This is a genomic window from Mesorhizobium sp. WSM4815 (genome assembly GCF_055811575.1).
This window is the reverse complement of sequence record NZ_JBVVQS010000086.1, coordinates 56,828-113,095: the sequence shown is the minus strand read 5'-3', so window position 1 is coordinate 113,095 and position 56,268 is coordinate 56,828. Positions and strand designations below refer to the sequence as shown.

At 62.7% G+C, this 56,268-nt stretch carries 52 protein-coding genes (1 of these 52 running past the window's edge); 24 read left to right on the top strand and 28 right to left on the bottom strand.

The annotated features are described in order from the left end of the window. A protein-coding gene (locus tag AC0L2B_RS10115; RefSeq protein WP_473745197.1) for a trimethylamine methyltransferase family protein crosses the window boundary here: on the bottom strand, positions 1–181 show its 5' end (the start). It extends 1,397 nt beyond the left edge of the window; the window shows 181 of its 1,578 coding nt (coding positions 1–181); it begins with the start codon at positions 179–181; the stop codon falls past the left edge of the window. Positions 182–409: 228 nt separating this feature from the next. Here AC0L2B_RS10115 and AC0L2B_RS10110 point away from each other — a divergent pair, with 228 nt between their 5' ends. Next, the gene (locus tag AC0L2B_RS10110; RefSeq protein WP_473745196.1) at positions 410–2,278 is read left to right on the top strand and encodes a phospholipase D-like domain-containing protein; all 1,869 of its coding nucleotides are present in this window, start codon (positions 410–412) and stop codon (positions 2,276–2,278) included. Between the two features lie 124 nt (positions 2,279–2,402). Further along, positions 2,403–3,563, top strand: a complete 1,161-nt coding sequence (locus tag AC0L2B_RS10105) for an MFS transporter (protein ID WP_473745195.1) — start codon at positions 2,403–2,405, stop codon at positions 3,561–3,563. 100 nt (positions 3,564–3,663) lie between these two features. On the opposite strand, the gene AC0L2B_RS10100 is transcribed toward AC0L2B_RS10105, so the two are convergent. Further along, positions 3,664–4,221, bottom strand: coding sequence for a hypothetical protein (locus AC0L2B_RS10100; RefSeq protein ID WP_473745194.1), 558 nt, complete (start codon positions 4,219–4,221; stop codon positions 3,664–3,666). A gap of 140 nt (positions 4,222–4,361) precedes the next feature. Here AC0L2B_RS10100 and AC0L2B_RS10095 point away from each other — a divergent pair, with 140 nt between their 5' ends. The 3 genes from AC0L2B_RS10095 to AC0L2B_RS10085 all read left to right on the top strand — a co-directional run bounded on the left by AC0L2B_RS10095 (position 4,362) and on the right by AC0L2B_RS10085 (position 8,048). Then, a complete protein-coding gene (locus tag AC0L2B_RS10095; RefSeq protein WP_473745193.1) occupies positions 4,362–6,431 on the top strand; it encodes a prolyl oligopeptidase family serine peptidase in 2,070 nt (689 codons plus the stop codon). A gap of 54 nt (positions 6,432–6,485) precedes the next feature. Further along, entirely contained in the window at positions 6,486–6,599 is a 114-nt protein-coding gene (locus AC0L2B_RS10090; protein WP_287066439.1) for a capsid protein, read from the top strand. A gap of 69 nt (positions 6,600–6,668) precedes the next feature. Further along, entirely contained in the window at positions 6,669–8,048 is a 1,380-nt protein-coding gene (locus AC0L2B_RS10085) for an aspartate aminotransferase family protein (protein WP_473745192.1), read from the top strand. Between the two features lie 108 nt (positions 8,049–8,156). Here AC0L2B_RS10085 and AC0L2B_RS10080 read toward each other — a convergent pair whose 3' ends face one another. From AC0L2B_RS10080 to AC0L2B_RS10065, 4 genes are all read right to left on the bottom strand, one after another. Beyond that, on the bottom strand, positions 8,157–10,178 hold the full coding sequence (locus AC0L2B_RS10080) for an ABC transporter ATP-binding protein/permease (protein WP_473745213.1): 2,022 nt from the start codon (positions 10,176–10,178) through the stop codon (positions 8,157–8,159). Between the two features lie 332 nt (positions 10,179–10,510). Continuing rightward, positions 10,511–10,741: a hypothetical protein gene (locus AC0L2B_RS10075; RefSeq protein WP_473745190.1), complete on the bottom strand. Its 231-nt coding sequence runs from the start codon at positions 10,739–10,741 to the stop codon at positions 10,511–10,513. A 275-nt stretch (positions 10,742–11,016) separates the two neighbouring features. Continuing rightward, on the bottom strand, positions 11,017–11,901 hold the full coding sequence (gene mmsB, locus AC0L2B_RS10070; protein WP_473745189.1) for a 3-hydroxyisobutyrate dehydrogenase: 885 nt from the start codon (positions 11,899–11,901) through the stop codon (positions 11,017–11,019). Positions 11,902–12,163: 262 nt separating this feature from the next. Next, a complete protein-coding gene (locus AC0L2B_RS10065; RefSeq protein ID WP_473745188.1) occupies positions 12,164–13,333 on the bottom strand; it encodes an isobutyryl-CoA dehydrogenase in 1,170 nt (389 codons plus the stop codon). A 150-nt stretch (positions 13,334–13,483) separates the two neighbouring features. On the opposite strand from AC0L2B_RS10065, the gene AC0L2B_RS10060 reads away from it, so the two are divergent. After that, on the top strand, positions 13,484–14,098 hold the full coding sequence (locus tag AC0L2B_RS10060; RefSeq protein WP_473745187.1) for a dimethylsulfonioproprionate lyase family protein: 615 nt from the start codon (positions 13,484–13,486) through the stop codon (positions 14,096–14,098). Further along, entirely contained in the window at positions 14,098–15,570 is a 1,473-nt protein-coding gene (locus AC0L2B_RS10055; RefSeq protein WP_473745185.1) for a cobyric acid synthase, read from the top strand. The genes AC0L2B_RS10060 and AC0L2B_RS10055 overlap by 1 nt, the downstream gene beginning before the upstream one ends. On the opposite strand, the gene AC0L2B_RS10050 is transcribed toward AC0L2B_RS10055, so the two are convergent. The 3 genes from AC0L2B_RS10050 to AC0L2B_RS10040 all read right to left on the bottom strand — a co-directional run bounded on the left by AC0L2B_RS10050 (position 15,567) and on the right by AC0L2B_RS10040 (position 17,178). Then, complete coding sequence (locus tag AC0L2B_RS10050; protein WP_473745183.1) at positions 15,567–15,989, bottom strand: VOC family protein; 423 nt, start codon at positions 15,987–15,989, stop codon at positions 15,567–15,569. The two genes, AC0L2B_RS10055 and AC0L2B_RS10050, sit on opposite strands and share 4 nt — an antisense overlap. Before the next feature lie 84 nt (positions 15,990–16,073). Continuing rightward, positions 16,074–16,907 carry a helix-turn-helix domain-containing protein gene (locus AC0L2B_RS10045; protein ID WP_473745182.1) on the bottom strand — a complete coding sequence of 278 codons (834 nt, stop codon included), beginning with the start codon at positions 16,905–16,907 and terminating at the stop codon, positions 16,074–16,076. 100 nt (positions 16,908–17,007) lie between these two features. Next, positions 17,008–17,178 carry a hypothetical protein gene (locus AC0L2B_RS10040; protein WP_473745180.1) on the bottom strand — a complete coding sequence of 57 codons (171 nt, stop codon included), beginning with the start codon at positions 17,176–17,178 and terminating at the stop codon, positions 17,008–17,010. Between the two features lie 370 nt (positions 17,179–17,548). Here AC0L2B_RS10040 and AC0L2B_RS10035 point away from each other — a divergent pair, with 370 nt between their 5' ends. Continuing rightward, entirely contained in the window at positions 17,549–17,980 is a 432-nt protein-coding gene (locus AC0L2B_RS10035; protein WP_473745178.1) for a TerB family tellurite resistance protein, read from the top strand. A gap of 22 nt (positions 17,981–18,002) precedes the next feature. On the opposite strand, the gene AC0L2B_RS10030 is transcribed toward AC0L2B_RS10035, so the two are convergent. The 5 genes from AC0L2B_RS10030 to AC0L2B_RS10010 form a co-directional block, all read right to left on the bottom strand. Further along, positions 18,003–19,643: an ABC transporter ATP-binding protein gene (locus AC0L2B_RS10030; protein ID WP_473745176.1), complete on the bottom strand. Its 1,641-nt coding sequence runs from the start codon at positions 19,641–19,643 to the stop codon at positions 18,003–18,005. Continuing rightward, positions 19,640–20,509, bottom strand: coding sequence for an ABC transporter permease (locus AC0L2B_RS10025; protein WP_473745175.1), 870 nt, complete (start codon positions 20,507–20,509; stop codon positions 19,640–19,642). Before AC0L2B_RS10025 ends, AC0L2B_RS10030 begins: the two co-directional genes overlap by 4 nt. Next, positions 20,506–21,453: an ABC transporter permease gene (locus AC0L2B_RS10020; RefSeq protein ID WP_473745173.1), complete on the bottom strand. Its 948-nt coding sequence runs from the start codon at positions 21,451–21,453 to the stop codon at positions 20,506–20,508. The genes AC0L2B_RS10025 and AC0L2B_RS10020 overlap by 4 nt, the downstream gene beginning before the upstream one ends. A 439-nt stretch (positions 21,454–21,892) precedes the next feature. Continuing rightward, positions 21,893–23,368 (bottom strand): ABC transporter substrate-binding protein, encoded by a 1,476-nt coding sequence (locus tag AC0L2B_RS10015; protein WP_473745172.1) that lies wholly within the window; start codon positions 23,366–23,368, stop codon positions 21,893–21,895. A gap of 130 nt (positions 23,369–23,498) precedes the next feature. Beyond that, positions 23,499–24,779 (bottom strand): acetylornithine deacetylase/succinyl-diaminopimelate desuccinylase family protein, encoded by a 1,281-nt coding sequence (locus AC0L2B_RS10010; RefSeq protein WP_473745171.1) that lies wholly within the window; start codon positions 24,777–24,779, stop codon positions 23,499–23,501. Positions 24,780–25,008: 229 nt separating this feature from the next. On the opposite strand from AC0L2B_RS10010, the gene AC0L2B_RS10005 reads away from it, so the two are divergent. Then, entirely contained in the window at positions 25,009–25,437 is a 429-nt protein-coding gene (locus tag AC0L2B_RS10005; protein WP_023802989.1) for a L,D-transpeptidase, read from the top strand. Here AC0L2B_RS10005 and AC0L2B_RS10000 read toward each other — a convergent pair. Together AC0L2B_RS10000 and AC0L2B_RS09995 are read right to left on the bottom strand one after the other, a co-directional pair. Beyond that, on the bottom strand, positions 25,434–26,096 hold the full coding sequence (locus AC0L2B_RS10000) for a hypothetical protein (RefSeq protein WP_473745170.1): 663 nt from the start codon (positions 26,094–26,096) through the stop codon (positions 25,434–25,436). The two genes, AC0L2B_RS10005 and AC0L2B_RS10000, sit on opposite strands and share 4 nt — an antisense overlap. A gap of 3 nt (positions 26,097–26,099) precedes the next feature. Next, entirely contained in the window at positions 26,100–27,503 is a 1,404-nt protein-coding gene (locus tag AC0L2B_RS09995; protein WP_128176814.1) for a selenium-binding protein SBP56-related protein, read from the bottom strand. A 246-nt stretch (positions 27,504–27,749) separates the two neighbouring features. Between AC0L2B_RS09995 and AC0L2B_RS09990 the strand changes: the two genes are divergently transcribed. The 3 genes from AC0L2B_RS09990 (at position 27,750) to AC0L2B_RS09980 (ending at position 31,946) form a co-directional block, all read left to right on the top strand. Beyond that, positions 27,750–28,832 (top strand): substrate-binding domain-containing protein, encoded by a 1,083-nt coding sequence (locus tag AC0L2B_RS09990; RefSeq protein ID WP_128182840.1) that lies wholly within the window; start codon positions 27,750–27,752, stop codon positions 28,830–28,832. 83 nt (positions 28,833–28,915) lie between these two features. Beyond that, the gene (locus AC0L2B_RS09985) at positions 28,916–31,171 is read left to right on the top strand and encodes an ABC transporter permease (protein ID WP_473745168.1); all 2,256 of its coding nucleotides are present in this window, start codon (positions 28,916–28,918) and stop codon (positions 31,169–31,171) included. After that, the gene (locus AC0L2B_RS09980; RefSeq protein WP_473745166.1) at positions 31,164–31,946 is read left to right on the top strand and encodes an ATP-binding cassette domain-containing protein; all 783 of its coding nucleotides are present in this window, start codon (positions 31,164–31,166) and stop codon (positions 31,944–31,946) included. Before AC0L2B_RS09985 ends, AC0L2B_RS09980 begins: the two co-directional genes overlap by 8 nt. 161 nt (positions 31,947–32,107) lie before the next feature. On the opposite strand, the gene AC0L2B_RS09975 is transcribed toward AC0L2B_RS09980, so the two are convergent. Both AC0L2B_RS09975 and AC0L2B_RS09970 read right to left on the bottom strand, forming a co-directional pair. Then, positions 32,108–32,305: a LysR substrate-binding domain-containing protein gene (locus AC0L2B_RS09975; protein WP_287257832.1), complete on the bottom strand. Its 198-nt coding sequence runs from the start codon at positions 32,303–32,305 to the stop codon at positions 32,108–32,110. Between the two features lie 101 nt (positions 32,306–32,406). After that, a complete protein-coding gene (locus tag AC0L2B_RS09970) occupies positions 32,407–33,612 on the bottom strand; it encodes an MFS transporter (protein ID WP_473745165.1) in 1,206 nt (401 codons plus the stop codon). Positions 33,613–33,707: 95 nt separating this feature from the next. On the opposite strand from AC0L2B_RS09970, the gene AC0L2B_RS09965 reads away from it, so the two are divergent. After that, the gene (locus tag AC0L2B_RS09965; RefSeq protein ID WP_473745163.1) at positions 33,708–34,604 is read left to right on the top strand and encodes a LysR family transcriptional regulator; all 897 of its coding nucleotides are present in this window, start codon (positions 33,708–33,710) and stop codon (positions 34,602–34,604) included. 203 nt (positions 34,605–34,807) lie between these two features. Here AC0L2B_RS09965 and AC0L2B_RS09960 read toward each other — a convergent pair whose 3' ends face one another. Continuing rightward, the gene (locus AC0L2B_RS09960; protein WP_473745161.1) at positions 34,808–35,404 is read right to left on the bottom strand and encodes an SDR family NAD(P)-dependent oxidoreductase; all 597 of its coding nucleotides are present in this window, start codon (positions 35,402–35,404) and stop codon (positions 34,808–34,810) included. Between the two features lie 120 nt (positions 35,405–35,524). Here AC0L2B_RS09960 and AC0L2B_RS09955 point away from each other — a divergent pair, with 120 nt between their 5' ends. Continuing rightward, on the top strand, positions 35,525–36,157 hold the full coding sequence (locus tag AC0L2B_RS09955) for a TetR/AcrR family transcriptional regulator (protein WP_473745160.1): 633 nt from the start codon (positions 35,525–35,527) through the stop codon (positions 36,155–36,157). Between the two features lie 179 nt (positions 36,158–36,336). On the opposite strand, the gene AC0L2B_RS09950 is transcribed toward AC0L2B_RS09955, so the two are convergent. The 6 genes from AC0L2B_RS09950 to AC0L2B_RS09925 all read right to left on the bottom strand — a co-directional run bounded on the left by AC0L2B_RS09950 (position 36,337) and on the right by AC0L2B_RS09925 (position 42,262). Then, the gene (locus AC0L2B_RS09950; RefSeq protein ID WP_473745158.1) at positions 36,337–36,948 is read right to left on the bottom strand and encodes a hypothetical protein; all 612 of its coding nucleotides are present in this window, start codon (positions 36,946–36,948) and stop codon (positions 36,337–36,339) included. Positions 36,949–37,350: 402 nt separating this feature from the next. Continuing rightward, positions 37,351–38,346, bottom strand: coding sequence for a lipid A biosynthesis lauroyl acyltransferase (locus AC0L2B_RS09945; RefSeq protein WP_473511554.1), 996 nt, complete (start codon positions 38,344–38,346; stop codon positions 37,351–37,353). A 38-nt stretch (positions 38,347–38,384) separates the two neighbouring features. Continuing rightward, positions 38,385–39,413 (bottom strand): zinc-binding dehydrogenase, encoded by a 1,029-nt coding sequence (locus tag AC0L2B_RS09940; RefSeq protein ID WP_473745157.1) that lies wholly within the window; start codon positions 39,411–39,413, stop codon positions 38,385–38,387. A 35-nt stretch (positions 39,414–39,448) separates the two neighbouring features. Further along, positions 39,449–40,720, bottom strand: coding sequence for a beta-ketoacyl-ACP synthase (locus AC0L2B_RS09935; protein ID WP_473745155.1), 1,272 nt, complete (start codon positions 40,718–40,720; stop codon positions 39,449–39,451). Between the two features lie 19 nt (positions 40,721–40,739). Then, entirely contained in the window at positions 40,740–41,927 is a 1,188-nt protein-coding gene (locus tag AC0L2B_RS09930; protein ID WP_473745154.1) for a beta-ketoacyl-ACP synthase, read from the bottom strand. 53 nt (positions 41,928–41,980) lie between these two features. Then, positions 41,981–42,262 (bottom strand): acyl carrier protein, encoded by a 282-nt coding sequence (locus AC0L2B_RS09925; protein WP_023802974.1) that lies wholly within the window; start codon positions 42,260–42,262, stop codon positions 41,981–41,983. 216 nt (positions 42,263–42,478) lie between these two features. On the opposite strand from AC0L2B_RS09925, the gene AC0L2B_RS09920 reads away from it, so the two are divergent. Both AC0L2B_RS09920 and AC0L2B_RS09915 read left to right on the top strand, forming a co-directional pair. Continuing rightward, positions 42,479–42,748, top strand: coding sequence for a ribbon-helix-helix domain-containing protein (locus AC0L2B_RS09920; RefSeq protein ID WP_473745151.1), 270 nt, complete (start codon positions 42,479–42,481; stop codon positions 42,746–42,748). Beyond that, the gene (locus tag AC0L2B_RS09915; RefSeq protein WP_473745150.1) at positions 42,732–43,175 is read left to right on the top strand and encodes a hypothetical protein; all 444 of its coding nucleotides are present in this window, start codon (positions 42,732–42,734) and stop codon (positions 43,173–43,175) included. The genes AC0L2B_RS09920 and AC0L2B_RS09915 overlap by 17 nt, the downstream gene beginning before the upstream one ends. A gap of 49 nt (positions 43,176–43,224) precedes the next feature. Here AC0L2B_RS09915 and AC0L2B_RS09910 read toward each other — a convergent pair whose 3' ends face one another. Together AC0L2B_RS09910 and AC0L2B_RS09905 are read right to left on the bottom strand one after the other, a co-directional pair. Next, a complete protein-coding gene (locus tag AC0L2B_RS09910) occupies positions 43,225–43,521 on the bottom strand; it encodes a class I SAM-dependent methyltransferase (RefSeq protein WP_473745149.1) in 297 nt (98 codons plus the stop codon). Positions 43,522–43,576: 55 nt separating this feature from the next. Next, positions 43,577–44,557: an asparaginase gene (locus AC0L2B_RS09905; protein ID WP_473745148.1), complete on the bottom strand. Its 981-nt coding sequence runs from the start codon at positions 44,555–44,557 to the stop codon at positions 43,577–43,579. A 427-nt stretch (positions 44,558–44,984) separates the two neighbouring features. Between AC0L2B_RS09905 and AC0L2B_RS09900 the strand changes: the two genes are divergently transcribed. From AC0L2B_RS09900 to AC0L2B_RS09890, 3 genes are all read left to right on the top strand, one after another. Beyond that, positions 44,985–45,635 (top strand): MSMEG_1061 family FMN-dependent PPOX-type flavoprotein, encoded by a 651-nt coding sequence (locus tag AC0L2B_RS09900; protein ID WP_473745147.1) that lies wholly within the window; start codon positions 44,985–44,987, stop codon positions 45,633–45,635. A 65-nt stretch (positions 45,636–45,700) separates the two neighbouring features. Further along, a complete protein-coding gene (locus AC0L2B_RS09895; RefSeq protein WP_473745146.1) occupies positions 45,701–46,090 on the top strand; it encodes a cupin domain-containing protein in 390 nt (129 codons plus the stop codon). 95 nt (positions 46,091–46,185) lie between these two features. Continuing rightward, positions 46,186–47,175: a DUF2332 domain-containing protein gene (locus tag AC0L2B_RS09890; protein ID WP_473745145.1), complete on the top strand. Its 990-nt coding sequence runs from the start codon at positions 46,186–46,188 to the stop codon at positions 47,173–47,175. A 72-nt stretch (positions 47,176–47,247) separates the two neighbouring features. Here AC0L2B_RS09890 and AC0L2B_RS09885 read toward each other — a convergent pair whose 3' ends face one another. Beyond that, positions 47,248–47,796, bottom strand: a complete 549-nt coding sequence (locus AC0L2B_RS09885; RefSeq protein ID WP_023802971.1) for a histidine phosphatase family protein — start codon at positions 47,794–47,796, stop codon at positions 47,248–47,250. A gap of 167 nt (positions 47,797–47,963) precedes the next feature. Between AC0L2B_RS09885 and AC0L2B_RS09880 the strand changes: the two genes are divergently transcribed. From AC0L2B_RS09880 to AC0L2B_RS09860, 5 genes are all read left to right on the top strand, one after another. Then, complete coding sequence (locus tag AC0L2B_RS09880) at positions 47,964–48,911, top strand: AEC family transporter (RefSeq protein ID WP_287219327.1); 948 nt, start codon at positions 47,964–47,966, stop codon at positions 48,909–48,911. 318 nt (positions 48,912–49,229) lie between these two features. Next, positions 49,230–50,687, top strand: coding sequence for an NAD-dependent succinate-semialdehyde dehydrogenase (locus AC0L2B_RS09875; protein ID WP_473521636.1), 1,458 nt, complete (start codon positions 49,230–49,232; stop codon positions 50,685–50,687). An 83-nt stretch (positions 50,688–50,770) separates the two neighbouring features. After that, positions 50,771–51,802, top strand: coding sequence for an aldose epimerase family protein (locus AC0L2B_RS09870; protein ID WP_473745144.1), 1,032 nt, complete (start codon positions 50,771–50,773; stop codon positions 51,800–51,802). A gap of 482 nt (positions 51,803–52,284) precedes the next feature. After that, positions 52,285–53,382: a branched-chain amino acid ABC transporter substrate-binding protein gene (locus AC0L2B_RS09865; protein ID WP_473745143.1), complete on the top strand. Its 1,098-nt coding sequence runs from the start codon at positions 52,285–52,287 to the stop codon at positions 53,380–53,382. Between the two features lie 83 nt (positions 53,383–53,465). Continuing rightward, positions 53,466–55,934, top strand: coding sequence for an adenylate/guanylate cyclase domain-containing protein (locus AC0L2B_RS09860; protein WP_473745142.1), 2,469 nt, complete (start codon positions 53,466–53,468; stop codon positions 55,932–55,934). Positions 55,935–56,268 lie beyond the last annotated feature (334 nt).

Below are 56,268 nucleotides of genomic sequence, written 5' to 3'. Positions count from 1 at the left end.
GGTGGATCGATTCCAGCTCGTCGTCGGAGATCAGCCTGGTCGGCGTCAGCGGGATTTTCAGCTGACGGAAAGGCGGCTGCTCGAACGCCGCCGCTGCGCCGGCGCGCTTGCCCGCGCGGCCGCCACGACGGGCGCGGTCGTTTGCCAATGCCGGTTCGGCGGGATGAAGGGCGGCGGTCATGATAGTCCTCGTACGCTGCGACGGTGCGACGGCATAATGGACCGACCGCCGTCCCGCCATTGCGGAGGCGGCGACCACTAGGACGAGGGAAGCGACATGGACGTTCGCCAGCCGGACGCACCAAGGCGAATCCAGATCTGTGCCCGAACTGTGAAACATGTCACGTTGCGATTACGTCATATTGAGTAAGTACATTGAATACAAACCGTCCTGAGGGAGACTATTTCCGTGTCGGATGTTATCAGCGTGCGTGCAGCGACCAACAACGAAGTCGCTTTCATTGCCTGGGATATTGACGAAATGATCGACGGCTGTCTCGGCTTCGAGATCGTCCGCATCTATCCCGGCACCGGCGAGGAACGCTGTCTGGCGTCCTGGGTGCCTTTCCGGGGGCAACGCAACAAGGACTGGATTCCGCAGGATACCGGCGTCTGGCCGGTGCAGAAGACATTCTGGCGCGATCTTACGGTGCGGCGGCGCCGCGACAGCGTCGAAATCAGGCCGGATGGCGAATTGGTCGCCTACCGGGTGCGTCCGGTCGGCGACATGCGGCCCGGCCTCGATCCGGTGCCGGTGCGCCCCGAGAAAGCTTATAGCGGAGCGGCTCGGCCGCTCGGCTATCTCGGACAAGGCGCCGTCAGCCCGACCATCTTCCTGGGATCGATGTTCGGCAAGGCGCGGCTCGCCTTCACCAACGGCGTGCTCTCGACGCAATGGCTGTCGCGAGCGCTGGAAGACGCCGGCATCAAGGTCGGGCAGCGCGACAAGATCAGGGCCGAGCTTCAGCGTCCCGGCAGCAAGATACGCGCCTACCTTCACGGCGAGGTTCCGGATGTGCTCACCAGCCTGATGAAACGGGCCAAGGCCGAGGGCGGCACTGTCAGGCTTGCCCTCTACGAGCTTGGCGATGACGAGTTGTGCGACGCGATCATCGACGCCAAGGATGTCGTCGACGTCATTCTTTCGAATTCGGGCAGGGATGAACAAACCAAGGCGTGGGACGCGGGCAACGCGCCCTTCAGAAAGCGGCTGCGCGACGCCGGCGTCGTGCTGACCCATCGTCTGTTCAACAACAACCATATCGGCCATAACAAGTTTGCCGTCTACCGCGACGCCCAGGGCAATCCGCAAGCGGTCATGACCGGCAGCACCAATTGGACGTCGACGGGCATTTGCGGACAGTCCAACAACGCCTTCATCCGCGACGACCCTGCCATGGCCGAAGTGTTCGATGCCTATTGGGAACGGATGAAGGCCGACGTGTTCCCGCCGCCGGCGAGCGATAGCGCCGCCGGACGTGTGGCGCAGAAGCAAGGCAGGCCGTTCCGCCTGAAGAATCGCACACCGAACCATGTCGATGGGACCACCATCTGGTTCTCGCCAAACGATCCCGACCGCAGCAAAAAGGACATCTCGGTGCGGCCCGTCGATCTCGAAGATGTTTTCGAACGGATCAAGGCGGCGAAGCAGGCGGTGCTCTTTCTCGTGTTCAATCCGTCGCGGCTTGGCAACAATTCGGTCATCGATCAGGCGGTCGCGGCGGCGACGGCGAATCCAAAGCTGATCGTGCAGGGCGCAATCAGCGATCACACCGCCATGCCCAACTATATTGCTTCGACCCGGGATCCAGTCACCAACAAATCGAACAAGGACGGCAAATCGCCATTCGTCTTTCCGGAGAAGGTCTGGGAGGCGCCGAACGTCTCCATCGTCAGGGCGGCCAACCTGACGGGGGCCTCCGTTGCGCGGGATTTCCAGGCGGAAGTGCTGACCGTCGGCCATGCGATCGTGCACGACAAGATCGTGATCATCGATCCGATGGCCGACAATGCGACCGTCATCGCCGGCAGCCACAACCTTGGCTACAAGGCGTCCTATGAAAACGACGAGAACATGGTGATCGTCGAAGGCGACAAGACGTTCGCTGCGGCCTTTGCGGTGCATATGCTCGACGTGTTCGACCACTACAAGTTCCGCGCCTGGCGCAGAACGATTGGAGAAGGACCGTCGGACAATGACGGGCTCTCCATCGACGACAAGTGGCTGAAGCCTTACGCGGAGGGCAGGAAGGGGGCGATTGCCCGGTATTTTCCGTAGTGGCCTGAATGGCGTCGCGGAGTCCTTAACAAGGCATGCTCTGGCTGGCGCAAGCGGTTCCTGCCGCCGGTGCTTCCCGGCACGCCGCCGAACCGCTAATCGTGCAGGTTTCGTGGTGCGGATCATGGACCGGGCGGAACAGAACAGCGACCAGACAATGCAGTGGGCGGCGATCACCGGCGTGATCGCCACCGTTTCGGTGTTCGCCATCGCGCAAGGGCTGAGCTACCCGCTGCTGAGCTTCATCCTGCAGCGCCAGGGCGTCTCGCCGGCCATGATCGGCCTGTCGGCGGCAATGACGCCGGTCGGCTTTATCGTCTCGTCGCCGCTTATCCCGGCGCTGGCGCGCCGGTTCGGGGCAGGGCGCACGGCGCTCACCTGCGCGGCCCTTTCCGCGATCATGCTGGCGCTGATCGGCTGGACGCAAAATGTCTATCTCTGGTTTCCACTGCGCTTCCTGATCGGCGCGGTGACCAATCCGCTCTATGTGCTGAGCGAGATCTGGGTGATCGCGCTGGCGCCTCCGGCGCGCCGCGGTCGCGTGATGGGCATCTATTCTACAGTCATTTCGGCAGGTTTCGCGGCCGGCCCGCTGTGCCTGCTCGCGGTCGGCACCGAAGGATGGCCGCCGTTTCTCGTCGGCATCGCCGCATTCGTCTTTTGCGGCGTCTGCTTGGCGCTGGTGCTGGGACGGCTGCCAAAGGTCGATGAAGCCGGGCACCAGGTTTCGGTGATGGGGTTCATGCCGATGGCATGGCTGCTGCTGTCGGCGGTGGTGGTGGCCGCCGGTTTCGAACAGGGGGTGCTGGCACTGCTGCCGGTCTACGGAGCGCATTATGGCATCGCGGAGGCGCGCATGTCGGCGCTGCTGTCGATGATGATCGCCGGCAACATCGCCATGCAGGTGCCGCTCGGCCTGCTGGCGGAACGGCTGACGGCGCGTCTGGTGCGATTTATCTGTGTATCGTTAACGGTGCTTGGATGCGTGCTGTTGCCGGTTCTCATCGAGACGCCGCTGATCTGGCCGTGCGTGTTTGTCTGGGGTGCGGTTTCCTACGGTATCTACACGATGTCGATCATCGAGCTCGGCGAGCGGTTCACCGGCTCGGCACTGGTCGCCGGCAACGCTGCCTTCTCGCTAATGTGGGGCGTCGGCGGCATCGCCGTGCCGCCGCTGGCGGGCGGCGCCATGGATATTCTCGGTGCGGACGGCCTGCCGATCACGCTTGGCGCCATTTGTCTGGCGTTGGCGGTCACAACCGTATTGCGGGGGCGAGCGGTCTAAAGCGCGTCGCATTTGAACGGCCTCATGCGACGCGCTTTAGGTTGTTGTTTTTATGCATGTCGTTACCGCAAAACCGCTGCACACTTTTGCGCGACATGCATTAATACAATTGCGGGGTGCCTTCATTTCCTTGCCATCTGGAAATGGCCCATAAATCACACTCGGCATGGTGTTCAGAGGGATGCATCCTGCGTAGGAGGTCTCGAATTTCAACGGCACGATCAAAATCGGGTATCAATCCAACATCGGACAGTTCCGTGTTCGCAAACACGTCAGGAAATCCTCCGCAGTTGGTCAGAGCGCTTATGGAGACGTCTTGATCCAACAAGTCGTAGCCCAGGAAGGTAAATCCGTTCCAGTCGAGTGAACGCACTTCAAGCGATGGTCTTCGGATCACATTAAGGACATTCAAGTCGCCCGGATCGGCCAACTCCGAAAGGAGGAAGTCCAGGTCCACAAAGAAATCGAGCATGTAGTCCTCGTTAACAATATGGGGCCAGTAGCTGTCCTTTACCTCTCCCAGCGCGACCGGCCCGAGCATTCCATCGAGTGAGACGACCTCGCTTAATTGGGTGAGGCCGGACCAGTTTATGTACATGGTCCACGCAGTGCCGCTGAAAGGACCGAACTTCTCTTTGGCAATGTACAGATGTTGCATGGATTCCCTCGTGGCCTGCCGGCGGCAGGCGGCCCCACCTTAGGAGGCCAACAGCGCAATGGCTCCTTTTGCGTTCCAAGTTGAATACCGATAGTGGCAAGACGACGTTGCCGAGCCTTGACGAATTTATCGGAGACCACATGACCAGTTCGAACACAAAGACGCGTCCCAATTCGGCGACTGAGGATCCCTTTCTCTGGCTGGAGGACAGAACGGGCAAGGAAACGCTCGACTGGGTTCACCGTCAGAACGAGATCACGGTCGCCGAGTTGCAGGGCGATCCATCCTACCAGACCTGCTTCCAAACCGCACTGGACCTGATGACGGCCGAAGACAACATTGCCGTCGGGTCTGCGCTCAACGGCCACGTCTATAATTTCTGGCAGGACAAGACCAACGTGCTCGGCCTCTGGCGGCGCACTCCGGTCGCTTCCTACAAGACCGAGAAGCCGGAATGGGAGACGATCATCGACTTCGACAGTCTGTCAGCCAAAGAGGGTGTGAAATGGGTGTTCAGCGGCGCCAGCCGGCTTTACCCCGATTTCAGCCGCTGCCTGCTCAGCCTGTCGCCGGATGGCGGCGACGCCAGCGAAATGCGCGAATTCGACATCGACAGCAAGTCCTTTGTCGAGGGCGGCTTTCGTGCTCCTGCATCGAAGTCGGGCTTCAACTGGCTGGACAAGGACACGGTCATCGTCTCGGCTGCTTTCGAAGAAGACGAAAAAACCCAGTCCGGTTATCCGCGCGTTGTCAAGCTTTGGCAGCGCGGCACCAGGCTGGAGGATGCGACGCCGATTTTCGAGGCGCAGAAGCAGGATCTCGCCGCCGGAGGTTCCCTCGAATTCGACGGCGACAAGCGTCATCTTCTGCTGACCCGGACGCTCGATTTTTTTGCCTCGCACAGTTTTCTGCGTCTGCCCTCCGGTGAAAACAGGCGCATCCCGTTGCCGGACGACGTGACCGACGCGGTGCTGTTCAGGGATCAGTTCGTCTTTGGAGTGCGCAGCCCGTGGACGGCGCCGGACGGCACGCTGTGCAAGCCTGATGGCCTCTATTCGCTGGACTTCGCGCGCTGGATCGAGACCAATGTGCTCGGACCTGTCGAGACCGTGCACGAGCCGGCGGATCGTGTCTCGATTGCCGGGATTGCCCGCACGCGGAACCGGTTGTTCATCAATCTGATGGACAATGTGCGCGGCAAGGTCGTCGCCTGCGATCGCAGCGGCAACGGCTGGTCGCTGCAGCCGGTGGCGCTGCCCGAAAACGGCAGTGTCGGCATCAGCCACGCCGAGCGGTTCGGCTCCAGCGTGTCCTTCTCCTTCACCGATTTCCTGACGCCGAGTTCGATCATCTGGTCGGACGACAACGCTGCGACGCTGACAACGGTGAAATCGCAGCCGGCGCGTTTCGATGCGTCGTCGCTGGTCTCGGAACAGTTCGAGGCACGCTCGAAGGACGGCACCAAAATCCCTTATTTCGTCGTCAGGCGGCGCGACCAGAACGGGCCGGTGCCGACGCTGCTTTACGGATATGGCGGCTTCGAAGTGCCGCTGCTGCCCGGCTATGCCGGCGTGCGCGGCCGGCTGTGGCTGGAAAAGGGCAATGCCTATGTGCAGGCCAGTATCCGCGGCGGCGGCGAGTTCGGTCCGAACTGGCATCAGGCCGCGCTCAAGGCCAATCGCCAGAACGCCTTCGACGATTTCGCCGCGGTCGCGCAAGACCTGGTGAAACGCGGCATCGCCACGCCGGCGACGCTTGGCATCCAGGGCGGCTCGAATGGCGGCTTGCTGACCGGCGTTTCGCTGACCCAGCATCCCGAGCTTTTCGGTGCGGTGATCATCGACGTGCCGCTGCTCGACATGCTGCGCTACACCGAGCTGCCGCCCGGCGCATCCTGGATGGCCGAGTATGGCGATCCGGCGAAGCCGGAAGAGGCCGCGTCGCTGGCGGCTTACTCGCCTTATCAGCATGTCGAGCCCGATGCCGCCTATCCGCCGGTGCTGCTGACGACATCGACGGCCGACGACCGCGTCCATCCCGGCCATGCGCGCAAGATGGCGGCGCGGCTGCAGGCTGCCGGCCACGCGAAGACGCTGTTTTTCGAGGAGACCGAGGGCGGCCATGGCGGGCGCGGCGATCGCCGGCCGCAAGCGGCACAGGCGGCGATGAAGTATGTCTTCCTGCAACGGGCGCTGGCCGGAACGGCTTGAACGGAACGGCTTGAACTGAGCGCATCAGACCGCCTAAGATGCTGCATGGGTCGGATGAAGGCATCATGCGCATTTGGGGTGGCGGTGACGCCGTCGCCGCGCACGCTTCGCGCCGAGCTTTTGCGGCTTTGCGCCCGCATCGGCTATTCGCCGCCCGCCTTCCTCTGACGAATCCGCCCCCGCTGCAATTGCCGGATTGTCTGCAATTGCCGGATTGGTTCAAGAGGAAGATCAGACATGACCTATCAGAATTATTCGCTGAAGCAGCTTCAGCAGATCGATGCTGCGCATCACCTTCATCCGTTTACCGACCACAAGGAGATGCGCGAGGCCGGCTCACGCATCATCACCCACGCCAACGGGCCGTTCATCTACGATTCCGAAGGCACGGAAATCCTCGACGGCATGGCTGGGCTGTGGTGCGTCAACATCGGTTATGGCTGCGATGAGCTGGCCGACGCCGCTTACGCCCAGATGAAGGAACTGCCCTACTACAATTCCTTCTTCAAATGCTCGACCCCGACACCGGTGCTGCTGGCCAAAAAGCTGGCGGAACTGGCGCCGAAGCATGTCAACCAGGTGTTCTTCGGCTCGTCCGGTTCGGAGGCCAACGACACGGCGCTGCGCCTCGTGCGCCACTATTGGGCATTGGAAGGCAAGCCGGAGAAGAACCGCATCATCTCGCGCAAGAGCGCCTATCACGGCTCGACCATCGCCGGCACGTCGCTGGGCGGCATGGAGCCGATGCACAAGCAGCTCAACGGCGCGGTTCCCAACATCGTCCATGTGATGATGCCTTATGCCTATGAGCTGGCTCTGCCCGGCGAAAGCGACCATGATTTCGGCCTGCGCGCGGCCAAGGCCGTCGAGGATGCCATCCTCGAAGCCGGCGCCGACAAGGTCGCCGCCTTCATCGGCGAGCCGGTGATGGGAGCAGGCGGCGTGAAGATACCGCCGATGAGCTATTGGCCGGAAGTGCAGCGCATCTGCCGCAAATACGATATCCTGTTGATGCTCGACGAGGTCATCACCGGCTATGGCCGCACCGGCGAGTGGTTCGCAGCTCAGACATTCGACATCGAGCCCGATACCATCACCACCGCCAAGGCGCTGACCTCCGGTTATCAGCCGCTGTCGGCGCTGCTGGTCGGTGACCGCATCGCCGCGACGCTGGTCGAGAAGGGCGGCGAGTTCAATCACGGCTATACCTATGCCGGCCACCCCGTGGGCTGCGCCGTGGCGCTGAAGAACCTCGAGATCATCGAGCGGGAAGGTTTGGTCGATCGGGTCAAGAACGACACCGGACCCTATTTCGCCAAGGCGCTGCAGGAGCACGTCGGCGGGCACAATCTGGTCGGCGAGGTGCGCTCGATCGGCCTGATGGCGGCGATCGAGATCGTCAGCGACAAGGCGACCAAGGCGCGCTTCCTGCCGGCCGGGAGCGCGGCCGTGACCGTCCGAGACCACGCAGTTGCCCAGGGCATGATGCTGCGCGCCACCGGCGATACGATGATCCTGTCGCCGCCGCTGATCTGGACGCGCGAGACGATCGATATGGCCTGCAGCCGCATCGCCAAGGCGCTTGATCTGGCGCAGGCCGATTTGCGCAAGCAATAAGGTAGAAGGATCGCCGGGCGTCCTGCGGCCGGACGCCCGGCGTTTGAATGCCGGATTCTGCCAGCCGGAGGAGCCGCTCACCAAGAACCGAGGCCCGATCGGCGGATTTCACTTTTTTGTCTCGGGCAGCGCCGCTTTGCTCAAGGTCGTGCTGCGCTTCGGTACGGCGCGCCGCCGCATAAATCGCGCAAGCAAGTTCCGTCTTCTCTTGCGCTGGACAAGATCGATATCGCTGACAAGCTTTGCGCCGCCCTCGCGCCGCTCCAATGTGATCTTGCGGCTATGAAAGGCTTCCAGCTCGGCGCGATGCGCGACGCTTATGATGGTGACCTTCGGCAATTCGTGAACGATCATCTCCATCATCTTGTCCTGGCTCTTTTCATCGAGTGCTGACGTTGCTTCATCCAGCACGATGATATCGGGGCTGTGCAGCAGAAGACGCGCGAAGGCGAGCCGCTGCTTTTCGCCACCCGACAGGGTCTGGTCCCATGGCGCGTCGTCCTCGATCTTGTCGTTCAGATAATCGAGCCCGACTTTGTCGAGGGCAGCCTTGATCTCGTCCAGCGTCCAGCGATCGGCGGCGCCTGGATAGGCGACTGCGCGGCGAAGCGTCCCGGTGGGCACATAAGGCCGTTGCGGCAACATGAACAGCCGTCTGTCGGCGTGGATGTTGACGCTGCCGCCGCCCCACGGCCACAGACCTGCGACGGCCCGCACCAGCGTACTCTTGCCTGAGCCGGATTCGCCGGCGACGAGCACCCGCTCGCCTGATTCGATCACGACCTTGGTTTCCTTGACCACGGCGGTGCCATCGTCGAGCGACACGGAGAGATTGTTCAGGCTGAGCATCGCATCGCCTGCGGCTTCGCCGCGCTTTATGCGTCCGAGCGTGTTGCTCTGCTCCGCGCGCTCGAGCCCGTCGAGCGACATCATCAGCGAGGCGATGCGCCGTGCACAGGCGTTCCAATTGGCGAGACGGGGGTAGTTGTCGACCAGCCATCCGAACGCGCCCTGCACAATGGCAAAGGCAGAGGCAGCCTGCATGACCTGTCCAAGTGTCATGCCGCCTTCGAGAAACTTTGGAGCGCAAAGCAAAACCGGCACGACAGGCGCAAACAGACTCGCCCCCTGCGATACCAGCGCTGTGCGCATGTGCTGACCTGTAAGGAGCGCCCATTGCCTGAGCACATAGGCGAACGTCTTGTCGATGCCGCTACGCTCTTCCTCCTCGCCGCCGAGCAATGCGATACTCTCGCCGTTTTCCCGCACGCGGGTCAGCGTGTAGCGGAATTCGGCTTCCGCCTGATTTTTTTCCTCGGAGAGGTGGACGAAATGGCGGCCAATGACCGCCATCGAGGTGGATGTGATCGCGGCATAGAGCACCGCGGTGATGACGAGAAAGCCGGGAATGGTCACCGTCGAACCTGCGATCGTCAGAGTCAGGGCCCCGCCGATCGTCCAGAGCACCACGATGAAGGTCGAGGCCGACAGAAACGCGTTGATGACACCGGCGATGAAGTCGACCGGGGATTCGGTGGCAATCCGCAAATCCTCCGTGATGCGTGCTTCAGGGTTCTGGTGGTCGCCGCCGACGAGGTTCAACTGAAAGTAGCGGCCGCTTGCAAGCCACCGCGCGATGACCGCGTTGGTGAGCCAGGAACGCCAGCGGCGCTGCATCGTCATGCGAAGGAAGACCTGTGCAACGACAAGGCTTCCGCTTCCGAGCACGAGCGGCACGAAAACGGCGCTCAGGACATAGACGGTGCGCGCATTGCGTTGCTCAAGGGCATCGAAAATTGCGCGATTCCAGACATTGATCCCATACTGGAAGCCGACATTGATGACGATCAGGAGCAATAGGCCGATCGTGTACGGCCAAGCCCGCCTATCGCCTCCGCGGCCCCAGTAACCGCGCGCGCTGATCCAGAAACGCCTCAGCAAGTATCTCTTGCGCGCCTGCTCGGCCTCCTCAGGGGTCAGCTCCGGATCGGGTTCGACGAACTCCAGCGGCGGCGGGGCCGCGCCGACGGTCTCAGACGCGGCTTCGACGGTCGATTGCTTCTCCTGGCGCGACTTCTCGGCATCGCGTGATTTGGAGACCGATTTCGGCTTGGATTTAGCCCCGGACATACCGGCGATAACGGCTTGGAAATCAGAAGGTTTCAATGATGTCCGCTCAAGCCGCTTGATCTCCACGTCAGCGCGGATGCGGTCGTGAGCCTGTCGACAATCTTGCCACAGGACTGATGCGCTTCAGGAGATCTCTGATCGCGCTCACCGAACCCTCGCGCGGGGCAGGGCAATCGCATTTGGATTCTTGCGAAGAGGACCCCCACCCTAACCCTCCCCACAAGGGGGAGGGAAGCTGCCGCGCGCCTTTATTTCTCCCCTTTGGCGCCGAAGGCAGGCAAGTTGCCAAGGTCAGCGCCAGCGGAAGTCTCCCTCCCCCCTGTGGGGAGGGGTCAGGGGTGGGGGTCCGTCGTAGAGCGAAAACCTCGGCCATCCACCTGCGATGGCCCTGCCGGGCTGGGGAGCGTTGCAGCGACCATCTGTGGGTCGACGTCGGTCAGGACCGCCGCCACCAGGCCGACGACCGTCTGGAGACGCGCCAGGGCGATCGTCTCACTGTCGTTGAAGAATGCGAAATGCAAAAACCGCGCTCCATCGGGAACGCGGCTTTGCCAGATACGCATGGCGCTTCGCTGACTGAACACTTGGCGAAACTTACGGGCTCCGGTACGCGAGACCTGATCCGGAGCGCCGGGCGGTTGCGATAGGCCGCCTCGCACTCCGTTCTACAGGGACATCGTTACCGGGTGGTTATCGATAGTTTAAGCAAATCTAAATTTCCGCGTTTCTTGCCGGAAACCGAAAGTCGGTCGAGTTCGAGGTTGAAAGCGCGTCGCGTCTGCTGCGCACGCTTTGCGCACCCTTGGGGGGGTAAGCCCAAGCTTTTGGGCGACATGCATTACGCCGGGGTGCCGCGCAGGAAATTTATGATGCCGGAGAAGTCGGCAGCGGCATGCCCCTGGGCGTTGAACAGCGCATAAAGCTGGGCGGCCTCGGCGCCCAGCGGCGTCACCGCACCGGCGCTTTGCGCGGCTTCCTGCGACAGTTTCAGGTCTTTCAGCATCAGTGCCGCGGCAAACCCCGGCCTGTAGCCATTGTTGGCCGGCGATGTCGGCACCGGACCAGGGACCGGGCAGTAGGTGGTCAGCGACCAGCACTGGCCCGACGAGTTCGAGGAGACGTCGAACAGCGCCTGGTGCGACAGGCCGAGCTTTTCCGCCAGAACGAAGGCTTCGGCGACGCCGATCATCGAAATGCCCAAGATCATGTTGTTGCAGATCTTTGCCGCCTGTCCGGCGCCGTCATCGCCGCAATGGACGATGCGGCCGGCCATCGGCTTGAGGATTGGTTCGGCCTTGGCAAAAGCTTCCTTCGCGCCGCCGGCCATGAAGGTCAGCGTGCCGGCGGCGGCGCCGCCGGTGCCGCCGGAAACCGGCGCGTCGATCGACAGCAGCTTGTGTCTGGCGGCAATGGCGTGGGCTTTTCGTGCCGATTCGACGTCGATGGTCGAGGAATCGATGAACAGCGCGCCTTTTTTCGCTTTTGGCACGATGTCTTCATAGACCGACAGAACGTGTTTGCCGGCCGGCAGCATGGTGATGACCACATCGGCCTCCTTCACCGCGGCAACGGCATTGGCCATGACGACGACCCCATGCTCCTTGGCGTTGGCGAGATTTTCCGGGATCAGGTCGAAGCCGTGAACGGCATATCCAGCCTTGACGAGATTGGCTGCCATCGGATTGCCCATATTGCCGAGGCCGATGAAGGCGATGGTGGTCATGGTGGCACTCCGTGGTTTGGGTAAGGCAGCAGTAGGGCAGTAGGGCAGTAGGGCAGTAGGGCAGTAGGGCAGTAGGGCAGTAGGGCAGTAGGGCAGTAGGGCAGCCTATTCGGGCGCTAGTTGCTTAGAAGTTGCGAAGCATTTTTTCGATGCCTAGGTCGCATCTGATAAGCTTGATCATGCGCCAGATATCTCCCCTGCTGCCATACAATAGGTCCTTGTAAGAATTGATCCTGCCGGTCATTTCTACTGCCCTACTGCCCTACTGCCGCCCGATCAGCGCGCGTGCGATGATGACGCGCATGATCTCGTTGGTGCCTTCGAGAATCTGGTGAACGCGCAAATCCCGCACCAGCTTCTCGATGCCGTAATCGTGCAGATAGCCATAGCCGCCATGCAGTTGCAGCGCGTCGTTGGCAACGTTGAAGCCGACGTCGGTGACGAAGCGCTTCGCCATCGCCGACCATTTCGAGGCGTCCGGGGCCTTGCGGTCGAGCTTCGAGGCAGCGGCGTAAAGGAATATCCGTGCTGCCTGCAACTCGGTCTCCATGTCGGCCAGCTTGAATTGCAGCGCCTGGAACTGGTTGATCTTGGCTCCGAAGGCCTTGCGTTCGGCGGTGTAGGACAGCGCCTTGTCGAGCGCCGATTGCGCCCCGCCCAGCGAACAGGCGGCGATGTTGAGCCGGCCGCCGTCGAGCCCGGCCATGGCGATGCCGAAGCCGGCGCCTTCGTCCGAGAGCAGGTTTTCACCCGGCACCTTGCAGTCCTCGAAGACGACCTGGCGGGTCGACTGCATGTGCCAGCCCATCTTGTGCTCGTTGGCGCCGAAAGACAGGCCGGGCGCATCTTTCGGCACGACGAAGGTCGAAATACCCTTCGGACCGTCGGCGCCGGTGCGCGCCATGACGATGTAAAGGTCGCTGTCGCCGGCGCCCGAAATGAACTGCTTGACGCCGTTCAGCACATAGTCGCCGCCGCTCCTCACTGCACGCGTCTTCAGCGCCGCAGCATCCGATCCCGAACCCGGCTCGGTCAGGCAATAGCTCGCCAGCCATTCCATCGAGGTCAGCTTCGGCAGGAAGTGCTGGCGCTGCTCGTCGCTGCCGAAGCGGTCGATCATCGAAGCCACCATATTGTGGATCGAGATGAAGGAGGAGAAGGCCGGATCGGCGCGCGAAAGCGCCTCGAAGATCAGCACCGCGTCGAGCCGGCCGAGCGCTGAGCCGCCGACATCGTCACCGACATAGATGCCGCCAAGCCCGAGCGGGCCAGTCTCGCGGATCACGTCCGCCGGAAAATGCTTGTTGCGGTCCCAGTCGAGCGCGTTCGGCGCAACGCGATCGGCAGCGAAGGCCTCGGCCATTTGCTGGATGGCGCGCTGGTCCTCGTTGAGTTCGAACTGGCTGGTGCCCGCATCAACAGCGGCGTCCATGGCGTGCTCCGTAATGTCTTCGGCCTCCTGGCCTGTCGTTTTTGGCTTTGCGCGCGGTTCAATCTAGACCAATGATGCCGCCGCGCAAGCCGACTAGCTCCATCCAACGATCTGGGGCGGCTGTGTGATAATGCGTGTCTGGGGCAAGGCGTGACGACAAATTTCGATGAGCTGCTTGAACGGTTCCACGCCACGCTCGAAACATTCGATGATGCGCTGGTGCGCGATGCGGTGGCCCGGATCGGCTGGGTCATGCCGGCGCGTCCGCTCGAGCCGCGTCCGCTTGCCTGCCTGCGCGAGCTCGACCGCATCGTCGAGCTTGCTCCGGCCAACGCCCAGCCGTTGGCGCGGCTGCTTGCGGAGCGTCGCGGCGAGCTGCGCTGGGGGCAGACCTACAGCGAGGCGGATCTCGGCAAGACATTCATCGACAAGTACGGCTGGCTGGAGGTCTTCGGCATGCGCGGCCATTTCGTCAACGACGAGGTCGCGGCCGGCTTGCTGATCCTCGGACCTGAAATCGTCTATCCCGACCACCATCATGTCGCCGAGGAGATCTACATTCCGCTGACCGGCGGCACCGAATGGCGCATGGACGAAGACGACTTTCGCAAGCGAGAGGCGGGTGAGGTGATCCACCATGCCTCTGATGTCAGCCATGCCATGCGCACCGGCAAGGAGCCTCTGCTGGCGCTCTACATCTGGCGCGGCGGACCACTGGCCGCGAAATCCACGATCACCGGCAGCGTTTCACAGGGCAGGTATTAATGGCGGCCAAGGCGATCATGCTGCAGGGCACAGGCTCCGATGTCGGCAAGACGGTGCTGGTCGCGGGCCTCTGCCGCGTGGCGAAAAAGCGTGGGCTGAAGGTGCGGCCGTTCAAGCCGCAGAACATGTCGAACAACGCCGCCGTCGCCAATATACCGGGCGACAGACGCGGCGGCGAGATCGGCCGCGCCCAATGGCTGCAGGCGATCGCCTGTGGCGTTGCGCCCACGGTCCATATGAACCCGGTGCTGCTCAAGCCGCAGACCGATATCGGCGCCCAAGTGGTGGTGCAGGGCAAGGTGTTCGGCGAGGCGCGGGCGCGCGACTACCAGGCGCTGAAAGCCCGGCTGATGGATGCCGTGCTCGAATCCTGGGCCAAGGTCGCCGAGGGTGCCGACCTCGTCATCGTCGAAGGCGCCGGCTCGCCGGCCGAGATCAATCTCAGGAGCCGCGACATCGCCAATATGGGCTTTGCGACGCGCGCCAACGTGCCGGTGATCCTGGTCGGCGACATCGACCGCGGCGGCGTCATCGCCTCGGTCGCCGGCACCCATCTGATCCTGCCGGAAGAGGACCGGCGCATGATCGTCGGCTATCTCATCAACAAGTTCCGCGGCGATGTCTCGCTGTTCGATGACGGCATCAAGGCGATCGAGAGTTTCACCGCCTGGCGCTGTTTTGGCGTCGTGCCGTGGCTGAAGGCGGCGGCGCGGCTGCCCTCGGAAGATTCGGTTGTGCTCGAACGCCTGGCGTCCGGCGAGAAGCGCGCGCTGAAGGTGGCCGTGCCGATGCTTTCGCGCATCGCCAATTTCGACGACCTCGACCCGCTCAAGGCCGAGCCGCAGGTCGAGGTCGTCTTCGTGCCGCCCGGCCAGCATTTGCCGGACGACGCTGGGCTGGTGGTCATTCCCGGCTCGAAGTCGACGATCGGCGATCTGCTAAGATTCCGCGAGAATGGCTGGGACCGCGACCTTGTCGCCCACCGCAAGCGCGGCGGCCACGTCGTCGGCATCTGCGGCGGCTTCCAGATGCTCGGCCGTGTCGTGCGCGATCCCGACGGCATCGAGGGCAGCGCCACCGAGACCGAGGGGCTCGGCCTGCTCGACGTCGAAACGGTGATGCAACCGGAAAAGACGGTGCGCAATGTCAGCGCGCGCTCGGTCCAGTTCGACCTGCCGCTCGAGGGCTACGAGATCCATCTCGGCCGCACCACCGGTCCCGACACGCTGCGGCCGTCCGCCGTCATCAACGGCGCCGATGACGGCGCCGTCTCCGCCGACGGCAAGGTGTCGGGGACCTATCTGCACGGGCTGTTTTCCGCCGACGCTTTTCGGGCGAAATTCCTGGAAAATCTCGGCGTCAAAGGCGGCGGCATCGATTATCGCGCCGAGGTCGAACGGGCATTGGACGAGGTCGCAGCCGAACTGGAAACCCACCTCGACTGCGACGCCATCTTTGGTCTGGCGCGTTAGCTGGCGGGCTCACCGGCCTTTGGCCAATAGGTGCCGAACGACCAGACATTGCCTTCCGGATCGCGGCAGATGAACTCGCGGCTGCCATAGTCGCGGTCGGTGAGCTCTTCCAGCATTTCGGCGCCGGCCTTTTTTGCTCTGGCATAAGCGGCATCGGCATCGTCGACGGCAACATAGATCGATCTGCCGCCACCCGGGCCAGGCGCACCGACCATCTGGCCAAACTTGTCGTCGCGTGCGGTGCCCAGCATGATCATCGAAGAGCCGAAAGTCACTTCGGCGTGTTGGACGATGTCGCCTTCGCCGTAGCGGGCATGAACGGCAAAGCCGAAGGCTTCACCCAGCCAGTCGATCATTTTCGCGGCATTGCGGTAGCGCAAGGTCGGATAGAGCCTGGGCGGTTCGACTGACATGGTCATGGCGATCTCCTTCAATTGGATTGGACGATAATCCAGTCTGGGCGAAGGCTTTTCCCACGTCTTGAAGAAATGTTACCTGCGCCTCTATGCCTGGGCGGCCAGCGCCGTCGGCGTTTCGCCGGCAAGGTCGCGGAATTCGCGCACCAGATGCGCCTGGTCGGCATAGCCGCAATCGGCGGCGATATCAGCCCAATCGGATTTGTCCTGCCTTGACAGGCCGAGCGCCCGGTTGAAGCGGGCGATGCGCGACAGCGTCTTGGGGCCGACGCCGATCGCGTTGGAGAATTTTCCCGCGAGATGCTTGCGGCTCCAGCCCAGCCTGTCGGCGAGCGATGCGACGCGAATGCGGCCACCCGAGACGATGATCCGGTCATAGGCCCAGGCGATTTCGGCCTGCATTTCGCGGGCGTCAGTCAGCCGCGCGGCGACGAACGTCTCGACAATGGCAAAACGTGCGCTCCAGCCGTGCGCATTGCCAAGTCTTTCGCGCAGCGCGATGCCTTCGATCCCGAGCACATCGTCGAGGCCGACCATGCGGTCGGTCAGTTCGCTCATCGCAAGGCCGAAGAAGCGTCGGGCGCCGAGCGGGGTGAAATTGACCTGGATGCAGCAGGCGCCGCCGCGGGATTCGATCACCACCGGACCGGCATAGAGGCCGGCGGCGAAACTGGCGAAGCGGTCGTTGTCGCCCGGCTCCTTGCCGAGCCCGATGGCGAAGGGTTCGGCAAAGCTGATGACCAGCGGCACGGTCAGCGATGCGTATTCGACGTTGCGGAAACGGCCGGGCATGGTTTCGCGGTAGCCGCAGATGTCAGTGACTGAACCCTGGAGCCAAGGGCCAGGCGCACGCCGAACCATCTCGAACCGGTCGAGGCCAGGACTGTGCTGGTTGCTGCCGTCTTCGCTCTGGGCAGACATGAGCTTTCCTCCGCCCGCGGATGGTAGCAGACCAACCCTCAGAATCAAAAGTGCCCGGCTTGTGGCCGGGCGCTCCGAGTTGCCTGAGAGATCTGAGGGCTTAAGCGCCGCGAACCAGGCAGCCGCCGGCAAGCACGACATAAGCGATGAGGACGATCCACACCGAGGCCAGGGGAATGAACGCAAAAACGCCGAGAGCGGCGAGAAGACCGATGATGGCGATAACAAGGGATATGATGAAAATAAGCTGCGTAGGCGCACTGAGATTCATGTGTGGCTCCTCCGACATGATTCGTACAACCGCATTCTATCAGGCGCCCCGTTCACACACCAATCAGCGTGCGCAGCGGGTTCGCCCGGTCAGCCGGTAGCTTGATGGGAGTGGCCCGGAGGATGCGGCGCGTTGCTGTGGGCGCCTTCTCCCTTCTCCCCTTGTGGGAGAAGGTGGCCGAGCGAAGCTCGGTCGGATGAGGGGTGTTCCGGCTTGGAACCGACAGCGCTCCGGCCAGCACCCCTCATCCGTCTCGGCGCTACGCGCCGATCCACCTTCTCCCACAAGGGGAGAAGGGAAGAGCAGCCGACCATTTGCGCAAGCCCGATTCCGCGCTACCTATTTGCAACGAATCGGAAAGGGGTCGCTGATGGCATTCGCACTGCTGGAGCAGATACGCTCGATCTTCGACGGCGACCCCGGCGTGCGCAAGGTCGCGGACGATCCGGTGCTGTCGGCGGAACTGCTGATGCTGTTTCGCATGATCTTGGCCGACGGCACGGTCAACGAGAGTGAAATGGCCGCCTTCAGGCGCATCTGCCGGGAAGCCTTCGGCATTCCGGAAGCCAGCATCGACAGCGTCATCGAGTATCTCAACGAGTTCGGCTACGAGACCAACGGCTCGCAAGCCATCGCGCAGTTCCGTGACCTCGACGTCGAGAGGCGCAGCCTGCTTGCCCGCCATATGGCCGAGATCGCCAAGGCCGATTCGCAACTTGCCGGGACAGAGATGCAGCTCTTGCGCCGCACCCTCGACTTGCTCGACATCAGCCCGGCCGATGTGGTGAAGGCCGAACGGTAAGCCTCTCCCGACGGTCGGCTGTTTACCCCTGTTCCTGTAGCCGCCGGGCAATCGCGCGGTGCAGGTCCGGGGCCGCAGCGACCAGCGCCTTGGCGGCTTCGGACTGCGGATGGTCGAGAACATCGCTCGTCCTGCCGCGCTCGACGATCTTGCCGGCATGCATGATCATCACCTGGTCGGTAATGGCGCGGGCAACGGTCAGATCGTGGGTGATGAACAGATAGGCAACGCCGAGCTTCTGGTTGAGCTCGGCGAACAGATCGAGAATCTGGGCGCGGATCGAGACGTCGAGCGCCGAGACCGGCTCGTCGGCGACAACCAGCTTGGGGCGGGTGATGATGGCGCGGGCGATCGACAGGCGCTGGCGCTGGCCGCCTGAAAATTCGTGCGGATATTTGTCCATGTCGCGTGGACCAAGGCCGACCTCGTGCAAGGCCTTTGCCACCATCTCGCGCCGCTCTGCATTGGTCGGCCTTTTCTCCAGGACGTGCAGTGGCTCGGCGACCAGTTTTTCCACCTTCTGGCGCGGATCGAAGGAGCCGTATGGGTCCTGGAACACCACCTGCATGTCGCGGCGCGCCGGCTTGAGCTCCGCCTCGCTCTTGTCGGTGATGACTTCGCCGCGAAACCGGATCGTTCCCGATGTCGGCCCGTCCAGCGCCAGGACCATGCGGGCAAGCGTGGACTTGCCGCAACCGGAACGCCCGACCAGCGCCACAGACTGCCCAGGATCGATCGAGAACGAGACATCGTCGACGGCGCGGGTCGGAACCGCGCGCTTCAGCAGCGATTTGCGCCGTCCCGGATAGTCCCGCGTCACGCTTTCTACCTGAAGAAGAGGTTTGGCCTGGAGCATGGGGTTGTCTTGGCCGACCTCGTTTGTCCTGGCACGCGCCGGCACATGCATCGAGGCCTGCGCCAGTTGTCTTGTGTAGGGATGAAGCTGCTCGGACAAGGTGCGCGCCGTGTCGCCGGCCTCCATCACTTCGCCGTGGCGCAGGATGGTGATGCGCTCCGCCATTTCGGTCACCACCGCGAGGTCATGCGAGATCAACAGCAGACCCATGCGGTTTTCTGAAACCAGGTCGCGCAACAGGTCGAGGATTTGCGCCTGCAGCACGACGTCGAGCGCCGTCGTCGGCTCGTCGGCGATCAGCAGTTTTGGTTTTAGCGCGCAGGCGATGGCGATGACGACGCGCTGGCGCTGGCCGCCGGAAAGCTCGTGCGGATAGCGCGACAGCGGGAATTGCGCTGCGGGCAAGCCGACCCTGTCGAGCATTTTTCGAGCGCGGTCCTCGGCGTCGGCGCGGCTTGCCCTGGTGTGCCAGCGGATGCCTTCGGCGACCTGCTCGCCAATGGTCTTGACCGGGTTCAGCGCCGTCATCGGTTCCTGGAAAACCATGCCGATATCATCGCCGCGCAGCGCGCACATCTGGTCTTCGCTGGCCGCGAGGATGTCGATGCCGTCGAAGACGACGCGCCCGCTGGCGCGCGCCGCCCAGGGCAGAAGCCGCATCACCGTCAATGCCGTGATCGACTTGCCCGAGCCGGATTCGCCGACCAGCCCCATCACCTCGCCGGGCGCGACGGCGAGCTCGACATCCCTCAGGATCGGCGTGTCGCCGATCGTCAGCGACAATCTCTCGATTTCGAGCAGGCTCATCGCTGCCGCCGCGATTTGGGGTCGAGGATGTCGGCAATACCGTCACCGAGCAGGTTCAGTCCAAGCACGGTGACGACGATCGCCATGCCTGGAAAGATCGCCATCCACGGCGCCATCCCCATGCGCGTCTGGGCGTCGAACAGCATCCGCCCCCAGCTCGGCATCGGCGGCTGCGTGCCGAGCCCGACATAGGAAAGCCCGGCTTCGGCCAGGATGCCGAGCGCGAACTGAATGGTGCCTTGCACCAGGAGCAAAGTAACGATGTTGGGCAGCACGTGTTCAATGGTGATCAGTGCTTTGCCTTTTCCGGCGGCACGCGCGGCGAGGATGAATTCGCGCGGCCAGATCGCCAGCGCGCCGGCCCGGGCGACGCGGGCGAAGACCGGGATGTTGAAAATGCCGATGGCGACGATGGCGTTGAGCGCGCCCGGGCCGAAGATGGCGGTGATCATGATCGCCGACAGCAGGGCAGGGAAGGCGAAGACGAGATCGTTCAGCCGCATCACCGCCTCGTCGACGACGCCGCCGCGCGCCGCGGCAAGGGCGCCGAGCGGCACGCCAACGCCCATGCCGATACCGACCGCCACCAGCGCCACGGCGATCGAATTGCGGGCCCCGACCATGATCATGGAAAAAATGTCGCGGCCGAAATGATCGGTGCCGAACCAGTGCGCCGGCGAGGGTGCCTGGGTCTTGTCGGCGATGATCAGCCTGGTGACGTCAAAAGGCGTCCAGAAGAACGAGACGATGGCGACCGCCGCCACAAGTGCAGTGATGACGAAGCCGGTGAGGAACGAGCGGTTGGTGAAAGCCTTGACGAGGACGTCGGCAAAATTTTCCTCCGGGATGTCGAAGCGCAGCGTCATTGGCGGCTTCTCAGCCGCGGATCGACGACCGCATAGGAGAGGTCGACAAGCAGGTTGACGGCGATGACGGCGGCGACCAGCAGCATGACGACGCTTTCGACGACGATCAGGTCGCGCTGGGTGATCGCCTGGAACACCAGCCGGCCGAGGCCGGGGAGATAAAAGACGTTCTCGATGATGATGGTGCCGGCGAGCAGGAAGGCGAACTGCAGGCCGAGAATGGTCAGCATCGGGATCATTGCGTTGCGCAGCGCGTGCCGCCACAGCACCGCGCGATAGGGCAGACCCTTGGCGCGGGCAGTGCGGATATAGTCCTCGTTCAGCACTTCGATCAGCGCCGAGCGGGTGACTCGGGCGAGGATCGCCGCTTGCGGCAGAGCGAGCGCGATCGCCGGCAGGACCAGCGATTTCAGCGCCGGCCAGACGCCGGCGCTCCATCCCGGAAAGCCGCCGGCCGGCACCAGCCGCAGCCAGACCGCAAACAGGTAGATCAGCATCAGCGCAAACCAGAAGTTCGGCACGGCAACACCAAGCTGGGCGGCGCCCATCGCGATCGTGTCGCCGGCCCGCCCGTGCCGGCCGGCGGAAAACAGCCCGACCGGAATGGCGATGATGGTGGACAGCGCCAGCGCGATCAGGGCCAGCGGCAGCGAGACCACGATGCGCTCGCGGACCAGGTCGATGACCGGCACCGAATAGGTGTAGGAACGGCCGAAATCGAGGCTCAGCAAGCCGCCGGCCCAGTGCAGATAGCGCGCGGCGAGCGGCGCGTTGAGGTCCATCTGGTTGCGCAGCAACTCGACCTGGTCGGCGCTGGCATTCATGCCCAGCATCAGCCGCGCCGGGTCGCCGGGAATGATCTCCAGCACGGCGAAGACCACCATCGAGGCCAGGACCAGCGTGATGAGCGCGATGGCAAGACGCTTGAGGAGATAGGCGGTCATGGGCGGAGGACCGCAGCGCTGCCGGACGCAAAGACCCGGCGACAGTGCTCTTTCACGTCCCCGTCTGTCCTGCCGGACGCGCCGGCCCGAGCCACGGGTCTCGGCAGGGCAGTTGCTTCAGACAAAATATAGCGCTCGACCGGCCAACTGTTAATGTCGGCGCCGCCCCTCATCCGCCTGCCGGCACCTTCTCCCCGTATAGTGACGGGGAGAAGGTGGCTGGCCGCAACCTTGGCACCCCTTCTGCAACGCTGGAGATTGGCGAAATCCTTTGCGAAGGCGTCCTTCTCCCCGTCACTATACGGGGAGAAGTGCCCGGCAGGGCGATGAGGGGCAGCGCAGAACTGAAGCGATTGCCCTGCGGCTCGGGCCAGGCATCCCGGCAGGACAGAGGGGGGTGCCACCGGCTGCAAGCTTCGCCCCTTTGGCCAGCAGCCCCTCACTCCGTCCACTTCACCTTGGTCAAATCATTGGCCTGGATCGGCGCATTTGCCCAAAAACCCTCGAGCTTGGCGTCCCAGACGCCGACTTTCGGCAGTTCGTAGAGGAAGCCGACCACGGCATCGTCGGCCAGTATCTTCTGCGCCTCGCCGAGCAGCGTCATGCGCTTGGCCTCATCGGAGGTGAGGTTCAGATCGGCGATGATCTTGTCGAAGGTCGGGTTGTCGTAGTTGAAGTAATAATCCTTGCGCGAATAGATATCGATGTCGTTGGGTTCGGTGTGGGAAACGATGGTCAGGTCGTAGTCCTTCTTGGTGAAGACCTGGTCCAGCCACTGCGCCCATTCCACCGGCACGATCTGCAGATCGATGCCGACATCGCGAAGCTGCGACGCGATGATCTCGCCGCCAAGTCGCGCATAGGGGGGTGGTGGCAGTTTCAGCGTCGCCTTGAAGCCGTTCTCCAGGCCGGCTTCCTTCAAGAGTTCCCTGGCCTTCTCGACATTGTGCGGATAGAGACCGGTGAGGTCGACATAGGCCTTGTTGGCGGGCGACATGTGCGAGCCGATCGGCACGCCAAGGCCGGCCGAGGCGCCGTCGATGATCGCTTTGCGGTCGAGCGCAAACGAAATCGCCTGCCTGACCTGCAGCCGGTCGAAAGGCGGCTTCTTGTTGTTCATCGAAAGGATGGTCTCACCCTCGGTCGCGCCGATCACCACCTTGAAGCGCGGGTCGCCCTGGATCTGGGCGACGCTGTCGGGATCGAAGAACGGGAAGGCCTGAACATCGCCGGAAAGCAGCGCCGGAACGGCGGCTGCGGCATCCGTGACGATGCGGAACTCGGCCTTGTCGAGGGAGACCGGGGCACCCCAGTAAGCGTCGGACTTGATCAGCGTGATCGACGAGCCCTTGGCCCAGGTCTGGAACTTGAACGGGCCGGTGCCGACAGGCGTTTCCTTATTGGTGTCGGCTGTCTCCGGCGCGACGATGACCGCGTCGCCCCAGCCCATATTGTAGAGGAACGAACTGTGCGGGTTCTTCAGCGTGATCCTGACCGTCGCCGGATCGATCGTTTCGACCGTATCGATGGCGGCGAACAGGCCCTTTTGTGCGTTCACGGAGTTGTCGGCACGGGCGCGATCGAGCGAGAATTTGACGTCGTCGGCATTGAAGTCGGTGCCGTCATGGAATTTCACGCCGCTATGCAGCTTGAAGGTGTAGACCTTACCGTCGTCGGAAACGGTCCAGCTTTCGGCCAGAGCCGGCAGCACCTCGCCGTTCGGGCCGATGCGGGTCAGCCCCTCGAACACATTGGCGTAAAGCACCTCGTCGATCGCCGCCGCAGCACCTGCGGTCGGATCGAGATGCGGAGGTTCGAGCGTGATGCCGATGACCAGATCGCGCGCGGCAAATGCCGATGTTCCGGCAGACAGCACCAGGGCCGCAGCGGTGAGAATGGTTTTCCACAATTTCATCGTGCAACTCCCGATATGCTCAAAAACATGCTCGAAACCCGGTGGATAGAAGCGTGATTTCACCAAGGAGTAAATTGCGTTTCGTGCTTTCCGGCGGCGCCGGCAGGAATGTTTTTCCGCCCATCACCGGCTACCGAGCGCTCGCGCCCCTCAGCAGCACGTTGAGCCCGATCGCCATCACCTTGGCCGATTCGACCATGTCTGATATCCCCACCCATTCGTCGGGCCTGTGGGCGAGGTCGAGAATGCCCGGGCCATAGGCGATGCAGTCGTAGATGTGGCCGATGCGGGCAATGTGCTTCTGGTCGTAGGTGCCGGGCGAGATCACGTAGTCGGGCTCGCGGTCGAATACCTCCATGATGCCCCGCGCCACCGCCTTGACCACCGGCGCATCGCGCTCGGTCATCAGCGGCAGCACCTCCATGAGATCGCGGATCTCGTAGTCGAATTTCTTGCGCTCGCGCTTCAGCCGGTCGAGGATATCGGTCACCTCGCGCTTGACCGTGCCAAGATCCTCTTCGAGCAGGAAGCGGCGGTCGATGGTCAGCCGGCAGGAATCGGGGACATTGGGCGAGGGCAGGCCAGGCCGGAAATCCTCGGTCTGGCCGCCATGGATCGAGTTGATGTTCATGGTCGAGCGCTTGGCCCCGTCGGGCACGACCGGCATGCGCGTCACCTTGCGGTCGAGCGCCGGGAACAGATCGTCCTCGAAAGCCCTTAGCAGGGCGCCCATATGGCGCACCGCATTGTCGCCGAGGAACGGCATCGAGCCGTGCGCGATCTCGCCCTTGGTCTCGATCTCCGCCCACCAGACGCCGCGATGGCCAAGGCAGATGCGATCCTTGTTCAACGGCTCGGGGATGATGACGTGGTCGACCTTCGGCCTGGAGAAATAGCCGAGCTTTGCCAGATGGGCGACGCCGCCGAAGCCGCCGGACTCCTCGTCGACCGTGCCCGAAATCTCGATGGCGCCCGGGAAGTCGGGGAAAACCTCCATGAAGGCCTCGGCGGCGATGATCGAGGAGGCCAGGCCGCCCTTCATGTCGCAGGCGCCGCGGCCATGGACCTTGCCATCCCTGACGATGCCGGCGAAGGGATCGAGGCTCCAGCCGTCGCCGGCTTCGACCACGTCGATATGCGAGTTGAAATGCACGCAGGCGCCGGGCGAGCGGCCATCGAAGCGGGCGACGACGTTGACGCGCGGGTAGCGGTCGGTGTCGCCGGGCGTGCCTTCGGCGCGGATGAATTCGACTTCGAAACCGCGCTTTTTCAGCCGCGCTCCGACGTATTCGGCGCATGGCCGATAGGCCTCGCCGGGTGGGTTGATAGTCGGAAAGCGGATCAGGTCCGCGGTCAGCGCGACCAGGTCGTCGACCCGATCATCGACCGCTTTCAGCAGGAGTTCGTTCATTCGACGAATTGAGCAGCCAACGGTGCGTTTTGGCAAGCCTGTTGGCGGGTCGCGCCCTAGTTATGTGATTAGATGTCGCCACGGCAACTATCGCGGGAAATCGTTCAAATTCGCTGCTTTGGATTGGTGAATTCGTCAGAGGTGTGTGGTTACCTCATTCACTTGCGATTAAAGGATGAAGAATAGCGTGAAGGCAGGCAGGCAAGGGCAATCAAAGGGGTTTGATCGCATGAAAAAGACCGTTCTCATGGCAGCGGCACTGGCAACGATGCTGTTCGGTTCTTCGGTCGAGGGCTGGGCAGCCAAGCTGGTTGCAAGGATCGACGTGTCATCGCAGACGATGACTGTAAGATACGGCCGGGCGGTCTACCGATGGCGCGTATCCACGGCGCGCAAAGGCTATATCACGCCGCGCGGCAGCTACCGGCCGCAACGAACGGCACGGATGTGGTATTCGCGCAAATACGACATGTCGCCGATGCCTCATTCGGTGTTCTACCGCGGCGGCTATGCCATCCATGGCACCGGCGCAGTAAAATCTCTCGGGCGCCCAGCGTCGCATGGCTGCGTGCGACTGCACCCGTCCAATGCCGCCGCCTTCTATTCGATGGTGCGGCAAGCCGGCTTCCGCAACACGCGGATCGTGGTGACCAACTAGAGCGCGGAAAACACGCCGATCGCCCCGACCAGAACCAGGCTTAGCGCCCAGATCACATCTAGATCAAACCAGCTTTTCGAAAGAAACTTTAATCCCAGCCACCGATAGACGCCGAAGGCCAAAGCGCCGCCCGCAGTGACCATCGCGCCGGTGTGGACCGCTGCCACGCCGATCGAGAGCGCTGCAGTTCGTGCAATGAGGGCGGTCGCGGCACGGTGCCCGGCATCCGTTTCAACGCCGCCGCACAGGCCGAGGTAGATCGGCACCAGCATCAGGCCGGCGCCATGCGCGACGGCGACGAGAAAGGACCAGAGCGCCAGTCGCGACGGCGGCACGCGCGCCAGAAATCTAGGATGCCGCCGGTTGAAGAGCAGCCAGACTCCGAGCGCGACGACAATTAGACCTGCGCCAACGCGGATCTCGGTTTGCCAATCAACCAGCATGGTCATCAGTGCGAAGGGCAAGAGGACCACCGTCATGGCGACAAGATGCCCGAACGCCAGCGCCAGGAGTGCGCCCGGCAGCGCATGGGCTCGCCGTTCCATCAGGGCGGCCGAAACAGCAAGCGGCCAGCCCATACCCGGGTTTGCGCCATGGTAAATCCCGCTGGCGACCACAGCAAACCAGAGGCCGGCTGTGGTCGAAAGGAGTTCGGGCAACACCTAGGCCGATGGGTAGCAGAAACTGTCGGTAGAGCAGTCGCCGCCTTCAAGCCGGATCTGGTGCGTTCGATAGCCTTTGGGGAACTCGACGAAGAAGTTGGTGTCGAGCGTCAGGCCACCATTGGCGCCAACATCGGCCTTCACCATCGCCCCGCCGCGCTCACCGGGATAGAACTGATCGTCCCAGGTCGAGTAGAGCGAATTGGTCCAATAGACACGCTTGCCGTCGCGGCTAATCTCGACCATCTGTGGCCCATAGCCGAAGACCTTGCCACAGGGGTGCTTGGTCTTCTTGACGATCCCACCCAGTTCGACCTTGCCCGCCAGAACCGGCTTCATCGGGTCGCTGACATCGTATTGATGCATTTCACCCGTACCCCAACAAGCCACATAGAGATACTTGTCGTCGAGGCTGAGGTCGATGTCGGTGACCAGCGGGGGCACCGCCGAGAAACCCTTCAGAAGATCCGGCAGATCGTCGGCGTTGGCCGGTTGAGGCGGGATGACCGCCGTCTTCTTGGCCTGGAACTTGCCATCTGCGTCGCGCCACCAAGTCCAGATCGAGCCTTCGAGATTGGTGGTATCGACCACAACGCCGCAGAAGCCGTATTGCTGGACTGGATCATGTGCCGGGCGGATTTCGAGCGCCATTTGGTGATTGGCGCCCAGATCGATGGTCTGAATGTTCTTACGCGCACGCAGATCCCAGAAATGCATGCGGTGGCCGTACTTGTTGGACAGTAGATCCTCAGGGACGATGCCGTTTTCGAACTGCGGCGGCAGGGCCCATTCGGAACTGACCATGTAGTCGCGCGGCAGGTTCCACCAGAAATCGTAGTGCTTGTCCTGGGCGCCACGATCTATCTCATAGCGGCCAATGACATCGAAGGTCTGGCAATCCATGATGAAAATGCCCGGAGGACCGTCGGTACCGTCCTTGCCACCGCCGCCGAGGGTCGAGACATAGATGCCCTCGGGTCCGCAGTGGATCGTATGCGGGCGGGAATAGCCCGTCTTGGCAAAGACTTCTGCGGGTTCGATGATCTTGTGAATCTTGGCGGCTGTCGGCCCGCCCTTCACATCAATTATGTAGATGCGCGACGAACGAATGCCCGGAATGATCAGATAACGACGCTCCAAAAAGGCGTGGCCAGTCAGTGGTGATAGCGCCGAAGAACACGCATTCCAGCCGAAGTGATGAAACTCATCGCCCTTGTTTGGCATGATCACAGTGTGGACGATCTTGCCGAAATCCGGCGAATTTGGATCGACATTCACCACAGCCAAACCGTCGGGTTGCGAGAAGTCCGGGCTAAGCATCAACGTGTAGGCCAGAGTTTCCGGCGGCCCTTCCATAGCCAGCCGAGGTGACGGATAGAATGTGGGGTCTGGTCGCAGATTCATCGCGGTATCCTCCCTACGCGTTTGTGAAACTTTTTTTGGTGCTCTCCGTGTCGCTCCCTTTTGAAATGCGGCCCAGGTAGGGATCACAATACACCAAGTCTCCTCGTCTGTCTGACACCGCGTCGCGCTAGCACTATTTACGTGGGCAGACTTTGGGCAGAATATACGGGGTGGGAGGGAGCATTCGGAATCCTGAATAAATGCGCCCGAACGGCTTCCGACCGTTGGTTGCAAGGGAGGATAATCATGAAACGTATTTTCTCGCTCGCGGCATGTGCCGCGGCGTTATCGCTCGGCGTATCGAACGCCTACGCACAATCGGGCGGCGTCGACAAGGCGGTCGGCGGCTACAGCTTCGAAGAAGCCGCAAAGGAGGCCCCCGGTACCAAGGACTTCCATTCGGCCGATGGTCACCTCACATTCGCTATCGTGACACACACTGCCGGCAATGGCTTCTTCGATCCGGTCTACGTCGGCGCGACCGTCGCCGGCAACCTGATCGGCGCCAAGGTCCTGCTGCTCGGCTCGGAATCGCCGACTGACGACCCTGCCCGCGAGATCGAAATCCTGAACCAGATCGTGCAGGATCCGACGATCGACGGGCTGATCATGACAACGCCCCAGGTCGGCGCCTACAACGACATCGTCAAGGCCGCCGAGGCGAAGGGCATACCGGTCGCTACGACCAATTCCTTTGACGGCACGATCCTCAACCGCAGCGGCATCGGCCACACCGGCCAGGACGCCTCCGCTGCCGCAATCGCCGGCGAGGCGCTTGTCAAGTGCCTCGCGGACAAGGGTATAGAGAAGGGTTCGATCGTCCTGCCGTCGTCGACCGCAATGGGCAACATCGAGGTGAATAACCGCGTCACTTCGGCTTTCAACGCCATCGTTAAGGGCTTGAAGGATGCCGGCAAGCTTGATGCCTTCAAGGTCGACGCGGGTCCGGAGAACACCGGTATAGACACCAATCCGAATGACCCGGTGAACGGCATCGTGACGCTGTTCGAATCGCGCGGCGATGTCGTAGGCGCGTTCGCCGGCAACAACGTGTTCACGCCGGCGCTTGCCAAGGCCGTCGCTCAGACCGGAATGACCGGCAAGATCTGCGCCTACGGTTTCGACCTCGGCCCGGCCCAGCAGGACGCGATGAAGAGCGGCGATCTGACCGGCGCGCTCGGGCAGCAGCCCTTCTTGCAGGGCTTCTGGCCGGTCATGCAGCTCTATCTGGAGATCGACCGCGGCATCGCGGCGGCCAACCTCGACACACGCGCCCAACTGGTGACGAAGGAGACCGTCGAGGATGTCGGCAAGCGCTTCGAGAACTGAGTCCACTCGGAACGTCTGAAATCATTGCGGGAGAGCGCAGGCTCTCCCGCAATGCGGCAGCAGGAAATCGACCAGAAGAGACCATGGCGCTTACCGCGACCACATCGCTCGGCCGTGCGCCGTCCCAGATTGTCGGCGGCTGGGAGGTGGGGCTCGTTGCCTTGCTTTTGCTGCTCTATCTCGGCGGCGCTCTCGTCAATCCCGCGTTCTTCGGGTCAACAGGAGCGTTTCACTCGCTGCTCCGCGACACCTCGCGGGTTGCCATCATCGCGGTCGGAGTGACCTTCGTCATCGTCAACAAGGACCTCGATCTTTCGGTCGGTTCAACTTACGGCCTAGTCGCCGTCGTCTTTGCCAGGCTGTTCGCGCCGAACTTCCTTGACCTCGGCGTCGTCACGTCGGCGATCCTCTGCCTGCTGCTCGGCACGCTTATCGGGCTGATCAACGGCGTGCTCGTCACGATCCTGAAGGTGCCGGCGTTCATCGCCACGCTGACGATACTTTTCATCGGCCGCGGCTTCGTGCTGGCGCTCACTCACGGCCAGGCGATCTACTACCCTGCCAAGGCGGCCGGCTATCCGGGTTTTTTTCACCTCGGCGAGACCAACCTCCTCGGCTTCAACAACCAGATCGTGATCTTCGTCGTTGTCGCCGTGATCGGCGCATATGTGCTCGCCAAGACGCGCTGGGGCTACGAGACCTTCGCCACCGGCGGCAACGAGCAGGCGGCGTCCTATGCCGGCATCCCGACCAACTGGGTGCGCATCCGAGCCTTCCTGATCTCCTCGCTCTGCGCGGCGCTGGCCGGCCTGATGTCAGCTGCCCAGGACAAGGGCGTGACGCCGCTCTACGGCGTCAGCGGTGAGCTGACCGTCATTGCGGCCGTGATCATCGGCGGCGCCTCGATCCTCGGCGGCCGCGGCCGGGTCGCCGGATCCTGCCTTGGCGCCCTGCTGGTGGTGCTGCTCGACAAGGTATTGCGCGAGGGCTGGCCGATCACGCGCATCATCAAGATCGGCGACGAGGAGATCACGGTCAACGCCGTTTTCTCGCTGCCGGTCGGCGCGGTGCCGGTGTTCCTCGGGCTGCTGCTCGTCATCGCGGTGCTCATCGAGCCCTATCTCATCCGCCGCCAGGTGGCAGGGCGCCTCTGGGCCTGGCTCCGCGGCCGGCCGCCGCCACCGGCCTACGAGATCGGCGGCATTGCGATCGAGGGGGTGCAGACCAAGGGCGCGATGGCGACCGACATGGCGCTGTCGGCCACCGGGTTCGGCAAGTTCCTCGCCCGGCGCGACGCGCTCGCCGTCATCCTGACCGCGCTCCTGTGGCTGACCGGCCTCGCGCTCCGGCCGGACTACTGGTGGAACCTGTCCAACAGCTTCGCTATCTTGCTCAACTACACCGAGCTTGCGCTGATCACCATCGGGCTCACCTACGTCATCGCCGCCGGCGATATCGACCTCTCCGTCGGGGCGGTGCTTGCCCTCGCTGGCAGCACTGCCGCCTATTTCCTCAAGGTCCTCGGCGCCGACCCCGTGACCGCCGTGGCGATGGGCCTGCTGGCGGGCATGTGCGCCGGCCTCGTCAACGCGATCGTCACCGTCGGCTTGAAGCTGCCGGCCTTCATCGCCACGCTCGGCATGTTCTACATCGCCCGCGGCCTCGCCGCCTGGTTCGTCGCCGGGCAGCAGCTCACCGGCTGGCCCGAGGGCTACAACCTGCTTGGCCGCAAGGTGAATGACATCCTGCTGCACTACCGCATCTCGCTGCCGGACGGGCTGCTGCGCTCGATCGCCGAGGTGGTGAGCGTCCAGACCATCTGGATGCTGTTGGTCGCCCTCATTGCCGGCGTCGTGCTCGCCTACATGCCGTTCGGGCAGAAGGTCTATGCGACCGGCGGCAACATTCGCGCCGCCGCTTATGCCGGGATCAACACCAACCGGGTGCGGTTCCTCGCGCTCATGCTGGCGGCGCTCTGCGCGACAATGGCCGGGATCATCAACGTCGCCTACTTCCGCAGCTTCAACCCGGTGGCCGGCCAGTTCCGCGAGCTCGACGCCATCGCTTCGGTGATCATCGGCGGCGGTTCGATCTTCGGCGGCTACGGCACCGTGATCGGGGCGCTCGCCGGGGCGGCGGTGATCACCCTGATCCGGGCGCTGCTGCAGCTCAATGTCCAGGGCTTTACCATGCCGCAGCACTGGATCAACGTCTTCATCGGAGGCATCCTGATCGTGGCGGTGCTGATTGACATCTGGGTGCGCCAGGCCAACATCTTCGGCCGCCTGCGAGCGCGCCTCGCGCGGCGCACAAGGACGGCGGAAACGACCCATGCGTGACCCGACCACGCCTGCACCGATCATAGAAATGCGGGGCATCGAAAAAGCGTTCGGTGCGGTGCAGGCGCTCCGCAACGTCGACCTCGTGCTCTATCCCGGCGAGATCCTGGGCCTCGTCGGCGACAACTCGGCCGGCAAGTCGACGCTGATGAAGATCCTGACCGGCGCCTACCAGCGCGACGCGGGCGGCGAGATCTTCGTCGCCGGGCAGCCGGTGCACTTCAAGAGCCCGCACGAAAGCCGCGACGCCGGCATCGAGATGATCTACCAGGATTTCGCTCTTTGCGGGAATATGGATGTCGGTCAGAATATCTTTCTTGGCCGTTGGCCGCGCAGGGGCCTTTTCGTCAATCGGCGGAAAATGTACGCGGAAGCCGACAGTGTGCTGAAGCGGCTCAAGGTCGACGTGAACTCCGTCTATCAAAAGGTCGAGAGCCTTTCGGGCGGCCGCCAGCAATCGGTGGCGATTGCCCGCGCTATCTCCTTTCAGCCGCGCGTGGTGATACTCGACGAGCCGACCGCCAATCTCTCAGTGATGGCGACCGAGCGGCTGCTCGAAACCATGCTGGAACTGAAAAAGCAGGGCGTTGCCCAGATCATCATCTCCCACCGCCTCGTTGACATCTTCGCTGTGGGCGACCGCGTGATGGTGCTTAAGCGCGGCGAGAACGTCGGCGATCGCTACATCAAAAACACCGACGAGCATGAGGTCCTGGAGATCATCGTCTCCGGCACGCGAGAGCATGCACTTACGGCCGATGAGGCAATGCTTTGACCGATCAGGATCACTTTTCTCCTGGCGTCGCAGAAATGCGGCTAAAACCACCCACTCTAAGTCCATCGAGATTGTGGCCCGAGATGGCGAAGGGACCGGTGTTGGCTGCGCTTTCTCGCCGTTGCGCCGCGATCACCACCCGAAGGTCGCAATGATTGCGCTCAACGGGCGCCGAACCATTCGATGAGGATGTCAATCAGCGCACGCACCTTTCTGGGCGCAATCCCGCCAGGTGGCCTCACCACATAGATCCCCGCCTCTGGCGAGGGATAATCCGCCATCACTTGTCTCAATGTACCCTCCGCGATCGGCACGTCGGTAAGGAAGTCGGGCAGCGCAGCAATGCCCAGCCCAGCCAAGAATGCGGCGGTTCAGAATAAAAGCGCTCTGTAGTGATCCTTCGCGCCCCCCTCTGTCCGGCAGGACAGGGGGGCGCTGTCCGGGCGCTGTCCCTTCGCGATCAAAGGTTCTGCACCGCAGCAGCGCGAGGGCTGGCGGCGGCGGCGAGCAGGGCTGAGCCCGCCAGCAGGGCGGCGGCGAGCAGGAAGGCGCTCCACCAGCCGGCAGTGTCGAACAGCATGCCGCCCGCGGAAGCGCCGCCGGCGATGGCGAACTGGATCAATGCGACCTGCAGCCCGCCTCCAGCTTCAAGATCGTCGGGAATGATCTGAGCCATCCATGTACCCCACGCCGCCGGAATCGGGGTGTTGAACAGCCCCCAAAGAACCAGAAGCGAAGCCGTGGCCCAAAGCACCGGTCCCACTGCGATCAGGAGCAGGGCGAGGAGCGCAAGCGCGCTCGGCAGCCCGATCAGCACGGCAGTGAGGTTTCGCCGGAGAACAAAGCCGGCGATGGACAGTCCCGCCAGACCTCCTAGGCCGAGGCCCAGCAGCACCAGCGACAGGACGTTCACGTCGAGGCCGGTGACGCTTTCAAGGAATGGGCGCAGATAGATCGACAGCGAATTCATTCCCATGAATGCGAGTCCAGTTGCGGCCATGCCGATGGTGAATGTCCGATTGCGCAGCAGACGGAACATGCTGGATACCGAAACGGCCTCCATCGGCGGCATCTTTGGCAGAATGGCCAGTTGCCAGACGAGCGCCGCGATGCCGACCGGGACTGTGACGAGGAAGGTGCCCCGCCACCCGATCAATTCGCCGAGGAAGCTGCCGAGCGGTGCGGCGATGACGATCGCCAATGCAGTTCCGCCCTGCAGCAGGGCGATCGCCTTGGGCAGGTCGGAGCCTGAGGCCAGGCGCGCCAAAATGGCCGTGGAGAGCGACCAGAAGCCGCCGATCGCGATCCCGACCAGGGCCCGTCCGGCCAGAAACACCAGGAAGTTGGGAGCGAGGGCAACAGCCAAACTCGATGCGACCAGCACTGCCGTGTAGGGCAGGACGACCGTTCTCCGGTCGAACCTGGCCAGGAGTGCGTTGCCGAACAGGCTGGTGATCACGGCAAAGAGCCCCGACACGGCGATCGCCTGTCCGGCCTGGCCTTCCGAAATGGCCAGGTCCTGCGCAATCGGAGTCAACAGGCTCACCGGCATGAACTCCAGGCCGACCAGGAGAAAGGTCAAAAGCGAGAGGCAGGTGACGGCGGCCCATGGCGTTACCGCCCCTTCAGCCGCCAGCGTGTCATCCAGTGTCAGTTCGATAGCCATTCGTGCGCTCCTGTCCGTCGACAGATTAGGTAGCCGGGCTGGTCTTGTCAGACTAGCAGCTATAATCTGCATGTCGTAGTGAACGGAGCTCACCAATGCCGCGTGACGAGTTCAGTGAGATGCGAGCGTTCCTTGAGGTCGCTCGGCAGCGCAGTTTTACGCGAGCGGCGGCCAAATTGGGTGTTACCCGATCGGCCCTCAGCCATACGATCAGGGCAATGGAGGAACGGCTTGGCGTCCGTCTGCTCTCTCGCACGACCCGCGATGTGGCGCCCACGGCGACCGGAGAACGCCTCGTCGAAAGCATCGAGCCGCATTTCGAAAGCATTGCCGCCGGGATCAGCGCGATCATCGCCCTGCGCGGCCAGCCCTCGGGCCAGATCCGTATCGTGTGCCCCGATGATGCCGTCAATCTGGTCTTTCGCCCCAGGCTGCCAGCGTTCCTGCGAGACTACCCGGACATCAACGTGGAGCTCATTGTCGACAACGGCTTCACCAACATCGTCGAGCGTCAGTTCGATGCCGGTGTTCGACTTGGCGAGGCAATCGCCCGCGATATGGTGGCCGTTCGCATTGGTCCCGATGTCGGTTATGCCGTCGTCGGCTCACCCGATTATTTCGCTCGTCGGGGTGCGCCGAAAAGCCCTCAGGACTTGACCGACCACAACTGCATCAATCTGCGGCTTCCCAGCTCAGGCGCGCTATATGCCTGGGAATTCAGGAAGAACGGACGCGAGTTCAGCGTCCGTGTGGACGGCCAGCTGACCCTGAACAATATCGCGCCGGCACTTGACGCGGCCCTCGACGGCATCGGTTTGGCCTATGCGCCGAAGGCTCTTGTTCAACCCCATGTTGAGGGTGGTCGGCTCGAGGAAGTCCTTGCCGACTGGTGCCCGACCTTTCAAGGCTATCATCTTTACTATCCCAGCCGACGCAATCAATCGCCGGCGTTTGCAGCCTTTGTCGCGGCTTTCCGGTATCAATCTCGATAGACCCTTTCGACCCGCCCCAAGATCGCAGATCACGCGGGCTCGATCGGCACCGGAGCCAGGGTGCGCCGCCACTCTCCCGGCGCCTTGGCCCTTGAATGGCGGTCAGCGCGCTGCCGGGTCAAACTCCACGCGATCGGGACGAGATCACCACGGGAACGGCCCGTCCTCGGACCGTTCGCGTCGAGGAGCGCAAGGCGAAGGGCTCACGCGGCCCGTTCGGCCGTGCCCTCGAATTTGTTGAGGTTCGTCGAAGTGAAGCCGGGGCAGGCAGCGTCGGCGCCAGCGTCCTCAAATTCGATGGCGAAGGCGAGCGTCGGCGCATCGAGGGCAGTCTCCGAGGGGCTGTAAACAGGGCCGAACAATGCGCGCTGTCGACTGGACGGGTCGACGCTGGCGATGCGTGCCGCCGGCGCTTCACCAAGCAGCCGCAACATCGCCTGCGTAACGGCGACGACGCCGAACACGTTGGTCTCGAACACTGCGCGTCCCTCGTCGAGGGACGCCGCATGCGAGATGCCCTGCTTTCCCGCATCGGAAGTGCCTGCATTGTTCACCAGGACGTCGAGGCGACCGAACTCGTTACGGATGCGCTTTGCCGCGGCGGCAATCGAGGCCCGTTTCGTGACATCGAGTTGGACGGCGCGGGCATCCGCGCCGATGCTGTTTGCAGCCGTCTCCGCATGCTCGAGCTTGCGCGACCCTACCAGCACGGTGAGGCCGTGCGTCGCCAGATCCCTGGCGATTTGGAGTCCGATTCCCTTGTTGGCCGCAGTGACCAGGGCAATAGGTTTGACCCGCATGGTGATCTCCTCTTTTTGCATTGACGTGTAGGCAACGGCGCCATGCTGTGCTAATTTTCCCAATCGGAACTGCATTCCGTTTTATACGGAACATCGTTCCGTTTATCAAGTGGAAAAATCATGGACGACAAATCGGAGGAGCGGGGTGGTGGCTTGGAGCCCGTAAACTCGACGGATCGGCGCGTGCGTGCGGACGCGCAACGCAACTCCAAGGCGCTGCTCGAAGCAGCAATGGCAGTGTTTGCGGCTTCGGGGGTCGATGCTCCGGTGCGAGAGATCGCCGATAAGGCCGGCGTTGGCGTGGGTACGCTCTATCGGCATTTTCCGCAGCGTTCGGACCTGATCGTGGCGGTCTTCCGTAACGAAGTGGATGCCTGCGCAAATGCTGCATCTGCCATTGCCGCCGAATATGAACCCGGCGAAGCGCTCGCCCGATGGATGCAGCGTTACGTGGACTTTATCGCTGCCAAGCGTGGACTCGCCGCGGCCTTCTCCTCCGGCGATCCGGCATATGAGTCCTTGCCGCTGTATTTTCTTGAGAAACTTCGGCCCGCGCTGCAGAGCTTGCTGGATGCCGCGACCGAAGCGGGCGACGTTCGCTCGGACGTTGATGCGAAAGAACTATTGTTCGCGATTGCCAGGCTCTGCTCACCAGACCGCTATGGCGGAGGCCCCGACCAGGCACGACGGATGGTTGGCTTGCTGGTGGATGGGCTTCGCTATGGCGCCCCTTCGGTTGGCTCTGACATCTAGGTTTGTCGCAATGGGAAGGAATGGGAAGGCGATCACCTGCCCGTTTGCAAATCGGATTGCCGGATAATGCCAATCCTCGCGCGGCGCTGGCTCGTCGGCTTCCAAGAAGTCATTTTGGCGCGATCGAAGCTCTTGTAATAGTGATCGCCCCTGCCGACTGGGTATACCGACACTGAAATTCAGGCGTTTTCCTTGATGTACGCCACGGCAATAGCGGTGTAGTCACCGAATGTCATCTCGGCTCTTGCAAGTCCCTGTTGCCCCAAGATTGCGGGTAGGGCGCCTTGGAATTCGGCGAACTCGTCGGCGATCTTCATCCCGCCAGGTACAGTAGTCGACCTCGATTGCGTGCGCAGCCAAGTTGCCACTTCACGCACCGCGGTCGAAACGTCGCCATCATGCGAGTGAATATCTTGGCCGGCGAGATCGGAAACAAACCGCTGAAATCGATACTGCTCGCGGTCAAGGATTAGGGCCTTTTTCTTTTTTTGATCGGCGTCGCCAAAGCGTCTCGCACCGAGGAAAAGTCCAAGTTCGAGCGGCATATTGAAACGAGGCAGCGGAGGATTGCCGCTGGCCTCAGTTCGCGAGATATCATGGATGCCGTAGCGGCATTCTTCCACGATTTGCTGGATCTTCGAGAAGCGGTTCTCTCCCGCGTCGTCTGATTCGGTCGCGCAGCGCGCACGGAATCCTGAGCGGATCACAGTAAAAACTATCGCGTGGAATAGGGGTTCGAATTCGGCGTCGAAGGCACAGTTGATGAACACATTGCGCGGATGCGCCGCCATTAATGCTTCTTACTGTTAGATAAGCGGCCGGCGCTCCCCTTCACTTCTCTAACCGTGCCGCGTATCTCACTTTGTGTAAAATGCGTCGGCTTGGTGGCAGGCTTGAGGATCACAACCCCGTCACTGGTCCGTCCAACCGAATGGACGTCCTTCGTAGTGACGAACTGGCCCGATGAAGCCGATCGCCGAACGGTAGTTGCATGCTTTGCCATGGTCCAGATATGGCGCAATCCACGCGCGAGCGCAAGTTCTGAGCAACCTGTTGGCCCGGTTGATCAATGCGAGCTACAATGCGGCGGTGGTGTGGTGATCCGGCCAAACCCGCCTCAGCGGGCGGGCGTGGATCAACATTTCTACAGTTGCAGGGCAATCGCTTCACGCTGGCGCTGCCTCTCCTGCCGCTCAGGCGGCTTCGCCGCGGTTCCTCGCCCGCTTGTGCTGCCCGCGCGGGCCGCTGATTTCCCATCTTTTGTGGAACCACATCCACTGGCCGGGATCCTCGCGCACCCAGCGCTCGACCACGTCGTTGAGCAGCTGGGTGGTGCCATGGACGTCGACACTGCCGCCGGCGGTGCGCGGCAAGATCAGTTTGTCCTCGATCTCGAGCCGGAAGCGGTTGCCCGGCAGGCGCACGCAGCGCGCCGGATAGACATCGCAGTCATAGTGCCGCGCCAGGGTGCCCAGGACCCGGTTGCTCTCGCATGGGCGGCCGAAAAAAGTCGTTTCGAGCCCGCTCGAGAATTTCTGGTCGACGAGCACGCCGATATTGCCGCCTTTCTCCAGGATGGCCGCCAGCGCGAATGAAGCGCCGGTCGCGGAGGGCAGCAGCGAGCCCATGGTCGAGCGGCGCGTCGAGAGGATGTAGTCGGCAAGGTAGGGGTTGTTGGGCGGACGAAACAGCGCCGTGATGTTCATGCCGAACGTGGCTGCCGCCACCGGAAGCAGCTCGAAATTGCCGAGATGTCCGGTGAAGATGATATGCGGTTTTTGCTCGCCGGCGATTTGCACGAAGTGCTCGACCCCCTTGACCTCGATGCGGCCCGGTTTTGTCGCGGCGGGATCGTAGTCGAACAGGGCATCGAGAAAGACGTATTCCGCGGCAAGGCGAGCCATGTTGCCCCACATGTCGGAGGCGATGGCCTGGATCTCCTTGTCGCTCTTTTCCGGATAAGCCTTGCGCAGATTGGAAATGGCGACGTTATGGCGCCCCACCCAAGGGCCAATACGGCGGGCGGCGCGGTCGGCGAAATTGAGCGCGCTGTCGACCGGCAGCAGACGCAGCAGCCAAATCATCGTCATCGCGAGGCGCGCCAGCAGCCAGTAGTTGAACTGGCGCAGCCGCCTGCCGTGGCGGAACGCCAGGTCCCGGCGGAGCTTCTTGAAGGCGTTGCCGACCATTCCTAGACCATGATGTTTTCAGACAGCAGCATCATGGTCTAGCCGACGCGCAGGATGATCTTGCCGAACACGTCGCGGCCTTCCATGCGCTTCAGTGCGGTCTCGATGCCGTCGAAGCCGACTTCGGTGTCGATAACCGGAGAAACCAGCCCCGCCGCCATTTTCTGCATGGCGTCGGCCATGTTTTGCATGCGACAGCCGAACGAGCCGAGCAGCTTCAGCTGCTGCTGGAACAATTGCATCAGGTTGATCTGCGTCGACACGCCCGAGGTCGAGCCGCAGGTCACCAGGCGGCCGCCGCGTTTCAGGCACAGCATCGAGGCGGCAAAGGTGTCGGCGCCGACATGCTCGAAGACGACATCGACGCCCTTCTTCTTCGTCAGCTTGCGCACGACGCCTTCGAAACGATCGTCGCGATAGTTGATGACGTGATCGGCGCCAAGCGCCTTCGCCTTGTCGATCTTGTCGTTCGAGCCAACCGTGGTGATCACGGTGCAGCCCATCTTCTTCGCCAGCTGGATCGCGGCGGAGCCGATGCCCGAGCCGCCGGCATGGATCAAGATGGTTTCGCCGGGCTGCAGCCTGGCATTGTCGAACAGCATGTGCTCGACCGTGCCGAAGGTGACGGGCGCGACCGCGGCGCCGACGTCGGTCACGCCAGGCGGGGCAGGGACCAGCAGGCGCGCCGGCAGGTTTATCTTCTCTTGCGCAAAGCCGTCGAGATGGAAGCCGTGTACGCCCGAAACATGCTCGCAGAGATTGTCGCGGCCTTCGCGGCAGGTGCGGCAAAGCCCGCAGGTGCGCGCGCCGTAGATCGATACAAGCTGCCCCGGCACAAGGCTGGAGACGCCGGGGCCGACCGCCTCGACCTCGCCCGAGGCTTCGGCGCCGACGACCAGCGGCAGCTTGCGCTTGGCGAAGGCCATGCCGCGCCAGCCCCAGACGTCGATATGATTGAGCGCCACGGCCTTGATGCGCAGCGTCACTTCGCCCAGCGCAGGCTGCGGCGGAAGCGGCAGGTCCACCGTTTCAAGGCGGCGGTCCTCGATAAGTTGCAAAGCGCGCATTGGGCCTGTCGGTTCTGTTGGCGAAGAACGGTCGCTTAGACTGGTTCCCGCGCCATGACAAGGCAGGTGTTCTGGCCGCCGAAGCCGAAGGAGTTCGACAGCACCGTGCCGACCTCGGCATTGCGCTTCTGGTTCGGCACCACGTCGAGCACGATCGCCGGATCGGGATTGTCGTAATTGATGGTCGGCGGGATAACGCTTTCGCGCATGGTCATCAGCGAAAACGCCGCCTCGACCGCGCCGGCGGCCGACAGCGTGTGGCCGATCATCGACTTGTTCGACGAGATCGGCATCGAGCCGATCCGCTCGCCGAACACGGTCGACAGCGACAAATGCTCCATCTTGTCGTTTTCCGGCGTCGAGGTGCCATGGGCATTGACATAATCGATCTCGTCCTCGCCCAAGCCGGCATCGGCGAGCGCGGCGCGAACCGCCGCGATCGCCGGCGAGCCGTCCGGCTTCGAGCGGGTGCGGTGGAAATCGTCGGCCTTCTCGCCGCAGCCGCGCAGGATGCCGAGGATGTTTGCACCACGGGCGAGTGCCGCCTCCAGCGATTCCAATACCAGCGCGCCAGAACCCTCGGCGAGGACAAAACCGTCGCGATCCCTGGAAAACGGTTTTGACGCCTTTTCGGGGATGTCGTTGTGGGTGGAGAGTGCGGAAAGCAGCGAGAAACGGATCAGCGCCTCGGCGGTCGCCGAGCCGTCGGCGCCGATCGACAGTGCCCGGTCGCATTCGCCGCGGCGGATCGCCTCGACGCCGAGCTGGATCGAGGTGGCGCCAGAGGCGCAGGCTGTCGACAGCGTGATCGGCAGGCCGCGCGTGCCAAAACGGTCGGCGAGCCGGTCGGCGATCGAACCGAATTGGGTGGTCTCGAAAACATCGAGCCCCTTCAAGCCGCGCGCCACGCGAAGCAGCCGTTCGGCGCCGACGTCGTGCTTGTCGGAATTGTACAGCGAAAAGCGCTCGCTCCAGTCGAGCTCGACCGGCGGCGAGGCGAGGAAAAGCGGCCCGCCGAAATCGCCCGAATCGAGGCCGGCTTCGGCCACGGCTTCCTGCGCGGCTATCTCGGCGAGGTCGTAGGTAAGAAGGGAAGCGCCCTTGGAGCTCGACGGCAGGAAATCGACCGTGCCGGAGATGCGGGTGTTCAGATGGTCGACCGGAAAGCGGGTTATCGGATGGATGCCGGACGTGCCCGCGGTGAGCGCTGCCCAATTGTCGGCTTTGCCAACGCCCAGCGACGTCACCACGCCGATGCCGGTGACGGCAACGATCGGCCTGCCCATGTGGTCGTTCAGATTGGCCATGTTTTTGTCCCGAAACCCTCTAGGCGGCGTTGACCAACGCCATGCCCTCGAATTGGTGATAGCCGATCGCCGTTGCAAGCACGGTCCTGGGAATGCCGTTGAACGGCTTCTCGGTGGCGGCGTCAAAAGCCGGGTAGGCGGCCTTGCGTTCGACAGCCAATGCAGCCAGCGCCACGGCGAAGGGAAACTGCGCTTCCTTCATGTGGCCGGTCAGCGTCGAAAAACCGCGTGCCGCAATCGCCGGATTGGCGTCGAGCGCCGATTTCTCGGCAGCGGTAGCGGCATGGGCACCCGAAGCGCCTGAAATCGTCAGCAGCTCGCCGTTCGGCAATGCCGCCTGGCTGAGCAGCGCGGCAATCTCGGCATCGAGCTCGCCCTGCCGGCGTATGGCGCGTCCGGATACGACCGGGCCGAGTTCGGCATAGATCTTTCGCCCGCGGCTGATCGCGTGCTCGCGCTGTTCCAGGACGAGAAACGCACCGCCCGATCCAGTCACCACGCCGCCGCCGTCCAGGCCCTGTCTCTGCCAGACCGGCCTCCAGGGGCCGCGATGCAGGTAGCCGGCCAGCTCATAGCCAAGCAGCATGTCGGAATGTTCGGTCTGGAACGCTCCGCCGACCAGGATATGCGTCGATTGGCCGGAGCGGATGCGCGCGGCGGCTGTCTCGACGGCGGCGACGCCGGCACCTTCCTCGCCCATGAAGGTGCGCGACGAGCCGGTCACCTTGTGGACGATCGAGATGTTGCCGGCGAGCAGGTTGGAAAGCTGCGCCAGAAACAGCGTCGGCCGCAATTCGGTGGTCAGTTTCTCGTTGAGCAGCACGTCGCGGTCGTTACGGCTTTCCGAAGCGGCGAGAATGTCGGCGTCGACCGCCTCGTCGCGCTCGCCGCCGCCGGCAGCCACCACCATGTCCATCGTCGTGCAGAGATCGTCATTGCCCTTGATGCCGGCGTCGTCCAGCGCCATGCCGGCGGCATAGGTGCCGAGCCGCTGCCAGGTTTCCATCTGCCGCTGGTCGCCGCGCTTGGCGATCTGCAGGTTCCAGTCGATCTCCGGCAGCGGGTGGACGGTGTAGGGCGAGAAGCGGGCGGCTTCGAGCACCGGCTCCAGGCCGGGCTGGACGAGCTTGCGCCAATGCGCATCCGGACCCTCTCCCAGCGAAGAGACAAGGCCGATGCCTGATATGACGACGTCGTGGGAGCTCATGGGCGAGGGTTCATGGGGCGGCTGTTGTGGGTCAGGCTAGAAGACAAGCCATTTCAGGCGTTCTTTGCCATAACCAGGGCGTCGATCTTGGCGCACAGGTTCTTCATGACGAAGTAATCGTCGGTCGAGGCCTTGCCGTCATTGACCTCCTGCGTCCACTTTTCCAGCGGCACCTTGATGCCGAATTCCTTGTCGATGGCAAAGACGATGTCGAGGAAGTCGAGGCTGTCGATGCCGAGATCGTCGATGGTGTGGCTTTCAGGGGTGATCGTGTCGATATCGATCTCACTGGTGTCGGCGATGATCTTGGCGACTTTGTCGAACGTGGTGGACAAGGGCTTTTCCTTCGGTTGCGGGCGGAATCTGTCCGCTGGTGTTTGCGCGCTGTCTAGTCGGTTTTTCCGGGCAGGAAAAGGCCTGAACGCCGGGCGCAGATGGGATACCCACTCCGTAAACGCAAGAAGAGCCGTTGGCGACCCTCCCGGCGATATGCCGCAACCATCCCATCTCTGGTCATTGCATGTACCAGTGTACCGTGGTACGGAAATCCTATGACCACCATCGAACGCGTGCAGACCGGGGTTCGCCTGGAAAAACGATTGGTGAAGGTGCTCAAGGCCTTGGCCGAGCATCGCGACATGAGCCTGGGTGAGCTCATCGAGGGCATCGTGCTGCATGCCTTTGAAGGCGAGACGCCGTTTTCCGCGGCGACCCTGGAAACAATCGGCCAATTGAAGCGCATTTACGGAATGGAGCTTGGCGCAGCGGACAGCCACCGTCTGGTGGAAATCGCCAGGGAGGGGGATGACCAACCATCTTGAGCGCAGCCACAGCATCGTGCTTTCGGGGCCGATCGACCGAGTCTTTCCGCTGTTCACGCCGACTGGGGAGACCCTGTGGGTGGACGGCTGGGATCCGGAGTTTCTGCATCCACAAGACGGGGAGACGCGCCAGGGCATGGTCTTCAGGACCGCTCACGGTGATGAGACCACGCTCTGGGCCTGCACGGACTGGGACCCCGTGGCGCATCGCATCCGCTATGTCCGGGTGACGCCGGATTCGCGTTTCGGATTTGTCGAGGTGGCCTGCCGCCCGACCGCTGACGGAGGCACGGAGGCGTCGATTGCCTACACGTTCACTGCCTTGAGTACGGCGGGAAGATCGTATCTGTCCGAACTGACGGAGGACGCGTTCGCGCAGATGATCGAGGGATGGAAACTCGATATCGAAGCGTGGCTGCGAGTGTGAAAAATCTAACGCCAGGTACCTTAAACTACCTGCCGCTAAGGGTGGAACTTTACCCTTCGCTTCGTCTCCCGGAACAGCGCCGCGCCACCATAACGGCAATATCGAAACCTGCGTCGTCAAAAGGCAATGCCTCCACCCCACCTTCAACGAAGCTCGCCTGCGGAACCGCCGCCGCCGCTTCCCTAATGGCATCTGCCGCCGGATCGATGCCGCTCAGGTCAGCGCCCTCGGCAACAAGCTGCCCTGCAAAGCCGCCGGTACCGCAGCCGATGTCAAGAAGCCTAAGCCCGGCGATCGACGATCGCACCGATCTGACAACTGCCAACGGACTGTTTACGAGCTGCATAGCGTGTTTCCTTTCGGGTCCGACGATAAGGAAGAGCCTCTGGCAGGAAGCACATTCACCCACCTATTGCAGCAAGCTCGGGGCGCATTTCCTCCAGGGTCATTCCCATCCCCAACAACACGGAAACCAGGATCCGCAGCTTGGGTCCGGTGAGATCGCCGGCAAAGACTGCCCCGGCTTTCTCCAGATCCTTGCCACCGCCATTGCCATAAATCGGCGAGACGCGACCTTCGCCACATCGCGACGCCACGAATACCGGAACGCCGTCGGCGATGATATCTGCAACGGCCGCTGCGACGGCGGGGGTCGCGTTTCCCCTGCCGAAGCCTTCGAGCACGATCGCCCGCGAGCCGCTTGCCACCGCATGGCGGATCATGCGGTCATCGGAGCCAAGCACCATGCGTATGAGATCCACCCTCGGTTCGATCGCGCTCGCCGCAAAAGTTTTCCGAAGGATAGGTCGGCGCGACACGCTTACAGCGCCGCCGTCGATTTCGCCGAGCTTGCCGTGGTTTCGCGAAACAAATGCGTCGACCCGGGACGTATGAGCCTTTGTGACGTCACGCGCGGCGTGGAAGTGTTGTTCCAGGAGCACAACCGTGCCGAGAGCCCTCGCCAACGGTGATGCCGCAAGCCGGACGGCGTCGGTGACATTGCGCGGTCCGTCGCTGGCTGAATCATCTGCGCTGCGCTGTGCGCCAGTGAACACCACTGGCTTTTCATTCGCTAGAAGCAAATCCGCGAGGTAGGCGCTTTCCTCCATCGTATCGGTACCGTGGGTGACCACCACGCCGATGCAATCGTCTTCAACAAGATGCAAGTTGATCCGCTGAGCCAGACCAAACGCCATTGGCAGCGTCATTGCGCAACTGACGATATTCATGAAGTCGTCAACTCTAATGTCGACGCCGGGAGGAATGTCTTGAATCGTGCCCCGAAGTTTTTCGCCGTCGATGGTCGATACGACATGATCTTCAGCATCAACATGCCGCGAAGCTATGGTACCTCCGGTGGTAATTAGCCAGATACACGCCATGCGGCCTGCTTTCGGACGGGGGGTTGATGGTCGGCTAGAACGTAGCTGATTGAATTTCAAATGAACACAGAAGTTCAGGGATATCCTGTTCCCTATTGGGAACATCTCATTGCGTCAGACTTGCCGAAGGTCATCTCAATGGGAAGCGCATAGAAGGGTCGACCTGAGCTCTTGCGCGAAGGGCAGCTTTTGAGAAGCGCCACAGATGTCAGCAAATGGCGCGTCCCGTGGTTCAAATACCTGAGCCGCAGAACGCCGGAGATGAGCATCGAACGACTGGCTGGGGTGGTGAGCCGACTTTCAGTCGCACGGCTGAACGGCTCAATGCCAGAACGCGACGCCGGCAGGGAATGGCTCGTCAATGGAGTTGCGCACGCGCGATTCTTTGCGTCATACTGCGTAGGCACGAGGAGAAGGGGCCGGCATCATGCAAGACGACGAGAGCAGTCCTCGGCGCCGTTTCCGCGATGTCATCACGAGCGAAGAGCAATTGCGAGCGGTTTTGGGGGTCTCCACAGACCGAGCAGTTGCCAAGGTCGTTCGAGTAATTGACGAACATGCTCGCCGCTTCATTGCTCATGCGCCTTTTGTGTTCGTAGCGTCCGCCGGCGCCGATGGCTTGCTCGACGTCTCGCCAAAGGGTGATCCCGCCGGCTTCGTCAAGGTGCTGGACGAGAGAACTCTCGCCATTCCAGACCGCCCCGGCAATCGTCGACTCGATACTTTCCGTAACGTCCTGAGCAACCCGAATGTCGGCCTGATTTTCGTAATCCCCGGTGTGACCTACAGCCTTCGCGTGGCCGGCAAGGCGCTCATCGTCCGCGATGCGGAGCTGCGTGAGGCCATGGCTGTCAACCGTAAGCTCCCTGAGCACATACTCGTCATCGAGATCTCGCACGTACTTTCTCATTGCCCGAAGTGCATGGTCCGCTCGGGCTTGTGGCAGCCGGATGCGTGGCCTGATACCAGCAACCTTCCCTCGTTTGCGGAGATGTTGGTCGCCCACGGCAAACTCGCGGAGACGGTTGAGGAGATGCAAACGATCATCGACACGGGTAATCGCGACCGGCTCTACTAACTTGATGAACCACGGTTGCCGGCTTCATGCTGACGCGGCGTGCTACTCGGCCAACAGAGGGGATCATGCAGATTATCGATCATAACCTTCAGCCGACAGAAGAGTGGCGTCCCGGCGTGTCGACCAGAATGCGCGTTTCTGCGGTCACCGAGGCAGCCACGCTGTGCATATTCGAACAGTGGGTCGCACCAGGAAGTGGCACACGTACTCACACCCATCCCGTCGAGGAAGTCTTGACCGTGCTGGAAGGCCAAGCCGAGCTGTGGTTGGATGATGAACGAGAAACAGTATCGACGGGACAATCAGTCATCGTGCCGGCCGGCCGCTGGCATGGCTTTCGCAATACCGGAAGCGCGACATTGCACATGCAGGCCATACTGGCCGCGCCAACCTTCGAGGCCTCTTTCGAGGGGCAGCCGGAAGTGACGAGGCATTGGGCTGCCGCAAAAGCGTAACACCCGCCATCTTGACGACGGGACCCGCGCCTGGCTCCAATCTGATCCGTGGATCGTGTACTGCGACGAGACGTCGGGATCGGGGATCAGCGGACATGGGCGAGGAGGGCTTGGCAGAGATCTCAACCCGGTATCTTCGCTTCGCCGACACGGAAGCTCGCAGTCGCTCACCGCTCTATGAGGAGTTGGCTCGTGCTGTCGCAGGGGACCGCGAGACACTCGGCTTCCTGTCGACCCTCCCGGACGTGAAGCGGCAACCGAATCTTCTGCTTGCCGTGGTGCGTCACCTGTTCGGCACACCGACAGGGTGGACCGAGTTTCGCCAGGCGCTTCTGGTGCACCCCGAGCTTGTCCGCTCGCTCATGCTCGAGCGCTCGACGCAAACCAACGAGCCGGGAAGGTGCGCCACACTGCTGCCCGTCCTGGCGCGCCTGCCGCAGCCGCTGGCCCTCCTGGAGGTCGGGACTTCCGCAGGGCTCTGCCTAATGCCCGACCTCTACAGCTACGACTACGGACGCACGGTGCTCCGCACACCCGTCACGGCCTCGGAACCGCCTGTCTTCCGATGCTCAGCCAGCGAGACAACGCCATTGCCGATGGCCCCGCCGCATGTCGTCTGGCGCGCGGGATTGGACCTGAGCCCGATCGATGTTTCAAACCCCTCGCAAGTCGCATGGCTTGAGACGCTGGTCTGGCCGGAGCAGACGGTGCGGCTTGCCAATCTGCGGGCGGCCCTAATGATCGCTGCCACAGTCAAGCCTCGGGTGGTGAAGGGCGACCTGCGCGGGAGCGACCTCGTGCGGCTCTGCAGCGAAGCGCCAAAGGACGCTACCCTCGTTGTCTTTCACACAGCCGTCCTCGACTATGTCTCCGATCCGGCAGACAGAGAGGCCTTCGCAGAACAGGTGATGCGTCTTTCTCCGTATTGGGTATCGAACGAGTTCCCTCGCGTATTCCCGTCCATCGCCACACGCGCCGAAAAAAGCTGGCCGCCAGGCCGCTTCCTCCTATCTGTGAACGGCTCCCCTGTCGCTTGGACCGACCCGCATGGCGCCTCGCTCGAATGGATCGCGGACGAGGCGTAGGCGGTATTCCGTTTAGGGACCCAAGCGTTAGATTTCACCACTGGCGAACGCTTCAACTGGCTCCAGCGCAGATCAAAAAGTGACGCGGCCGAGCACGCGCAGGCCGTCGCCTTGCGGCTCGACGATCACGGCTTCGCCTTCGCGCGGCGAGATGCCGGTGAGCGCCATGATGTTCTCCAGATGGGTGACCATGACCACATTGTCGGAGCCGGAATAGGCGCTGATCTCGTTCATGATCGCCTCGAGCTGGGCGGCTTTCTCGCTGGCGTCGGTCTTCAGCAGGTCAAGCGGGGCGAAGGGTTCGGGCTCTTCTCTGAAAGCGGTGCGAGCCGTGTCGAGGGCGCGGCAATAGCGGCTGGACAGCACGCGCTCGACCGGCGCCGCGCGGGCGTCGAAAAGCGCGCCGATCTTGCGTGCCTGCTGCTTGCCGCGCACCGAGAGATTGACCTGGGTGGCGCATTTCTCGATGTCGAAATTCGCCGGATCGGTGGTGCCGGTGACCATGGCATGGCGAAGGAGCACGACATGTCCGCCGTCGCGCAACAGCGCCCAGCCGGCTTCGGTCGCGTGGGCCGCGGCGGGAATGACGAGCAGCAATAGAGCCAGCACAGATCGAAGCATCAGGCGTCCTTTTCCGGTCACCGGAGGTGGGTTCCGGTGACCGCATATAGGGACGGCAAAGCCGGCTGAAAAACAAGGCATCACCTATCCCGGCTGTTTGCGAGAACCGACCGCTTTGCAAGGCGGGGCGGTTGCGCTCAAATCCCGGCTCGCCTATCAGGGGAAAAATGTCCCCGCTCATCGAAACCGTCCTTTTTGTCTTCGGCCTTGTCGCGCTCGGCTATCTGGCCGGGCTCACCGGCTATCTGAAGGCCGAGGCGGGTGGGGCCATCGCCGAATTCGCCGTCGGGGTGGCGATGCCGCTCCTTCTGTTCCGCACCATGGTCAACGCCGATTTCCATGGCACCGCGCCCTGGTTGTTCTGGGGAGCCTATTTTACGGCTGCCGCAGTGACGTGGGCAGCAGGCCACCTGGTCATCACCCGGGTGTTCGGGCGCGACTCGCGTGCCGGGGTCGTCGGCGGCGTGTCGTCGGCTTTTTCCAACCTCGTCCTGCTCGGCATCCCGTTCTTCCTCGGCACATTCGGGCCAAGTGGATTCGAAGTGCTGTCGCTGCTGATTTCCGTGCATCTGCCGACGATGATCATGGCATCGATCATCCTGTTTGAGATCTTTGGCCGCGGTGACGAGCATGTGCATCCGCTGCGCATCATCCGGCGCTTCTTTCGAAAGTTGCTCTCCAATCCGCTGATCATCGGCATCCTGGCCGGATGGGTGTGGCGTATCACCGGCCTGCCATTGCCGGCGCTGGCGGTCCGGCTGGTCGACGCGCTGGCCAACATCGCCGGACCGGTTGCGCTGTTTGCCATGGGGCTGGGCCTGTGCCGTTTCGGCATCTCCGGCAATGTGCGGCCGGCGCTGGCGCTGTCGGCGCTGAAGCTGATGCTGATGCCGGCCGTCGCGCTCGGCCTGGTCTGGCTGCTTGGCCTGCCGCCGCTGTCGGCGAAAGTCGCGGTCGTGGCCGCCGCGCTGCCATCCGGGGTGAATTCCTACCTGATTGCGACGCAGTTCAACACCGGCCAGGCGCTGGCATCGAACCAGATGACCATCGCCACCGCCTGCGCGGTCGTCACCACGGCCTTTTGGCTGACGGTGGTGGTCCACGTGTTTGGATAGGTATGATCGATATTGATGCCTGCGAAGGGCGGTTTCCTGGTGCTTCCGGTATTCATATACCCAAACGTTACGCTCCGTTCCGGTTCTCGGGAGCCGCCGGTCCGGTCGTTTCCTCACACACCCTCAAGCAACAACGGGAGCGCAAATCGGCCTCGCCTTGTGCTGGCCCAAACCCTATATGCCATCTTGCGATTGATTGCGGGGCTTGCCCTAGGTAAAGAGCAGTGGCTCCAGGCGTGCCGGCATCGATGCCAGTGCGCACGCCCGTCAAGGAAATCCAGATAGCGGCCCGTCAGCGCGCCGAACGGAGGCTAGACCATGCTTCAGAAAACCAGCCATTTCATGCGCCAGGCCAATCTCATCAACGGCGAGTGGGTGCAGGCCGACAGCGGCCAGACGGTCGACGTCAACAATCCGGCCACCGGCCTCAAGATCGGCACCGTGCCGAAGTCGGGCAAAGTCGAGACGCGCCGCGCCATCGAAGCTGCCGACGCCGCCTTCCAGACATGGCGCAAGACCACCGCGCTCGAGCGCTCGAAGCTGTTGCGCAAGCTGCATGACGCCATGATGGACAACCAGGATGTGCTGGCCGAGCTGCTGACCATCGAGCAGGGCAAGTCGCTGTTCGAATCGAAGGGTGAGATCGGTTCGGCGGCCTCGTACATATTGTGGTTCGCCGAAGAAGGCCGCCGCACCTATGGCGATGTCGTGCCGTCGCCTTGGGCGGACCGCCGCATCCTGGTGACCAAGGAGCCGGTCGGCGTCATCGCCGCCATCACGCCGTGGAATTTCCCGTCCTCGATGCTGGCCCGCAAGCTCGGCCCAGCACTTGCCGCTGGCTGCACCGCGGTCGTCAAACCGGCGTCGCAGACGCCTTATTCCGGCCTTGCCTGGGGGGCGCTCGCCGAGGAAGTCGGCTTCCCCAAGGGCGTCATCAACATCCTGACCGGCGCCGCCGGCGAGATCGGCGACGAGATCTGCGCCAACCCGCTGGTCAAGAAGATCACCTTCACCGGCTCGACCGAGGTCGGCAAGATTCTGATCCAGAAGTCGTCCGTCACCGTCAAGAAGGTGTCGATGGAACTTGGCGGCAACGCGCCGTTCCTGGTCTTCGACGACGCCGATATCGAGCGCGCCGTCGCCGGCGCGATCACCGCCAAATACCGTAATTCCGGCCAGACCTGCGTCTGCACCAATCGCTTCCTGGTCCAGGCTGGTGTCTACGACAAGTTCGTCGAAAGGCTCGCCGCCGCCAGCGACGGGCTGAAGGTCGGTTCCGGCCTCGATGACGGCGTGCAGCAGGGGCCGCTGATCGACGAGAAGGCAGTCGAGAAGGTCGAGGAACTGATCGCCGACGCCACCGCCAAGGGCGGCAAGATCGTCGCCGGCGGCAAGCGCCATGCGCTCGGCGGCTCGTTCTTCCAGCCGACGGTGATCGCCAATGCCACACCGAAGATGCGCTTCATGAAGGAAGAGATCTTTGGCCCGGTAGCGCCCGTGTTCAAGTTCGAAACCGAGGAGGAGGCGATCGCACTCGCCAATGATACCGAGTTCGGCCTCGCCTGCTATTTCTACACCGGCGATCTCGGCCGCGCCTTCCGGGTCATGGAAGGGCTGAAATACGGCATGGTCGGCGTCAATGAAGGGCTGATCACCACGCCCGAGGCGCCGTTCGGCGGCGTCAAGGAATCGGGTCTCGGCAAGGAAGGCGGACATCAGGGCATCGAGGATTATCTCGACACCAAATATGTCTGCATCGGCGGCCTCGGCCTCTGATCGGGCAGGGCCTGTCGAACGTCAACAGACCAAGCCGGCCCACGCGGCGAGCCGGGATCGATCAACCAACTGGCGTTTCGGGCATGGCGATGAAGGACGGCGAGGTTTTCGGTACGGCGCAGGCGGGCGAGGCCATCCGCCGCTTCAGCATCCGCGGCGGCGGCCTCACCGCCAACATCATCGGGCTGGGCGCCATCATCCAGGATCTGCGGCTGGCCGGGCACGATGCGCCGCTTGTGCTCGGCTATAGCAGTTTCAAGCCCTATGAAACGGATACGGCCTTCTTCGGCGCCGTCGTCGGACGCTATGCCAACCGTATCCGCGATGGCCGCTTCACCATCGCCGGCCAGCGCTACCAGACCGAGCGCAACTTCCTCGACAAGCACACGCTGCATGGCGGCTCGCAAGGTTTTTCGCACCGGCCATGGGAGGTTTCGCTGCATGGCAGGGATTTTGTCACCCTGACGCTGCATGATCCCGACGGCACGATGGGCTTTTCCGGCGCGCTCGACGTGACCTGCACCTACAGGTTGAAGATCCCAGGCACGCTCAGCGTCGAGCTGACCGCCACCTGCGAGGAGCCGACGCTGTGCAATCTCACCCAGCATTCCTATTTCAACCTGGATGATGGCGGCGCCGGCGATGTCCTCGATCACCGGCTGATGCTGAACGCCGGCGCCTATCTTCCGGTCGATGGCGACCTGATCCCGACCGGCGTCGTGAAGCCGGTCGACGGCACGCCGTTCGATTTCCGTCAGGCGCGGCCGCTGCGCATGGAGAGCGAGGGCAAGCAGCTCCCCTACGACCAGAATTTCTGCCTTGCCTCGACGCGCGGGTCGCTCAAGCTGGCATCATGGGCGCAAGGCGCGAATTCCGGCGTCGAGATGGAGCTGTGGACCACGGAACCGGGCGTCCAGCTCTATACCGGCCAGTATCTGGCGCCAGCTTCGCCGGGGCTCGGGGGAGTTCATTACAAGGCTTATTCGGGCTTCTGCCTGGAGCCGCAGGTCTGGCCGGATGCGCCGAACCGGCCGTATTTCCCGCAGGCCACGCTATGGCCGGGCCAGATCTACCATCATGTGACGGAATACCGGTTCAGGCTGCCTGGCGCCTGACGCCCGGAAGCCAGGACTGGCTTTTGCTGTGCCGACCTTCGGTCCGGAAAGGGTCATGCGCAAAGTTCAAAGTGTCGTTTGCGCTGCATTGGACGCGTAACGCTCTCGGATCGGAACCCAATCACTGTCAGTGATCGAGTTCGGACCCTTCTCGGACTTTTGAAGGCCGATAGCCGGGATGACGCAAGCTGACCCGTAGGTGACCTTCATAGGGAGGCCGGAATGTCTGCAAAGGGGGACAATTCGGCTCGTCGCAAGTGGCAAGATCTACCGCTCAGTCACCGATTTTGTTGAGAGCTCAGCAAGCCAGCGCTTCAGCCAGTCATCAGGAATTTCGTAAGGCCAGATGGCGAATGGTCCCTGGTCGCTCGTGCAGAAAAGAGCCGGGTGCGCGCCGCAGAACCCGCCGAGGTATCCGCGCTTGCGGAAAGGACTGTCGGCGCCAGATGGATTAGCGTAAGCTAAAGTTTGGGGATGCAGTCATGCACCGCGTGGTCATCATTGCTATCGCCGCGCTCGCGGCCCTGTCCATCTGCCCGGCGCGGGCGGAGGTGCTGATCGGTGTTGCGGGCCCGATGACCGGCAAGCTCGAATGGACTGGCACGCAGTTGAAGCGCGGCGCAGAGGTGGCTGTGGCCGACATCAATACGGCGGGCGGCGTCCTCGGCGAGCCGGTGCGGCTCATCACGGTCGACGACTTCTGCGATCCCAAGCAAGCGGTGGCTGCTGCCCAAAAACTGGTGGCTGACGGTGTAGTGTTCGTCGTCGGGCACTACTGCTCTGGAGCCTCGATTCCGGCATCGGAGGTGTACGAGGCGGCGGGAATTCTGCAGATTTCGCCGTCCTCGACCAATCCGATGTTGACCGAACAAGGCCGCGCCAACGTTTTCCGCGTCTGCAGTCGCGACGATGCGCAGGGCTTCGAGGCCGGCAACTACTTGGCCGATCATTGGAGCGACAAGAAGATCGCGATCCTTCACGACAATACGACCTATGGGAAGGGTCTCGCCGATGAGACAAGAAAGCAGTTGAACAAGCGGGGGGTGACCGAATCAATCTATGAAGGCTACACTCCCGGGAAAGACGACTACTCGGCCGAGATCAGCACGTTACAGGGGGCGGATATCGCCGTGCTGTACATGGGCGGGTATCATACCGAGGCTGCGCTTATGGTCCGTGCGGCGCGCGACCGGGGCTACCCGGTTCAGCTGATCTCGGGTGACGATACAGCGACGGAGGCATTTGGGCTGATTGCCGGCCCTGCCGCCGAGGGCACGCTCTTCACCTTTGTCCCCGACCCGCGTCGAAATGCTGAAGCGGCCAAAGTCGTCGAACGATTCCGGGCCGAGAACTTCGAACCCGATTCCTGGACGCTGCACAGTTACGGCGCCGCCCAGACCTGGGCGCAGGCGGTCGAGAAGGCAGGCTCACTAGAACTCCAAGCCGTGATTGCATCACTGCGCGGCAATCAATTTGACACTGTGTTGGGCCGTATGGACTTTGATAATAAGGGCGACCTCACTGTTCAGAGTTGGGTATGGTATGTCTGGAAGGGTGGCGAATACGTGCCGTTGGAGTAATGGACCACCGATCCGGCGAATCGCCTTGAGCCAATCTGTGCAGACCCTATCGGCCGCGCCAGCTGAATCAATGCGTCGCCGCGATGCTTAAGCGTCTCGGCATACGCGGCCGTCTGTTGCTCGCTTTTTTCGGTATCAGCACCTTCGCGGTGCTCGCGACAACAGCCGCTCTTTATGCCTTCCTCGAGGTGGGGGAGGTCGTCGACCACATCACCAAGGAGCGTGTGCCGTCGTCGCTCGCGTCCCTCCAGCTGTCGCGCCAGGCCGAGCGGGTCGCCGCCACTGCGCCTGCCGCACTTGCTTCGACCAGCAAGGCTCAGCATAACGAGGTCTCGACTGCGATCGCGGCAGAGATGACGCGCCTCGAGGAACTGCTTGCCGCTCTCAAAGGCGCCAAGCCTAGCACGGCGGTAGTGGCTGAGATCGAGGCTGCGGTGCTTGGTCTGCGGCGCAATCTCAACGCCCTCGACGACCTTGTCGCCGCCCGCCTCACCGTGGTGGCGCGCAAAGAGGAACTGTTACGTCGCCTGTCGGCTACGACAAATGCAAGCCAGCGCCTTGTGGCGCCCGGCATGCTCGTGATGAATTCCAAACTCCAGCAATGGCGGGCGGTCACGGCCGACACGCCGCTCGCGTCCGATCGAGGCGCGGAGGCGACGGCCGACCTGGTCCAGTCGATAGCGGCCTACATCCCGCAGCAGAAGGCGCAGCAGGAGATCTCGGCGGTCAATGACGCGCTGGTCAACACGGCGGACGCGCCGACGCCAGGCGATCTGGCGTTGATCCTGTTTCCGCTGCGCCGGTCACTCGCCGTTCTGGACACGATTTCCAACGAGATCGACGATAGGCTGCGAACCCGTTTCCAGCAGCGGGTCAACGAGTTCAAGGCACTGATCGACGGCGGAAACAGCATCCCGAAGGCGCGGCAGGACGAGTTCGCCGTCCTGGCGCAGGGCGAAGAGCTTCTGGCCGAAAACAATCAGCTGTCGCGCAGTCTTACCGCTGCCGTCGATCGCCTGGTCGCCGCGGCAGACCGCGAGATCACCGCATCTGGTCTCGAAGCCGCGGTCGTCCAGCGCTACGGGACCGGAGTTGTCCTTGGCTCCGCCTTTCTCAGCCTCTTGAGTTCCGTTCTTGTTGTTTGGCTCTATGTCGACCGCAGCCTCCTCGCCCGCCTGGGAGGGGTGAGCCAAAGCATGCTCGCAATCGCCGGCGGCAATCTTCGTGCGCCATTGCCTGCCGCGGGCCACGACGAAATCGGCCGCATGGCCGAGGCGCTCAGGCTCTTCCGGGACACTGCAGTCGAGGTCGAGGAAAAGAACCTGCGCGAGGTCGCCGAAGCGCGCCAGCGGCTCATCGATGCCATCGAGAGCATCTCCGAGGGATTCGCTCTCTACGACCGCCAGGACCGGCTCATCCTTAGCAATAGCCGCTACCGCGAACTGCTCTACAGCGACCTTGCGATCGAATTGACGCCCGGTACGACATTCGAGCACATCATCCGCCGATCCGCTGAGCGCGGCTACATCAGGGATGCCGAGGGACGATTCGAGGAATGGGTCGCCGAGCGGCTCTCCCGGCACCGCAACCCTGGCGAACCGTGGGAGCAGCGGCGAGGCGACGGAAGATGGATCATGATAAGCGAGCGGCGGATCACCGGCGGCGGCACAGTCGCGGTCTACTCGGACATCACCGAGCTGAAGCTACGGGAGGAGAACCTCGCCGAGAAATCCGCGGCTCTCGAGGCGCTTTCCAGCAAGCTGGCGAAATACCTGGCGCCCCAGGTGTACAACTCGATATTCACCGGCCGTCAGGAGGTCAGGATCGCCAGCCAGCGGAAGAAGCTGACAATATGCTTCTCGGATATCGCCGGCTTTACCGAGACCACCGACAAGATGGAGTCGGAGGACCTCACCCAGCTCCTCAATCACTATCTGACGGAAATGTCGAAAATTGCTTCGGATCATGGCGCGACGATCGACAAGTATGTCGGCGACGCGATTCTGATGTTTTTCGGCGATCCGGAAACTCGCGGCGTCAAGGAGGACGCGCTCGCCGGCGTGCAGATGGCTCTCGCCATGCAGAAGCGGATGAGCGAACTTGCCGAAGTCTGGCGCGACATTGGAATTGAAACACCACTGCGCTGCCGCATCGGCATCCACACCGACTACTGCACTGTCGGCAACTTCGGCAGCGAGGACCGGATGGACTACACGATAATCGGCGGCGCCGTGAATCTCGCCTCACGTCTTGAGCAGGAGGCGCAGCCAGGGACCGTGCTCATTTCTTATGAGACGTTTGCGCAAGTGAAGGACACGATTGACTGCGACGAACTGGGGCGCATCCACGTCAAAGGGATCGCCTATCCGGTCGCCACGTATCGCGTCATCGATGTGAAGGCCAATCTTGTCGCTGCCCGTCGCGCCGTTCGAACCGAACTGCCGCATCTCAGACTGGAAGCTGAGCCCGAGCTGATGTCTGCTGACGAGCGTGACGAAGCCGCGACTGCGCTTCGAGACGTGCTCGATCGACTTTGTCACAAGCCTGGGTAGGAGGGATCGTCGCCTCCTAAACAGGACAATTTGGCTCTCAGCGCGAGGCGCGAACAACCGCGATAGGCACCCGATTGTGAGGAGGTGCCTACCAAGCGATTGCTTTAGCCGGTCATCGAGAATTTCATTCCCGCACGGGGCCGGATCGCGAAACGCCCCGGTCAACGCACGGCTGTCGGCGGCCACAGCTACATCCGCGCTCGCGGATATAGCTGCTCCCGCGACGAGATTGGCGCAAGCTTATTTTAGTTGGGGTGCATATATGCACGTTGCCACGGGCGAACGCGAGGCGTAATCTTCCAGCTATGCCGATAGCGGCCGGCCCTTATGAGCG

Bases quoted from the DNA above. Each gene is read 5' to 3' on its own strand.
- AC0L2B_RS10105 (WP_473745195.1), top strand. From the start codon at position 2,403: ATGGACCGGGCGGAACAGAACAGCGACCAGACAATGCAGTGGGCGGCG.
- AC0L2B_RS10100 (WP_473745194.1), bottom strand. From the start codon at position 4,221: ATGCAACATCTGTACATTGCCAAAGAGAAGTTCGGTCCTTTCAGCGGC.
- AC0L2B_RS10095 (WP_473745193.1), top strand. From the start codon at position 4,362: ATGACCAGTTCGAACACAAAGACGCGTCCCAATTCGGCGACTGAGGAT.
- AC0L2B_RS10090 (WP_287066439.1), top strand. From the start codon at position 6,486: ATGAAGGCATCATGCGCATTTGGGGTGGCGGTGACGCCGTCGCCGCGC.
- AC0L2B_RS10085 (WP_473745192.1), top strand. From the start codon at position 6,669: ATGACCTATCAGAATTATTCGCTGAAGCAGCTTCAGCAGATCGATGCT.
- AC0L2B_RS10080 (WP_473745213.1), bottom strand. From the start codon at position 10,178: ATGTCCGGGGCTAAATCCAAGCCGAAATCGGTCTCCAAATCACGCGAT.
- AC0L2B_RS10075 (WP_473745190.1), bottom strand. From the start codon at position 10,741: ATGCGTATCTGGCAAAGCCGCGTTCCCGATGGAGCGCGGTTTTTGCAT.
- mmsB (WP_473745189.1), bottom strand. From the start codon at position 11,901: ATGACCACCATCGCCTTCATCGGCCTCGGCAATATGGGCAATCCGATG.
- AC0L2B_RS10065 (WP_473745188.1), bottom strand. From the start codon at position 13,333: ATGGACGCCGCTGTTGATGCGGGCACCAGCCAGTTCGAACTCAACGAG.
- AC0L2B_RS10055 (WP_473745185.1), top strand. From the start codon at position 14,098: ATGGCGGCCAAGGCGATCATGCTGCAGGGCACAGGCTCCGATGTCGGC.
- AC0L2B_RS10050 (WP_473745183.1), bottom strand. From the start codon at position 15,989: ATGACCATGTCAGTCGAACCGCCCAGGCTCTATCCGACCTTGCGCTAC.
- AC0L2B_RS10045 (WP_473745182.1), bottom strand. From the start codon at position 16,907: ATGTCTGCCCAGAGCGAAGACGGCAGCAACCAGCACAGTCCTGGCCTC.
- AC0L2B_RS10040 (WP_473745180.1), bottom strand. From the start codon at position 17,178: ATGAATCTCAGTGCGCCTACGCAGCTTATTTTCATCATATCCCTTGTT.
- AC0L2B_RS10035 (WP_473745178.1), top strand. From the start codon at position 17,549: ATGGCATTCGCACTGCTGGAGCAGATACGCTCGATCTTCGACGGCGAC.
- AC0L2B_RS10030 (WP_473745176.1), bottom strand. From the start codon at position 19,643: ATGAGCCTGCTCGAAATCGAGAGATTGTCGCTGACGATCGGCGACACG.
- AC0L2B_RS10025 (WP_473745175.1), bottom strand. From the start codon at position 20,509: ATGACGCTGCGCTTCGACATCCCGGAGGAAAATTTTGCCGACGTCCTC.
- AC0L2B_RS10020 (WP_473745173.1), bottom strand. From the start codon at position 21,453: ATGACCGCCTATCTCCTCAAGCGTCTTGCCATCGCGCTCATCACGCTG.
- AC0L2B_RS10015 (WP_473745172.1), bottom strand. From the start codon at position 23,368: ATGAAATTGTGGAAAACCATTCTCACCGCTGCGGCCCTGGTGCTGTCT.
- AC0L2B_RS10010 (WP_473745171.1), bottom strand. From the start codon at position 24,779: ATGAACGAACTCCTGCTGAAAGCGGTCGATGATCGGGTCGACGACCTG.
- AC0L2B_RS10005 (WP_023802989.1), top strand. From the start codon at position 25,009: ATGAAAAAGACCGTTCTCATGGCAGCGGCACTGGCAACGATGCTGTTC.
- AC0L2B_RS09995 (WP_128176814.1), bottom strand. From the start codon at position 27,503: ATGAATCTGCGACCAGACCCCACATTCTATCCGTCACCTCGGCTGGCT.
- AC0L2B_RS09990 (WP_128182840.1), top strand. From the start codon at position 27,750: ATGAAACGTATTTTCTCGCTCGCGGCATGTGCCGCGGCGTTATCGCTC.
- AC0L2B_RS09985 (WP_473745168.1), top strand. From the start codon at position 28,916: ATGGCGCTTACCGCGACCACATCGCTCGGCCGTGCGCCGTCCCAGATT.
- AC0L2B_RS09980 (WP_473745166.1), top strand. From the start codon at position 31,164: ATGCGTGACCCGACCACGCCTGCACCGATCATAGAAATGCGGGGCATC.
- AC0L2B_RS09970 (WP_473745165.1), bottom strand. From the start codon at position 33,612: ATGGCTATCGAACTGACACTGGATGACACGCTGGCGGCTGAAGGGGCG.
- AC0L2B_RS09965 (WP_473745163.1), top strand. From the start codon at position 33,708: ATGCCGCGTGACGAGTTCAGTGAGATGCGAGCGTTCCTTGAGGTCGCT.
- AC0L2B_RS09960 (WP_473745161.1), bottom strand. From the start codon at position 35,404: ATGCGGGTCAAACCTATTGCCCTGGTCACTGCGGCCAACAAGGGAATC.
- AC0L2B_RS09955 (WP_473745160.1), top strand. From the start codon at position 35,525: ATGGACGACAAATCGGAGGAGCGGGGTGGTGGCTTGGAGCCCGTAAAC.
- AC0L2B_RS09950 (WP_473745158.1), bottom strand. From the start codon at position 36,948: ATGGCGGCGCATCCGCGCAATGTGTTCATCAACTGTGCCTTCGACGCC.
- AC0L2B_RS09945 (WP_473511554.1), bottom strand. From the start codon at position 38,346: ATGGTCGGCAACGCCTTCAAGAAGCTCCGCCGGGACCTGGCGTTCCGC.
- AC0L2B_RS09940 (WP_473745157.1), bottom strand. From the start codon at position 39,413: ATGCGCGCTTTGCAACTTATCGAGGACCGCCGCCTTGAAACGGTGGAC.
- AC0L2B_RS09935 (WP_473745155.1), bottom strand. From the start codon at position 40,720: ATGGCCAATCTGAACGACCACATGGGCAGGCCGATCGTTGCCGTCACC.
- AC0L2B_RS09930 (WP_473745154.1), bottom strand. From the start codon at position 41,927: ATGAGCTCCCACGACGTCGTCATATCAGGCATCGGCCTTGTCTCTTCG.
- AC0L2B_RS09920 (WP_473745151.1), top strand. From the start codon at position 42,479: ATGACCACCATCGAACGCGTGCAGACCGGGGTTCGCCTGGAAAAACGA.
- AC0L2B_RS09915 (WP_473745150.1), top strand. From the start codon at position 42,732: ATGACCAACCATCTTGAGCGCAGCCACAGCATCGTGCTTTCGGGGCCG.
- AC0L2B_RS09910 (WP_473745149.1), bottom strand. From the start codon at position 43,521: ATGCAGCTCGTAAACAGTCCGTTGGCAGTTGTCAGATCGGTGCGATCG.
- AC0L2B_RS09905 (WP_473745148.1), bottom strand. From the start codon at position 44,557: ATGGCGTGTATCTGGCTAATTACCACCGGAGGTACCATAGCTTCGCGG.
- AC0L2B_RS09900 (WP_473745147.1), top strand. From the start codon at position 44,985: ATGCAAGACGACGAGAGCAGTCCTCGGCGCCGTTTCCGCGATGTCATC.
- AC0L2B_RS09895 (WP_473745146.1), top strand. From the start codon at position 45,701: ATGCAGATTATCGATCATAACCTTCAGCCGACAGAAGAGTGGCGTCCC.
- AC0L2B_RS09890 (WP_473745145.1), top strand. From the start codon at position 46,186: ATGGGCGAGGAGGGCTTGGCAGAGATCTCAACCCGGTATCTTCGCTTC.
- AC0L2B_RS09885 (WP_023802971.1), bottom strand. From the start codon at position 47,796: ATGCTTCGATCTGTGCTGGCTCTATTGCTGCTCGTCATTCCCGCCGCG.
- AC0L2B_RS09880 (WP_287219327.1), top strand. From the start codon at position 47,964: ATGTCCCCGCTCATCGAAACCGTCCTTTTTGTCTTCGGCCTTGTCGCG.
- AC0L2B_RS09875 (WP_473521636.1), top strand. From the start codon at position 49,230: ATGCTTCAGAAAACCAGCCATTTCATGCGCCAGGCCAATCTCATCAAC.
- AC0L2B_RS09870 (WP_473745144.1), top strand. From the start codon at position 50,771: ATGGCGATGAAGGACGGCGAGGTTTTCGGTACGGCGCAGGCGGGCGAG.
- AC0L2B_RS09865 (WP_473745143.1), top strand. From the start codon at position 52,285: ATGCACCGCGTGGTCATCATTGCTATCGCCGCGCTCGCGGCCCTGTCC.
- AC0L2B_RS09860 (WP_473745142.1), top strand. From the start codon at position 53,466: ATGCTTAAGCGTCTCGGCATACGCGGCCGTCTGTTGCTCGCTTTTTTC.